This window comes from Curtobacterium sp. MCSS17_016, from assembly GCF_003234255.2.
GTDB classification, from domain to species: domain Bacteria; phylum Actinomycetota; class Actinomycetes; order Actinomycetales; family Microbacteriaceae; genus Curtobacterium; species Curtobacterium flaccumfaciens.
On record NZ_CP126254.1, the window covers coordinates 504419 to 560514 of the forward strand.

The following is a 56096-nucleotide window of genomic DNA, read 5'->3' on the forward strand; positions in this document are numbered from 1 at the left end:
AGCACCCACACCAGGCAGAGCGCCGGGTTCACGCCGAACGCGTTCCACAGCATGCCGCCCTGGCGGTTGAAGAAGCCCGGGTCGCCGTCCGCGGCGAAGAAGAAGCCCAGGACGCCCCAGAGTGCGAGGACGCCGCCGGCCGTGAGTGCGAGACCCCGGTTCGGCGAGGCGATGATGCCCGGTTCCTTGATGGCCACTTCGGTTTCCTCCTCGTACACTGCCGACGCGACGTGCGTCGGTCCCGCGTGGTGCGACGGCCCGGCGGGGATCACCGATCCCCTCGTGTCAGCGCGCAGTGCACGGCCGACGGGGGTGCGGTTCCCAGCCTCCGGCCGGTGCTCCAACGGTATCGTGTCGGACCCCGACCGACCCAATCGCAGCGCCGCCGCCAGTCGTGCGACGAGCCCGACGACGACCACTCCGAGGAGGACCAGCCCGGTGACCTTGACACCCGAGCGCAGTGCATCCGAGTCGCGCGGACCGTGGGTCTCGCGGCGGGGGCGGTGGGCTGCGCTGGCGGCTCTGGGGTTCGTGATCGTGCCTCTCGTCTACGGGGTCGCGGTGCTGACCCCGGTCGGTCAGAAAGCGGAGGACGCCGCGCTCGGCGGGGTCCGGGAGTCCGACCTGTTCAGCTCGGACACTGCGCTCAACGTCATCTCGGTGCCGGTGATCCTGTTGCTCGTCGTCGTGATCGTCGCCGTGGCGTTCGCCAGACGGCGGCTCTCGGTGGGACTCGGCGCGGGGGTCGTGGTGCTCGCGTCGGCGGCCACCTCGACGCTCCTCAAGCGTATCGCCGTGCGCCCTGAGATCGCTCAGTCGACGACGCCGAACTCGTTCCCGTCCGGGCACGCGACGATCGCACTGGCGGCGCTGTTCGCGGTCCTGATGGTCACGCCTCGCCGGTTCCGCCCGCTGGTGACCATCGTCGGCGTCGGGTACGCGGTATTCGTGGCGAACCAGACCGTGGTCTACGGGTGGCACCGGGTCAGCGACATCATCGGCGCATGCGCGATCGCGATGTTCTGGCTCGGGATCGTCCGGGCGGTCGGACCCCGGGTCGACCGGGGGCTCCGGGGCGACCGTGACGGTCGGCGGGGGCCGCGGCGGGTGGTGAGCGTCGTGCTCCTCGTCGCGACCGGGCTCACGCTGGTGATCGGTGTCGCGGCGCTCGTGGTCGGCCTGACCGGTGACGGCGCGTACGACCACGCCGCGATCCTGGTGGCGGGGCGGTTGGCGTCCAGCGCGAGCGTCCTGGCGGTCGTGACCATCGTGTGGTTCCTCGACGGGATGCACCACGCCGCGCGCACCGACCCGGCCACGCTGCCGACCGCCCGCTGACCCGGCCACGTTGCCCGCCGCCGGCTGACCCGGGGAGCCGAGCCGGGCCTCCCGGCCGCCCGTCCGACGGGCGCGAGCCTGGCGGGAATGCCACGCCGTGCGCTACGTTGTACCGAGCAAGTCGATGCAAACGCATCGATATCGCGAAAGGCGGCGCATCATGCAGTTCGGCATCTTCACGGTCAGTGACGTCACGACCGACCCCACGACCGGCACCACGCCGGACGACACCCGGCGCGTCCGCGACATCCTGACGATCGCCGAGCACGCCGACCAGGCCGGGCTCGACGTCTTCGCGACCGGTGAGCACCACAACCCGCCGTTCGTGGCCTCGTCGCCGACCACGCTGCTCGCCTACCTCGCGGCGAAGACGAAGGACATCACCCTGTCCACGTCGACGACCCTGATCACCACCAACGACCCGGTGCGCATCGCCGAGGAGTACGCGATGCTCCAGGTCGTGTCCGACGGTCGCATGGACCTGATGATGGGCCGCGGCAACACCGGCCCCGTGTACCCGTGGTTCGGGCAGGACATCCGCCAGGGCGTCAACCTGGCGATCGAGAACTACGCGCTCGTCCGCCAGCTCTGGGAGAACGACGTCGTCAACTGGCAGGGCAAGTTCCGCACGCCGCTGCAGGGCTTCACCTCGACCCCGCGTCCGCTCGACGGTGTCCCGCCGTTCGTCTGGCACGGCTCGATCCGCACGCCGGAGATCGCCGAGCAGGCGGCCTACTACGGTGACGGCTTCTTCCACAACAACATCTTCTGGCCGATCCAGCACACCGAGCAGATGGTCGGCCTGTACCGCCAGCGCTTCGAGCACTACGGGCACGGCCGCGCCGACCAGGCGATCGTCGGGCTCGGTGGGCAGTTCTTCGCGCGGAAGAACTCGCAGGACGCGATCAACGAGTTCCGGCCCTACTTCGACAACGCCCCGGTCTACGGCCACGGCCCCTCGATGGAGGACTTCACCGCCCAGACCCCGCTCACCGTCGGTTCGCCGCAGCAGGTCATCGACCGGTACGCGGCGATGAAGGACCACGTCGGCCACTACCAGCGCCAGCTGTTCCTCATCGACCACGCCGGTCTGCCGCTCAAGACGGTGCTCGAGCAGATCGACATCCTGGCCACGGACATCGTGCCGGAGCTGCGCAAGCTGAACGACGAGGGTCGCCCCGCCGACGTCCCGTCGGACCCGCCGTCGCACGCGGCACGTGCTGCTGCCGCGATGGCGGCCGGCACGGTCGGCAGCGACCACGTCGCCGCCGAGGACGAGTGGACGGGCGCGTCGGTCTGACGCTCGCTTCGTGAGCAGGAACGGTCGGGTCCCGCGAGGTGACCCGACCATTCCTGCTCACCATGCGCGGTGGGCGCGACCCACAGACGGACGGGAGGCGCCGTGCCAGCTGGCGCCGGGCCTCCCGTCCGTCTCGGCGCGCGTGCTCGGACCGCACTCGCCTCACGGGGTCAGCGACACCTCACGGGGTCGCTGGTGCGTGAGCTGTCGCTCAGCGCGTGAGCTCGGCAGCGGGCTCGGCGACGGGGCGGGCCGGCACGAGCTTGAGGCCGACGACGCACCCGACGATGCCGGCGATGAAGAGCAGGCGCAGCACCGTGACCGGTTCGGCGCCGGTGGCCATGCCCCACAGCACCGTGAGCGCGGCGCCGGTGCCGGTCCACACCGCGTACGCCGTGCTGATCGGGATGTGCTTCAAGACGTAGCCGAAGGCGACCAGGCTGATCACGATCGTGACGGCGAACACGACCGTCGGGCGGAGCTCGGTGAAACCGTCGCTCTCGCCGAGGGCGGTCGCCCAGACGGTCTCGAGCGCGGCGCTGACGAACAGGACGATCCAGGCCACGTCAGCTCACCACCTTGAGGCCGATGACGCACGCCACCAGGCCGAAGACCAGGGCGAGGCGGGCGAAGGACGCGGCCTCCTGTCGGCGGAGGATCGCGACGACCACGGTCAGGGACGCCCCGATGCCGACCCAGACGGCGTACGCGGTGCCGACGGGGATGCTCTTCATCGCGAACGCCAGCCCCACCATGCTCAGCGCCATCCCTGCGACGAACACGATCGTGGGGACGACCTTCTTGAAGCCGTTCGAGGCGCTGAGGGCGGTGGCCCAGACGGCCTCGAGCACGCCGCTGAGCACGAGGATTGCCCATGCCATGACGATGTCCTTTCCTGCGGGAGTCATTCGTTCTCGTTGTCGTACGACTGTGCGACAACGACCTTGACGGTAGCACGAGTTCGTACGACTGTGCGAGTATGGCGTCGTGGCCAGGAGCATGGACGTCGACGAACGGCGCCGCACCGTGTCCGAGGCGGCGTGCCGGGTCCTCGTGCGCGACGGGCTCGGAGCGTTGAGCGTGCGGAACGTCGCCGCCGAGGCCGGACTGCCGCCGAGCACGGTCCGCTACACGTTCCCGACCCAGGCGAGCGTCCGCGAGCACACCATCACGCTCGTGTTCGACCGGATCCGCGAGCGCATCGACGCCATCCCCGCTGACCTGACGCCGGCCCGACGCGCACGCCGGATCGTGCTCGAACTGCTGCCCCTCGACGAGGAGCGGGTCGTCGAGCTCGAGGTCTACCTGGCACTCGGCAACGCCGCGCTCACCGACGTCGGGCTCCGGCCGACGCTCGACCGGACCGTCGCGGCGATGCGGACGTGGTGCGAGGAGGTCCTCGGGTTGCTCGGGGTACCGGCGGACGACCGGGAGTACGAGGCCTGCCGCCTCCACGCGCTCCTGGACGGACTCGCGATGCAGGTCGTCCGGCTGGCTCCGGGGGAGCCCGGCGACTGGGCGATCGACGTGCTCGACCGGCACCTCGACGGCGTCACCGCGGGTTGAGCCGCCCCGTGCGCAGCCCCGGGCAGGAGGCGTCACCTATCCTGTCCCGGTGACGACGACCACGCGGCCGCCGCAGCGCACCCGGAGCCTCACCGGCCCCGGCCTGGTGCTGCTCGCCGTCGTCGTCCTTCTGGGCATCCGGCTGTTCTCCCCGAGCATCGGGTCGACCGGGCTGCCGGACGTCGTGCAGGACTTCCTCACACTGGCGATCAGCGTCGTCGTCGAGTCCCTGCCGTTCGTGGTGCTCGGCATCGTGCTGTCGATCGTCGTCGAGGTCTGGGTGCCGGTCGGCGCGCTCGAGAAGGTCCTGCCGCAGAACGCCTTCGGTCGTCGCGCCGTGATCTCCCTGATCGGCATGCTCTTCCCGGTGTGCGAGTGCGGCAACGTCCCGCTCGCCCGTGGCCTGATGATGCGCGGGTTCACGCCGGCCGAGGCCGTCACGTTCCTCGTCGCGGCCCCGATCCTCAACCCGCTCGTCATCATCAGCACCGCGCAGGCGTTCGGCTGGTCCGGGTGGATCCTGCCGGTGCGCATCGTCGGCGGGTTCGTCATCGCGAACCTCGTCGGCTGGATCGTCGCCGCGCACCGCCGTCCGGCCGACCTGCTGCTCCCCGCCTTCGAGGCCCGGTGCCGTGCGGCCGTCGGAGCGCCCCGCGGCCTGCACCGCTGGCGGCAGAGCGCCGCGCAGTTCGGCGGCGAGACGGCGACGATGATGCCGGCGCTGTTCGTCGGTGCCGGCCTCGCCGCGGCGATCCAGGTTGCCGTGCCCCGATCGACCCTGGTGGCCGTCGGCTCGAACCCGGTGCTGTCCGTCGCGGCGATGATGCTCCTGGCGATGACGGTGTCGCTCTGCTCGAACGTCGACGCCTTCTTCGCGCTGTCCTTCGCGTCGACGTTCCTGCCCGGGTCGATCACGGCCTTCCTGATCATTGGGCCGATCATCGACGTCAAGATGATCGCCCTGCTGCGCACGACGTTCCGGGTCCGCTTCCTGGTGCTGCTGTCCGTCGTGTGCGTCCTGTTCGCCGGAGCCGTCGGGTTGGTGATGAATGTCCTCGTCTGATGCACGCAGCAACGCGGCCGCGTACCTCGGTCTCGGGTCGGTGCTGGCCGCGGCCCTCTGCACGCTGTGGCTCGCGCTGGTCGGGCACCTCGACCTGTACATCAACCCGCGGTACTCGGTGTTCACGGTGGTACTCGCCGCCGTCGGGGTGCCCGCGTCGATCGCCGCACTCGTCGTCATCGCCCGGGGTCACGGCCACACCCACGGCGACGACGAGGACGACCTCGATCTGCACCAGCAGCAGCGGACGGGAGGCCGCCGTCGCGCCGTCCGCCTCGCCCTCGGCGGAGCCGCCGCCGTCGTCACGATCGGCGTCACCGTCGCGATGCTCGTCCTGCCCCCGACGACCTTGTCCGCCCGCACCGCCCAGCAGCGGAGCGTGGACTCCGCGACCCTGTCCAACGCCACCGGCTCGGAGTCCGCGGTGCAGCTGCTCGGCAGCGAGGGCGTCGACACCTCGGAGTACGGCGTCAAGGACTGGGCCGCGCTGATCCGACAGACCACGGACACCACGGCCCTGGTCGGCAAGCAGGTCGAACTGACCGGCTTCGTGGTGCCGGGCGACGACGGGTCCTTCACCCTCACCCGCTTCGTGATCAGCTGCTGCGCCGTGGACGCGCAACCGGTGGGCCTCGGCGTCGTGACCGGCGACGGCGCCGGCACCGGGACCGTCCCCGACGAGGGCCAGTGGGTCACCGTCCGCGGAGCCCTGGCCGCCAACCCGGACCAGTCCGCCGACGCCCGCATCGTCGTCAAGGCCGCGAAGATCACCGACATCGCGCAGCCCGAGGACCCGTATGAGTTCTGAGCGCCGCGGAGACCAGCACCACGGAGACCAGCGCCGCGAGCGCTGCCCCGTCGCACACCGCTTCCACCGCCGGTACGTCGCCGTCGTGGTGGTCCTCGCCGTGGTCGCCGCGCTCGCCGCGGTCGTCGGCTCGCAGCAGGGCCCGCGGCTCCGCGACGTGTCCTACGACGCGACCGGTCTCGTCACCCGTCCGGCCCAGCGGGTGATCCTGACGGCGAACCAGGCGCTGCAGAAGGTCGCCGCCGCCGACGTCCGGGTCAGCCCGGCTGCGGCGCACACCGTGACCTCGAGCGGCAACACCATCGCCGTCGAGTTCGCCGGACCCCTGGCCTACGACCGCGAGTACACCGTGACGGTCGCGGACGTCCGGGCACCCGGGCAGCGCGCCACGTCCGACCTGACCGCGGCGATCCGCACCGGCAGCACCGACGTGCTCGCACTCGTGCCGGGGCAGGCCGGGGCGAAGGACCGCATCGTCCGGCGATCCCTCGACGCGGGCGGCGCCACCACCGTCTACGAGGGCACCGCGATCTCCGAGTACGCCCGGCTCGGCCGCTCCCTGGTGGTCGTGAGCGGCACGGACGCCAGCTCGTCCGTGGACATCGTGGCGCTGAGCGGTGGCGTGCAGGACGCCGATGCCCCCGTCGAACACCTCACCCTGCCGACCGCCGAGGGCCGCGTCACGGCGCTCCACGTCGCCGACGACGGGGCCTCGTTCGGGTTCGAGTACGCCGACACCTCGACCGGGCAGTCCCGGAACACCGGCCTGTACGTGGTCGACATGACGGGCACCCACATGCCCACGGCGATCGCGGCGAACGGCAAGCCGAAGACGGGCGCCGTGCCGATGACGGTCGGGCAGTGGGCCTACGTGCCGCGCACCGAGAGCGCACTGGTCCGGACGGGCAGCGACGACCTGGTGCTCGTCGACATGAGCGGGCGTGCCGACCCGGTCCGGCTCGGCAGCGCCACCTACCTGCACGGCTTCGTCGGTACCGGCACCACGGCCGTCGTCGAGACGGGCACCGGCATCGAGCGGCTGGACCTGACCGATGGGTCGAAGTCGGCGCTGCAGGCACCCGCTGCGAGCACCGATGCGGCCGTCCTCGGCCGCATCGCCCAGCTGTCCGACGACACGTACCTGCGGGTGCTGGGGGACGTGCGGTCGGACGGCACCATCGCGGCACGGATCGTGCGTGTGGACGGGGGACGGGCCTCCCGGCTGCCCGTGACGATCCCGGACGACGCGAGCGTCACCGCGGTCTGCCCGTCCCCGAACAGTCAGTTCGTCGCGGTCGCGACGAAGTCGGCGACCGGCGAGCTCGTGAGCATCGTCGACGCGGCCTCCGGCGCGCTCGAGGCGAGCATCGACGCGGGCTCCGTCGACTGGTGCGGCGCGCTGCCGTCCGGTGACGAGGTCGGCTGACGGAACCGAGACGACAGACGGGCGCGCCCCGCTCCGTGGCAACGCGAAGCGTTGCGCGGGGCGCGCCGACCGAGCCTGCGAGGGAGGGCGGTGCCAGCCGGCAACGGGCCTTCCGCCTGTCAGGTGGTGACGACTACGCCAGCGTGGCCGTGTCGATCACGAAGCGGTAGCGGACGTCCGAGGACAGCACGCGCTCGTAGGCCTCGTTGATCTGGTCGGCGCTGATGAGCTCGGTCTCCGGGAGGATCCCGTGCTCGGCGCAGAAGTCGAGCATCTCCTGGGTCTCTTGGATGCCGCCGATGGCGGAACCCGCCCAGCTGAGCCGACGCGGGATGAGCGCGAAGGCCGGCACCTCGAGCGGCTCGGACGGAGCGCCCACGTTGACGAGCGTGCCGTCGACCTTGAGCAGGCCGAGGTAGGCGCCCATCGGGATCTTCGCCGAGACGGTGTTGATGATCAGCTCGAAGGAGTTCGCGAGCTTCTCGAACGTCTCCGGGTCCTTCGTCGCGTAGTGGGCCTTCGCGCCGTAGCGGAGCGAGTCCTCCTGCTTCGAGGTGGTCTGCGACAGGACGGTGACCTCGGCGCCGAGCGCGACGGCGATCTTGACGGCCATGTGGCCGAGCCCGCCCATGCCGACGACGGCGACCTTGGTGCCGGGGCCGGCGTTCCAGTGGTGCAGCGGCGAGTAGGTCGTGATGCCGGCGCAGAGCAGCGGCGCGACCTTCTCGATGTCGAGCGACTCGGGGACACGGAGGACGAAGCCCTCGTTCACCACGACGGCCTGCGAGTAGCCGCCCTGGGTGATCGAGCCGTCGGCCGGGTCGACGCTGGCGTAGGTGCCGATGTTGCCCTTGAGGCAGTACTGCTCCTGGCCGGCGACGCAGTTCTCGCACTCGCCGCACGAGTTCACCATGCAGCCGACGCCGACGCGGTCGCCGACCTTGTGCTTGGTGACGTTCTCGCCGACCTCGGTGACGTGGCCGACGATCTCGTGGCCGACGACCTGCGGGTACTGGATGGGGCCCCACTCACCGCGGACGGTGTGGATGTCCGAGTGGCAGATGCCGGCGTAGGCGATGTCGATCGCGACGTCGTCCGGGCCGACGTCCCGACGGGTGATGGTGGTCTTGACGAGCGGCTCGGTCGCTGACGGTGCCGCGTACGCGTTGACGGTGCGCAATGATCTCCTCGTGGGGGTGGTGCGTTGCGGGCCGGTTCCGGCCCGGAACCAGTGTGCGCGCAGCCGCGGCCGGGTGGGAGGTACAACCAGGACACCCCTGTGCGCGCGGACGGGCGCGTCGTGGCGGCTGCGCGGCGCGTCGGCGCGGGCACTGCGCCGCCACGGTACTGCGCCGCCGCGGTGCTCGCGTCGGTGATCGCGGCGGTGCTCGCGGCGTTCTGCTCGCTCAGGCGAGCCGGGCCAACCGCTGCCCGGCGATCGTGGCGAAGCGCAGCGGGTCGGCGAGGGCGTCGTCGGGCTCGCCGGTGGTCTGCGTCGCGAGCACGGTGAGCGACGCGGCGGCTGCGTAGTCGTCGAGCGGGGCCTCGATCGCGCCGGCGACGAGCATCGAGCGGGCTCCGGGAGCGTGCGCCGCGGTCAGGTCGCGGACCACCGAGGGCACCTTGCCGACGGCGCTCTGCCCGTCGAAGCACCCTTCGCCGCTGATCACGACGTCGGCCCCGTTCGCTCCACCGGCCCCGTTCACGTTGCACCCCTCGAGCAGCGCCGGCAGCCCGAGGACCTCGGCGACCGCCGCGGCCCCACCGGCGAGCGTGGCGCCCCACACCAGCAGGCCGAACCCGACACCGCCGGCGGCTCCGGCGCCCGGGGTGTCCGGGTCGACGTCGGGGAAGCGTGCGGCCCAGGTGGCGAGCCGGTCGTCGAAGGACGCCACACGGTCGGGCGTGATGCCCTTCTGTGGGCCGAAGACGGCGGCGGCACCGGTCGGACCGAGCAGCGGAGAGGTCACGTCGGTGAGCACGGTGACGCCGAGCGGGGGGAGTGCCCGGAGGCCGTCGGTGCCGGCTCCGTCGCTGTCGAGTCCGAGCGCCTCGAGCACCGGACGCCCGCCGTCGGTGGACGCGCTGCCCCCGATGCCGAGCACGAGCCCCGTGGCACCGGCATCGAGCGCGGCGGCGATCGCCTCGCCGAACCCGCGGCTCGTCGCCGTGTCCGGCATCGCTGCGTCGAGCAGGGGGAGGCCGCTCGTCGCCGCGAGCTCCACCACCGCGCGGCCGTCGGGCAGCCGCAGCCAGTGGGTGTCGACCGGTGTCCCGGCCGGCCCGGTCACGGTGACGGGGACCCGGGCGGCCCCGGGGACGGCGGACTCGAAGGCGTCGAGCGTGCCCTCGCCGCCGTCGGCCATCGGGACGAGCACCACGTCGTCGTCGGGGCGTTCGGTCAGCCAGCCGGCACGGACCGCCGCAGCGATCGACGCCGCCGTCGCGGTGCCCTTGAACGAGTCCGGAGCCACGATGATGCGCACGGTCCCCACCGTAGCGGCCGGTCGCCAGACGACGGCGTGTGCGCGGGTGTGAGACGCCGGCGTGTGCGCAGGACGCCGCGTCGTCCGCGAGACGCCTCCAGATTCGGCGGCGTCTCGACGACATGACGGCGTCGAACGAACACGCCGGCGTCTCGCGAACGACCGCGCGCTCGCGTCAGAGCGGGGGCGCGGGCACCGGCTCCGGCAGGGCGAAACGCGGGTGCGGCACGCCGCCAGTCGCGAGGTCCGCGAGCATCTCGCCGAGCAGCGGCGCGAACTTGAAGCCGTGCCCGGAGAACCCCGTCGCCACGGTCAGCGGCCCGACCCGGTCGATGACGAAGTCCTCGTCGGGGGAGTTGTCGTACAGGCAGCTGATGAACGTCGGCTTCGTCGCGTCGACCCCCGGCACGTACCGCGCGACGTACGCCTGCAGCCGCTCGGCCTCGGCCGGCACGGGCACGAAGTCCCGGTGGTCCGGGTCGACGACCGGCCCCGTGCCGTGGAACCCGACCTTGACGCCTTCGCCCGGCGTCAGCAGCCCGTACACGTCGTCGCCGTCGGCCCAGTGCACGAAGCTCGGCCAGGCCGCGTCCGGCAGGTGGCTGGGGAAGTGGGCCGGCTGCTCCTGGGTGACGCGGATGGCCGGGAGGCCCGCCCCGCGTCCGGCGAGCAGCTCGCCGACCAGCGTGGGGGCCCACGAGCCCACCGCGGCCACCACGGACGCGGTGCGGACGGCGCTGCCGTCGGACAGCGTCACGGTGACGTCGTCACCGTGGTCCTCGAGCCCGGTGACCCGCGTGTCGAACCGCAGGTCGGCGAGACCGGTCGCTTCGGCCAGCGTGAGGAACACCTCGATCGTCCGGTCGGAGCGGATGCGCCCGGCCGAGGGATGGGTCAGCACGTGCCCCTCGAACGCGATGCCGGGCCAACGTGCTGCCGCCTGCTCCGGTGTGAGCGACTCGTGGGGGATGTCCGCGTCGGCGAGGGCCGCGGCGATCGCGTCGACGACCTCGGGCCGACCGTGGTCGACGGCACCCGTGCGGACGATGAGCTCTTCGCCGGCAGCGGCCTCGAGCACTTCCCACAGCGCCAGTGCGCGGGTGGTCAGCGCGACGTACTCCGGGTCGGCGTAGCCCTGCCGGAAGATCCGGGTCGCACCGTGCGAGGAACCGAGGTGGTGGCCGCGAGCGTGCTGTTCCACGAGCAGGACGCGCTCGCCGCGGGCGGTGAGGGCGTACGCGGTCGCGGCGCCGACGACTCCGGCACCGATGACGACCACGGGTGCGGTGTGTTCGGGGGAACCGGAGGAGGAGGAGGACATGCGGCGAGCGTACGTCCGACGGAGCGAGTGACGGGAATCGAACCCGCGCTACCAGCTTGGGAAGCTGGAGTTCTACCATTGAACTACACTCGCGCGCCCCGCAGAACGGGACTCGGCAAGCCTAGCGGATTCTCGCCTGGAAGCCAGCCGACCGCGCACCGTACGCCGTCTCGCGGGCGCGTGTCGCGCCTCCCGAGTCTCCGCTGTGAGGGTGCGAGCCTGACGGACAGGTGTCGCCCCCGTGTGTACCGTCCAGGGAGTTCCAGCCCCGAACCGAGGAGGACCCGGATGGTCAGGCATCCCCTCATCGACGACGTGGTCGGCTCGGCGATCGTGGTCGAGTCCGCCTCGCCCGTCGTGTGGCTGACGGACGCGCTCGCCTCGCTGCTCCGTCGGTCGGCGGACGCCGGACGGACGGTCGTGCTCCGCACCGGCCGGGCCGCGGCGATCACCCCGGCACTCCGGCACGCGCTCGGCGCGTACGGCGCCGCGTGGGCGGTGTCCGACTTCGACGGCACGCTGCGTGACGGCCGGACCGGCGTCGCCGCATCGGACATCGAGGACTTCGTGCACCGCGGCCCCGAACTCCTGGGCACCCCGTCGCCCGAGCACCCCGTCTCGGCCGACTCGGTGCGACAGATCAGCATCGACCTGACCCTCCGCCACCACCCCGGCCGTGCGGTCGACATGGGCTCCGCGATCGAGGCGCTGTGCCACACCGTCGGCACCTGCCCGACCCGGTGGGGCACTGCCGAACCGCTCACCGTGCCGTGGGACCGCTGGGTCGTCACGCAGTACGCGAAGCACGAGGCACCCGGCATCTCGACCTCGTACGCCGTCGGCGAGGGGTTCTCCGCGACGATGACCGCGCACCTGGTCGGCGGGGTCGTCGTCGAGACGATGTCCGCCGTGCTCACCGTGCCCGAGGAGAACACCGACCCGGGGCTGGCGAACCGGATGTTCGACGCCGTGCAGCGGGTCGCCGACCAGGTCGTCCCCGTGTTCGGCGTCGTCATGCAGCGCCGCGGCGACGCCGACCACCTGGTGCGGGCCGTCTCGCACGGCGAACCGTCGCCGCTCGCCGTCGTCGTGGGCCCCGAGGCCGCCGGCTTCCTGGACCGCGACGGCGTCTGGCCGCCACCGCGCACCACGACCGCGACCTTCGCAGCCGGCTCCGGCTCGGCCGCCCGTCCGGATGCCGACGCGGCTGACGACGGCGGCATGATCGTCCGCTTCGAGGACGGCTGGGAAGCGCTCGAGTCGTTCCTCGACCGCATCGACGAGGACCGCTTCCTGCAGCTGGTCGGCGGCGCACCGCTCGACCCCGCGCACGACGAGGGCACGCTCGACGGACACGTCCGCGACGACCGGATGGTGGGCGGTCAGGGTGCCGCGTGACGTCACCATCCTCTGCCGCCAGCCGGTGGAGACGCGCGAGGTGGCGGAGGCGCTCCTGCTGCACGACGAGACCTGGGGTGTCCGGGCGCTCGACGACGGCCCGATGATGCAGGTCTGCCGTGACGCCACCCACCCGGTGATCACCGTGCTCGGCGTGCGCCGGGTGGACTCCTTCGACGAGGTCGAGCGGATCCTGCCGGATGCCCCGACCCTGGCGACGCCGCTCTGGTGGGTCGACACCGTGACGCCCGCCGGCCCCGACGGCGAATCGGGGATCTCGGCCGCGCTCGAGGCCGCGATGGACCTGGACGCGGTCTGCATCGTCCACGGGGACTGACCGGGGCCGCGCCCGCCGTGTGGCCGGTGCTGTGGGTCAGTCCCGCTTGCTCATCGCCGCCAGGCGCTCGTTGTACGCCTTCAGGTCGGCGTCACCGTCGCGGTCGGCCTTGCGGTCGAGGCGCTTCGCGTCGCGCTTGTCCGAGCGCATCCAGTTCCGGACGACGAGCAGGGCCACGAACACCATCGGGAGCTCCGAAGCGCCCCAGGCTATGCCGCCGCCGGTGTGCTGGTCGTCGAGCAGTGCGGCGTCGTTCGTCTGGCCCAGTGCGTGGAACCAGTCGATCGCGAACACCGACTGCGACGTCATGACCGCGACGCCGAAGAACGCGTGGAATGCCAGGGTGGCCAGCAGGGTGATGATGAGCATCGGGTACGGCGGGCGCTGGGGGCCCGGGTCGACGCCGACGAAGACCCAGAAGAACAGGTAGCCGCTCAGGACGAAGTGGATGATCATCGCGACGTGCCACTCGTGCGACTGCATCGCGGCCTGGTACGCCGGCGTGAAGTAGAACACCACGAGGGAGCCGGCGAAGATGATGCCCGCGACGGCGGGCTTGCCGAGGAACTGCATCCAGCGGGAGTGCACGAAGAGCATGAGCCACTCGCGGGCGCCGCGTGAGCCGTCGTTCCGGACCGGCAAGGTGCGGAGCGCGAGCAGCACCGGGCCGCCGAGCACGAGCGGCAGCGGGACGAACATCATCAGCAGCATGTGCTGGAGCATGTGCGACGAGAAGTGGATCATGCCGTACACGGCGGGGCCGGCCGACGTGGTCCAGATGAACAGGGCGCAGCCGATCAGCCAGGCGATGGTGCGCCCGACGGGCCAGGCGTCGCCGCGCTTCCGGAGCTTGCGCACCACCAGCAGGTACCAGACGGCCCCGACGACGGCCAGGCCGAGCCACACCCAGTCGATGTGCCACTGGGTCAGGTACGTCTGCGTGGTCTGTGCCGGCGGGAACGGGAACCCGATCAGGCCGGAGCGGGTGTCCTCGCCCGTCGCCGGGGTCTGCGGGATCGGCGGCTGCGAGCGGGACACGGCGACCGAGACACCGATGGCCACGGCCATGAACACGATCTCGGCCAGGGCGAACCGGGTGAACAGGCGGCGGTCGAGCGGGGCGCGGAGCAGGCCGGGCACGAGCTTCCGGCGCTGCACGATCCCCGCGATGCCGAGCAGCACGAGGATGAGCGCCTTGACGGTGATCAGCCAGCCGTACGTCGTCGTGAACAGGTCGAGCGGGCCGGTCAGGCGGAGCGACGCGTTGACGATGCCGGAGAACGCCACGGCCCCGAACGACCAGCCGGCGAGCGTCGAGTACCGGGCGATCACGCGTCCGGTCGCGCCCTTGGTGCGGGTGCGGAGCAGGACCACGGCGACCAGGCCACCGGCCCACACGCACACCCCGACCAGGTGGATCGCGAGCGAGTTCACCGCGTTCGCGTGCTCGAGCGACCCGGCCGCGTGGCCGGACAGGGCCAGGGGGAGCAGGGCGAACAGGCCGATCACGGTGGCGAACGCCAGGCTCGTCACCCGGGTGGCGAAGGCGGCGACCACCGTGGCGACGAGGATCGCGGCAGCCGACACCACGAGCGCCTGGCCGATCTCGACCTGGAACGCGAAGAGCATGAAGTTGCGGGCGAACACCGGGCTGGTGAGCGGGACACCGAGGGTGTTCGCGCCGGTCAGGACGATGCTCACCGCGGCGGCCAGGAACCAGACGGCGCCGGTCGCTGCAGCCCACCGGGTCGCACGGTGCTGCACGCTGGACAGGGCGCCGTGGTCCTTCTTCTGCGCGGGCAGCGCGAACGCCGCGACGATGAGGAGCCCGATGGTCAGCGCCGCCATCGTGTCGTGCACGACGCGGGCGATCGGCAGGCCGTACTCGACGACCTCGCCGGCGGACACCAGCTGCTGACTCGCGCTGAAGGCACCGGTGATCGTCAGCCCGAGGATCGAGCACGCGACGGCCAGCGGGATCGCGATGACGAGGACCGTCGCGACGGTGGACGAGCGCCCGGTGGTGGGGGCGGCGTCCGGCGCTGACCCCGTGGGCTGGGTTTCGGGTGACGTGACGGTCATGACCGTCCAATCGTAGGCGTGCCGGCTGGACGGCGGCCCCTCGGATGCGCGCTCAGACCCGCCGTTCCCAGATGCCCTCGCAGCCGACGCCGACGAACCCGACGGCCTCGTTCACGTCGAGCATGTGGCGGTTCTCCTCCGCGTTGAACGTGATGACCGACGGGCGCCCCGGGAACTGCCGCTCGAGCTCCTGGATCCCGACCGCCTTCAGGAGCCATCCGAGCCGGTGGCCGCGGTGCTCGCGGAGCACCAGGGTGTCCCACTGCTGTGCCGGCCGTGCGGGGTCGTCCGGCACGGACAGCTGCGTGAAACCGGCCAGGGTGGTCGTCGGCACGTGCTCGACGGCCACGGTGAGCAGGGTGCGCGGTGCCCGGGCGAGCTCGTCCTCGTGCTCCCGGAGCCGTTCGGCGGTCCAGACGTCCTCGGGCTCCTCCATGTCCCCGGCGGGCGCGTCGGTGCTCATCCGGGTCTCGAGCAGGGCGATGCCGTCGAGCCACTGCTCCGGCGTGCGACCGGTCCAGGCGCGCACGCGGTACTCCGGCCCGGCGGCAGCAGACGCCCGCTCGTGCAGTCCGCTCACCACGGATGCGTCGGCGGGCAGCGGGAGCCGGCTGATCCGGTTCACCTGGCCGAAGTGCCAGCCGCGGGCGGTCAGGAACCGCACCCCCGCCTCGTCCTCCGGGACGGCGCCGAACCCCGTCGGGGCCTGCACGTACCCGGGCCCGGATGCGGGCCCGACCTGCCGCGAGACGGCGTACGTCTTCCACTGCGTCCGGCCGTCGGCGCGGGCGATCGACTCCAGGTGGTCGGCGAGCAGCGTCCCGACACCGCGGCGCTGGTGCTCGAGGTCGACGCCGACCGACAGCCAGCAGTTGGTGGTGCCGGGCTCCTGCTTCGTGTCGTACGAGCCCGCACCGACCACGGTGCCGCGGTCGTCTCGGGCGACGACGAGCCGGCTCGGGGCGCCCGGCTCGCGGCACAGCGGCAGGTACTCCTCCGGTGTCCAGGCCAACTCGTGCAGCCCGTGCACGGCGGCTTCGGCGCCGTCGGACACCGCGAGCCACTCGGCGAAGGTCGCGACGGTCGCCGGGTCGTCGTCCATGGTGGCGGGCACCGTGATCTCGTCGACGGTGTACGTGGTCATCGCTGCTCCGAACGCCGCCCGCCCGAGCGGTGGGCAGCCTGGCAGCATACCGGCGCGACGCCCGCTGCCGCTAGGCTTCGTCCGTGCTGCTCTCCGACCGCGACATCACCGCCCAGCTCGCCGCAGGCCGGATCGGCCTCGACCCGTACGACGCCTCGCTCGTGCAGCCGTCGAGCATCGACGTCCGGCTCGACAAGTTCTTCCGGCTGTTCGACAACCACAAGTACCCGCACATCGACCCCGCGGTGGACCAGCCCGACCTGACCCGCCTGGTCGAGACCGACCCGGACGAGGCGTTCGTGCTGCACCCGGGCGAGTTCGTCCTCGGCTCCACGTTCGAGGTCGTGACGCTGCCCGACGACATCGCCGCTCGGCTCGAGGGCAAGAGCTCGCTCGGCCGTCTCGGCCTCCTGACCCACTCGACCGCGGGCTTCATCGACCCCGGGTTCTCCGGGCACGTGACGCTCGAGCTGTCGAACGTCGCGACGCTGCCCATCAAGCTGTGGCCGGGGATGAAGATCGGACAGCTGTGCTTCTTCCAGCTGTCGAGCCCGGCCGAGAAGCCCTACGGTTCCGCCGAGTACCAGTCCCGCTACCAGGGCCAGCGTGGCCCGACCGCGTCCCGCTCGGCGCAGAACTTCCACCGGGCGGACGTCTCCGACCCCCGCTGAGCGTGCGCCGCTCCGGCGGCGGACGAAATGTTGGATGCTGTGTATCGTTGCAGCATGTCCGCTGTTCCCCCACGGTCCGCCCCGCCACTGTCGGCCGCGGTGCTCATCCGCGACGCCCGTGAACGCGCCGAACTGACCCAGGTCCAGCTCGCCCAGCGCGCCGGCGTCACGCAGAGCGTCATCAGCACCTACGAGAACGGTCGGCGCGAACCGTCGCTCGCAGCCCTGCAGCGGATGCTCCGCGCGGCGGGCTTCACGACGACGATCGACCTGCAGCCGGTCGAGGAACCCCCGCCGCTCCTCGAGCGCGTGGTCGCAGCCCGGCAGGACCTCATCGAGATCGTGCAGCGGTTCGGCGGGCGGAACCCCCGGATCTTCGGCAGCGTCGCGCGGGGTGACGACGGCCCGGACAGTGACGTCGACCTGATGGTCGACGTCGACGCGGGGCTCGGCATCTTCGCGCTGATGCGCATCCAGGACGCCGCCGAACGGTTGCTCGGAGTCCGCGTCGACGTCGTCGACGCCGCGGGCATGCGCCCCGGGGTCGTCCGGACCGCGGTGCCGCTGTGAGTGGGCAGCCCGGCATCCGCCGTGCCGTGGCCGACCGCCTCGACGACGTCATCCGGGCGTGCGACGCGATCCGGCGCTACATCGACGACGAGCGGCTGCCCGAGGACCTGGTGCACGACGCGGTCCGGATGCGCCTGGTCGAGATCGGTGAGGCGGTCCGGGTGCTCCCCGCCGGGGTCACCGCGAGCGAGCCCGGCATCCCATGGTCGCGCGTGTCCGACCTGGGTGAGCGGCTGACCCGGCGGTACTTCGACACGACGCGCGCGCTGGTGTTCGGCACCGCCCGCACCGACGTCCCGCACCTCGCCGACGCCGCGCGCCGGTTGCGCGCTGCCCACCCCTGACGGACGCGGGCACGGACCGGGCGCGGCCACGTGCCCTGGGCGGACCACACGGCGGACTGGAGGCACGGATCACGACGTGCACCGAGCCTCCCGTCCGCCGTGTGGCCGGCCCCCGGACGACGCAGGACGGCCCCGTCTCGCCGAGGCGAGACGGGGCCGTCCGTGGTGCTGGGGAGATCAGCCCTTCTTGGCGAGCTCCTCGAGGGTGTCGTTGCCCTTGTAGGCCTCGACGGCGTTGTCCTTGGTGACGAGGACCGGCGTGAGCTCGATCGCGGGGACCGTCTTCTTGCCGTTGTAGTTGTTCGTCTTGTCCATCTTCGTGTCGGGCTTGTCGCCCTTCGACAGCGTGGAGACGAGGTCGACGGCCGCCTGGGCCTCCTTCGACGTGTCCTTGAAGATCGTCGAGTACTGCGTGCCCTGCATGATGAGCGGGATGGACGCGGTCTCCGAGTCCTGGCCCGTCACGACGGGGTTGTCCTTGCCGGCGGCCTTGGTCGCGGTGAGGATCGCACGGGCGAGGGTGTCGTTCGGCGACAGGACGCCGTCGAGCTCGGTGTCACCCGTGTAGTACTGCGAGAGCAGGTCGGTCATGCGCGACTGGGCCTTCTGCGCGAGCCAGCCCTGCGTGACGACCTTCTGGAACGTGGTCTGACCGGAGACGACCTTGATGGTGCCGTCGTCGATCTTCGGCTGCAGGACGTCCATCGCACCGTTGAAGAACACGGTCGCGTTGGCGTCGTCCGGCGAACCGGCGAAGAGCTCGACGTTGTACGGCTTGTCGCCCTTCTTCTCCTCGAGGCCCTTGAGCAGCGCCTCGGCCTGGAGCTGGCCGACCTTGAAGTTGTTGAACGCCACGTAGTAGTCGACGTTCTTCGTGTTCAGGATGTTGCGGTCCCAGGCGATGACGACGGCGCCGCGGTCCTTGGCGGACTTGACCTGCGCGGTCAGCTGCGAACCGTCGGCGGCACCGATGATGACGGCCTTGGCGCCCTTGGTGATCATGCCCGAGATCTGCGACTGCTGGTCGGGGACCGGGTTGCCGGCGTTGGCGTACTGGATGTCGGCCTTGAAGCCGGCGTCCTCGATCGACTTCTTGAACGCGGCGCCCGCGAGGACCCAGTTCTGCGAGGTCTTGGCCGGCAGGGCGACGCCGATGAGGTCGCCCTTCTTGATGGTGCTGGTGCTGCCGGCGTCGTCGGACGAGCCGCGTGCCGAGCAACCGCTGAGGGCGAGGCCCGCGATGAGCGCCAGGCTGAGGCCGGCGACGATCTTCTTGCGCATGTGATTGCTTTCTCTTCGTTGAGGAGGTGTGGGGCCGAGGCCCCGGTGTGGGGAGTTGGGACTAGGGGAGGGTGATCTTGTCCGGCTGGTCCTCGATGGACCGCGGCTGCTGGGCGGCCACCGTGTTCTGCTCGGTGTCCTTCCGCTGGAACTGCCGCATCATGCCGCCGATCAGCGACGGGCGTCCCTGCGACTTCGAGTAGACGTCGAAGGCGACGGCGACGAGCAGGACGAGACCGCGGATGATCTGCACCTGGTTGGACTCGAGGCCCATCAGCTGCAGGCCGTTCGACAGCAGCGCCATCACGAGACCACCGATGATCGAGCCGGAGATCGTGCCGACACCACCGGCGACCGCTGCACCACCGACGAACACGGCGGCGATCGCGTCGAGCTCCCAGCCGGTGCCGTCCGCGGGGCCCGAGGCACCGGAGTAGGCGACGAACACCATGCCGGCGATCGCGGCGAGGACCGACATGTTCATCATGACGAAGAAGTTGACCTTCTTCGCGGAGACACCGGACAGGACGGCGGCGTTCGCGTTGCCACCGACGGCGTAGACCTGGCGACCGAAGATCGTGTTCTTCGTGACGAAGCCGTAGACGATGGTCAGGACACCGAGGATGATCGCGACGATCGGGACCGAGGTGCCGACCGGGCCGGCACCGAACAGGTACGTGGCGACGAGCGTGACGGCGACCAGGATGCCGGTGCGGACGATCGAGACCCACAGCGGCGGGACCTCTGCCTGCATCTTCCGGCGGCGGGCGCGGCCGCGGGCCTCGATGATGATGAGCGCGAGGATCGTGACGAGCCCGATGAGCAGCGTGCCGTTGCTGAAGCCGAAGTCGGGGCCGAAGTCACCGAGGAAGCCGGCGCCGATCGGGGTGAAGCCGTTCGGGACGGGGACGGACGTCGAGTTGCCGATGATCTGGTTCACGCCACGGAAGATGAGCTGACCGGCCAGCGTCACGATGAAGGCCGGGACCTTCACGAACGCGACCCAGAAGCCCTGCCACGCACCGATCAGGGCGCCGCACGCGAGACCCAGGATGATGGCGGCCCACACCGGGAAGTCCCACACGGCCATGGACTGCGCCACGACGATGCCGACGACCGCTGCGACCGAACCCACCGACAGGTCGATGTGCCCCGCGATGATGACCATGACCATGCCGAGCGCCAGGATCAGGATGTAGGAGTACTGCAGGAACAGGTTGATGACGTTGGTCGGCTCGAGGATGAGCCCGTTCGTCGTGATCGAGAAGAAGATCAGCAGCACGATGAGGGCGATGATCATGCCGTACTGGCCGATGCTGTTGCCCTTGCCGAAGAGCAGTTTCAGGTTGTTCATGAGGCGGTGGCGCCCTTCCGCGCGGAGGTCATGCTGCGCATGAGCGATTCGGGATCGGCCTGGTCGGCCGGGAGGTCAGCGGTGATCTGGCCCTCGAAGATGGTGTAGATCCGGTCGGAGAGACCGAGGAGTTCGGGGAGCTCGGACGAGATGAGGATGATGCCCTTCCCCTCGGCCGCGAGCTGCTGGATGATCCCGTAGATCTCGAACTTGGCACCCACGTCGATGCCGCGGGTGGGCTCGTCGAGGATCAGGATGTCCGGGTCGGTGAACATCCACTTGGACAGGACGACCTTCTGCTGGTTGCCACCAGAGAGCTTGCCGACGTTGTCCTCGACGCTCGGTACCTTGGTGCGGAGCATCTTGCGGTACTTCTCGGCGACCGAGTACTCCTCGAGCGAGTCGACGACACCGGCCTTCGAGATCTTCTTCAGGTCGGCGGCGACCGTCGAGCGCTTCACGGTGTCGAGCAGGTTCAGGCCGAGCGCCTTGCGGTCCTCGGAGACGTAGCCGATGCCGTTCTCGATCGCCTGCTGGACGTTCGTGACCTTGATCTCGCGGCCGTCCTTGATGATCTGGCCGTCGAGCCAGGTGCCGTAGGAGCGACCGAACAGGCTCATCGCCAGCTCGGTGCGTCCGGCACCCATCAGGCCGGCGAAGCCGACGATCTCGCCCTTGCGGACGTGGAAGTTCGACGCCTTGCAGACCAGGCGCGACGGGTCGATCGGGTGCTGCACGGTCCAGTTGCGGACCTCGAAGAAGGTCTCGCCGATCTTCGGGGTGCGGTCGGGGAAGCGCGACTCGAGCGAGCGGCCCACCATGCCGCGGATGATGCGGTCCTCGTTGACGCCGTCCGCCTTGACGTTGAGCGTCTCGATGGCCTTGCCGTCGCGGATGATCGTGATCTCGTCCGCGATCTGCTCGATCTCGTTGAGCTTGTGGCTGATGATGATGCTCGCGATGCCCTTGGCCTTCAGCCCGACGATCAGGTCGAGCAGGTGCTGCGAGTCGTTCTCGTTGAGCGCGGCGGTCGGCTCGTCGAGGATCAGGAGCTTGACGTCCTTGTGCAGGGCCTTCGCGATCTCGACGAGCTGCTGCTTGCCGACACCGATGTTCTTGATCTGCGTGTCCGGGTCGTCGGCCAGGCCGACGCGGGCAAGCAGGTCCTGCGCACGGAGCTGTGCGGCGGTCCAGTTGATGACGCCACCGCGGCTCGGCTCGTTGCCCAGGAACAGGTTCTCGGTGATCGAGAGCTCCGGGACGAGCGCCAGCTCCTGGTGGATGATGACGATGCCGGCCTGCTCGGACTGCTTGATGTTCGAGAAGCGGACTTCCTCGCCCTCGTAGACGATCTCGCCGCTGTAGGTGCCGTACGGGTAGACGCCCGACAGGACCTTCATCAGGGTCGACTTGCCGGCGCCGTTCTCGCCGCAGATCGCGTGGATCTCGCCGGCGCGGACGCTGAGGGAGACGTCGGCCAGCGCCTTCACACCAGGGAACTCCTTGGTGATCGAGCGCATCTCGAGGATCGTCTCGGGTGCGGTGATCGACCGGGTCTCGAGGCCGGTGTCGATCGGGGTTGACGCCACAGTGCATCTCCTTCTGCCGCTTCGGTGCGGCAGTGTGTTCGGGTGGTTCTGCTGCGGCAGCGAAAGCACAGGGGGCCTGTGTGGACTTCGTTGTCGCGTCCGGATCCGGCTCGGTGTGACGCTCATGTGAACGGTCACATCGGCTGGACGGAGGCAATTTACGCACAGCCTCGGTGCGGCTGTCAATTCGGATTGGTCGCGTTTTCGTAACGGCGTGCGTGATCCGGAGGGAACGTCCCCCGGGTTGGGGCCAGGGGGCTCGGGAACGGGCGTTTCGTTGCGCGAATCCGCATGCGCGGACGGGAGGCCCGTGGCGGGCCCGCCACGGGCCTCCCGTCCGCCTCGTGGTCGCGTCCGGAGCCGCGCTCGCCTTGTCGGAGCGGGCTTGGCTGGTGCTTTCGGGCGTACCTGGTCGGAAGTTCGTGGCAGGTATGCCCGTTTGTGGCAGGTACTGCGGGGCGGCCGGGTGGTTCCGGGCGTACCGGGACGTTTCGGGCGTACCTGGTCGTTCCGGGTGTACCGGCTCGTTTCGGGCGTCCCTGGCCAGAACTTCGTGGCAGGCATGCCCGTTTTGTGGCAGGTACTCCGGGGTGGCCGGTTGGTTCCGGGCGTACCGAGACGTTTCGGGCGTGCCTGGTCGTTTCGGGCGTGCCTGGGCAGTACTTCGTGGCCGGTATGCCCGTTCCTGGCAGGTACTGCGGGGTGGCCGGGTGGTTCCGGGCGTACCGAGACCTCTCGGGCGTACCTGGTCATTTCGGGCGTGCCGGGTGTCTCCGGGCGTACCTGGTCGGAAGTTCGTGGCAGGTACTCCGGGGGCGCCGAGGCCGGAGGTCCGTCAGCGCGTGCGGGGCGCGCTCGTGGAGGCCCGCACGACCAGCTGCGGGACGATGTCGATCGGGCGGAGCAGCTCGCCCTCACTCGGCAGCAGCAGGTCCACGCAGCGACGCCCGAGCTCGGCGAAGTCGACCTGCACCGTGGTGAGCGGCGGCCAGAAGTGCTTCGCCTCGGGGATGTCGTCGTAGCCGACCACGGACAGGTCACCCGGGACGTCGAGCCCGTACGAGCGCGCTGCGTGCATCACGCCGAGCGCCATCTGGTCGTTCGAGCAGAAGATCGCGGTGCAGTCCCGCCACCGCAGCAGTTCGCGGCCGGCGTGGTAGCCGAAGTCGGCGGTCCAGTCGCCCAGGATCGGCGGGGCGACGGCCATGTCACGGTCGGACATCTCGCGCAGGAACCCCTGCATGCGGGCGTCGGCCTCGATCCAGTCCTGTGGTCCGGCGATGTGCCGCACGTACTCGTGACCCAGGTCGAGCAGGTGCGCGGTCGCGAGGCGGGCGCCCTCCATCTGGTCCACCCACAGGGCCGTCGGGTCCTCGCCGACGCTGGCGCGCATGGTGACGTACGGGGTGCGGATGCCGAGCTCCGCGATCAGGTCGAAGACCCGCTGCTGGGGCGCGATGACGACGATGCCCTCGACGTCGAGGTCGAGCAGGTGCCCGAGTCCTTCCCGCACGGCGGCATCGGTCGCCTCGGCGATGTTCGCCGTCGTGACCGAGTAGCCCCGGAGCATCGCGGCGTCCTCGATCGCCTGCAGCGCCACGGCGGGACCGTAGTGGGCGCGGCGGGCCGTCAGGACGCCGATCGTGTGGGTCCGGCTCGTGACCAGGGCGCGTGCGGCGCGGTTCGGCCGGTACTGCAGCTGCTCCATGGCCGCCAGGACCTTGTCGCGTGTCTCGGCCCGGATCGCGTCCGAGTTGTTCAGCACCCGCGAGACGGTCTGGTGCGAGACGCCCGCGATCCGTGCGACGTCACGGATGCTGGGCGAACGCGGTTGCTGTGTCCGCGATGACGCCATTGCTGCTCGTTTCCGCCCGGGCGTCGTGGCACATCGATGTGCACGTTCACATTCCGGGCCAGATCATTATGCACGTCCGGCGGATCGGCGCCACCTGTGCGCCGATCCGCCGTCCGCTCAGAGCCAGTTGCGCTTGCGGAAGATCGCCCAGAGCACGCCCATCAGCAGGAGCATGCCGAGGATCGCGACCGGGTAGCCGTAGCGCCAGTGCAGCTCGGGCATGTGGTCGAAGTTCATGCCGTAGACACCGGCGATCAAGCCGGGTGCGAACAGGATCGCCGCCCACGACGAGATCTTCTTGACCTCCTCGCCCTGGCGGTGTGCTGCCCGGGCGAGTTGCCGGCTCTCCTCACCCTGGGCCAGGCTCGCGCTGGTCATCCGGCGCATCGCCTCGTTCTGCTCCTGCGACACCAGGGTGGCGTGCAGGGTCAGGGCGTTCTCGAGCAGGGCACGGAACGAGTCGACCCGCTCGGTCACACGGAGCGCGTGGTCGTGCACGTTGCGGAGCCGGTGCTGCACGTCGTCGTCGACGCCGTACTTGTCGGCACCGCGGAGCAGCCCCGTGACCATCGCCGGCACCGGGGCGGTGGCCCGCTGGAACGCGAGGACCTCGCTGAGCAGCTGGTAGATGCGCTTCGAGACCCCGGGGTCGACCTGCCCGGCGAACAGCTGGTCCTCGATGGCATCGATCTGCTCCTGCAGCACCTGGACGACGGGGCCGTAGCCGTCCACGACCTCGTCGAGCACAGCCGCGGTCACGGCCTCGGACCCCTTCGCCAGGAACTCCGGGTCCGCCTCGACCTGTGCCCGCAGCACCGCCAGGTCGGGTCGGGCGGCGTGCCGGACGCTCACGACGAAGTGGTCGCCGACGAACAGGTGCACCTCGCCGAACTCGACGGTGCCCGAGGCCTGGTCGAACCACGCGGGCCGGAGCACCAGGAACAGGGTGTCGCCGTAGCGCTCGAGCTTGGCGCGCTGGTGTCCCTTGCGGGCGTCCTCGACGGCGTTCTCGTGCAGGTCGAACTCGGTGGCGACGGCCTCGAGTTCGTGCGGGTCGGGCCGGAGCAGCCCGATCCACGTCAGGTCGCCACGAGCCGGTCGCGACAGGGTCGACGGAGACTCCACGCGGCGTCCCCGGACGTAGATCGCGTTGTCGATCAGTGCCATGTGCGTGCTCCTTTGGTGCGGAGCAGACGGGCGCGATGGCGCCCCGGAGGTGATCCGGGACGCAGGCAGGGTCAGCGAGCGGGCGCGACGACCGACACGGGCGGCCGGCCCGATCGAGGATGGTCACCCGACATCGCGCCTCACCTGCCCTTCTCGTCTCGTCGTGGCGGCGCCCAGAGCGCTGCCGACCGTCGAGCGTACGCCTGCGGCGCGGGCGGGACAACCCGGCCCGACAGGCGCAGGAGCGTCAGCGCGTGACGTGCAGCCCGGCGGTCTCGAGTTCGGCGAGCTGCCACCCGAGCCACGGGCTCCAGGCGAACGGCGCGCCGGCGACGGCCTGCCTGAGAGAGTCCTCGGACACCCAGGCCCACTCGGCGACCTCGTCGTCCGCGGGCGCCGGGGTGTCGTCGGTCACGGCACGGAAGACGGGGCAGACCTCGTTCTCCACGATGCCCGACGCGTCGACCGCGCGGTACCGGAACTCCGGCAGCACGACCTCGACGTCACGGATGGTGATGCCGAGCTCGCGAGAGGCGCGACGAGCGATCGCGTCCTCGAAGGACTCGTCCGGACCGGGGTGACCGCAGAAGGTGTTCGTCCACACCCCCGGCCAGGTCTTCTTCGACAGTGCTCGTCGGGTCACCAGGACGTCACCGTCGGTGTTCCGGACGTGGCACGAGAACGCCAGGTGCAGGGGCGTGTGGGCTGTGTGCACCGTGAACTTGTCCGCCGTGCCGATCGGGGTACGGTCGTCGGCCAGGAGCACCACGGATTCAGGGAAAGCGTTCATCTGTGTCGATAGGTTAGGCCAATGAGCGAGGAAGCGACCACCGTGCCGCACATCGACCTCGCGCTCGTCGACGACTGCCTCGAGCGCTTCTTCGCCGTGTCGTCGGCCCGCGCCGAGCGCTACGGCCGACCGTCCGAAGAACTGTGGCGCGTGCTCCGCAAGGCGAGCATGGGTGGCAAGCGCTTCCGGCCCCGCATGGTCATGACCGCGTACGCCGGCATGGGCGGCACAGACGTGCACGCAGCCGCCAACGTCGCGGCAGCGTACGAACTCCTGCACACCGCACTCGTGGTGCACGACGACGTCATCGACCGCGACTGGTCGCGCCGTGGTCAGCCGAACGTCGCCGGGTCCTTCCGTGACAACGGGACGACGGGCGGCCTGCCGTTGCCGACGGCCGAGCACCGGGGGATGAGTGCCGCGGTCATCGCCGGTGACCTGGCCCTCGCCGGTGCGCCCCGCTTCATCGAGGCTGCGGGCGTCGACGGCACTCGCCGCGAGCGGCTGCTCGAACTGCTCGACGAGGCGGTGTTCGCCAGCGCTGCCGGCGAGATGACCGACGTCGACCTGGCACTCGGCGTGATGCCGACCGTGGACGAGGTCCTGGCGATGGAGCGGGCGAAGACGAGCGTGTACTCGTTCGAGGCTCCGCTGCAGTCCGGGGCCGTGCTGGCCGGCGCCGACGAGGAGGTCGTCACCGCCCTCGGGGCCTTCGGTCGCGAGATCGGCATCGCGTACCAGATCGTCGACGACCTGCTCGGGGTCTTCGGCGACGAGACCATGACCGGCAAGACCGTGCTCGGCGACCTGCGCGAGGGCAAGCGCACCATGCTGATCGCGTACGCGGCGACCACCGACTGCTGGCCCGACCTCGAGCCGTACCTCGGCGACCCCGACCTGACCGAGGCCCGCGCGGACGAGGTCCGTGCAACCCTGGTCTCCTGCGGTGCGCGCGGTGCCGCGGAAGCACGCGTCGCCGACCACACCGCACTCGCCCGGGCCGAGCTCGCCCGGCTGCCGTACGACCTCGCCGACCGCCTGGAGGCCCTCGTGACCGAACTCGTGGAGCGCGCCCGGTGACCCACAGCACCACCACGGCGACCGGATCCCGTCCGGCTCGCCTCCAGCTGTACGACGCCACGGCCGAGGCCGCGTCGGGGGTCGTCATCGACCGGTACTCCACGTCGTTCGGGCTGGCAAGCCGCATGCTGGCCCGCGACACGCGCGAGCACATCCGGAACGTCTACGCGCTGGTCCGCGTCGCGGACGAGGTCGTCGACGGGCCCGCGACCGAGGCCGGGCTCGACCGCGAGCTCGCCCGCACGGTGCTCGACGAGCTCGAGGCCGACACCGAACGGGCCATCGCACTCGGCTTCTCGGTGAACCCGGTCGTCCACGCGTTCGCCCGCACCGCCCGCGCCACCGGCTTCGGCGCCGAGCTCACCGCCCCGTTCTTCGCCTCGATGCGCATGGACCTCGACCGCACCGAGCACGACGACGCCTCGTTCGACGCGTACGTGTACGGCTCGGCCGAGGTCGTCGGCCTGATGTGCCTGCGCGCGTTCGTGTACCGCGCCGGTCGGCCGACGTTCGACCAGGCCGAACTCGTCGCCGGTGCACGTGCGCTCGGCGCCGCGTTCCAGAAGGTGAACTTCCTGCGTGACCTGCACGCCGACTTCGAGGTGCTCGGTCGGTCGTACTTCCCGGGCGTCGACATCCGGTCGTTCGACGAGGCCACCAAGGACCGCCTGGTCGCCGACGTGCAGGCCGACCTCGACCACGCAGCACGCACGATCCGGCTGCTGCCGGCCGACGCCCGCAACGCCGTCGGACTCGCCCACGCGCTGTTCCAGGAACTCAACGACCGACTCGCGCGCACCCCGGCGAGCCGCCTCGTCACGACGCGCGTGCGCGTCCCCAACCCGGTGAAGGTGCGCCTCGCGGCGCAGGTCCTCGCCGGACGCGCACCGCTCCGGTCGCGCGTCACCACCCACCGGCCGGGAGGCTCCTCATGACCCCGCCCCGCGCCTCCCGACCGACGACGGTCGCCACCACCACCCGGCGCAAGGTGCCCGCACGCCGCGCGGTCGTCATCGGCGGCGGCATCAGCGGCCTGGCGGCCGCCGCGCTGCTCGCACGCGACGGCTTCTCGGTGACGGTGCTCGAGCAGCGCACGCAGCTCGGCGGCCGTGCCGGCTCGTGGGAGCAGGACGGGTTCCGGTTCGACACCGGGCCGTCGTGGTACCTCATGCCCGAGGTCTTCGACCACTTCTTCCAGCTGCTGGGAACGTCGGCCGAGGCCGAACTCGACCTGGTGAAGCTCGACCCCGGCTACCGCGTCTACAGCGAGGGCCACGACGAGCCGATCGACCTGCGCGCCGACGCCGAGGCCAACATCGCGCTGTTCGAGTCCATCGAGCCCGGTGCCGGCGAGCGGATGCGGAAGTACCTCGCGTCGGCCGAGGACACCTACACGATGGCCGTGCGCCGGTTCCTCTACACGAGCTTCCAGGACCTCACGAAGCTCGCCGCACCCGACGTCCTGCGTCGTCTGCCCAAGCTCGCGCGCCTGCTGCTCGAGCCGCTCTCCACCTTTGCCGAGACCGCCGTGCGCGACCGTCGCCTGTGGCAGATCCTTGGCTACCCGGCGGTGTTCCTCGGCACGAGCCCGTACGCGGCGCCGAGCATGTACCACCTGATGAGCCACCTCGACCTGGCCGACGGCGTGCTCTACCCGAAGGGCGGCATCACCGAGGTGATCTCCGCCGTCGAGCGGGTCGCCCGTGCCGAGGGCGCGAAGATCATCGCCGGTGCGAAGGTCGAGCGGATCGTCGTCGAGGACGGCGTCGCCACCGGGGTCGTCCACCGCGACCGCGACGGTGTGCAGCACACGGCCCCCGCCGACCTCGTGGTCAGCGCTGCCGACATGCAGCACACCGAGATGCAGCTGCTCGAGCGTGAGCACCGCACCCACGGCGCCGACCACTGGAAGAAGCGCGACCCGGGGCCGAGCGCGGTGCTCGTGTACCTCGGCATCGACGGTCCGACGCCGGGCCTGCTGCACCACACCCTGATGTTCACCGCGGACTGGAAGGCGAACTTCGGCGCGATCTTCGGCGACGACCGGCACGTGCCGGACCCCGCCTCGATCTACGTCTGCGCCCCGTCCGAGACCGACCCGAGCGTCTCCCCGCCCGGTACCAGCAACCTGTTCATCCTGGTGCCCCTGCCCGCCGACCTGTCGATCGGCAAGGGCGGCATCGACGGTGCCGGTGACTACCAGGTCGAGCAGATCGCCGACCGTGCCATCGACGTGCTGGCCGAGCGCGCCGGGGTGCCGGACCTGCGCGACCGCATCCGGGTCCGACGCACGATCGGACCGCGCGACTTCGCCGACGACCTGAACGCCTGGAACGGCTCGATGCTCGGCCCGGCGCACACCCTGAAGCAGAGCGCGTTCTTCCGCGAGAAGAACGCGTCGAAGAAGGTCGAGGGGCTGTACTACGTCGGTGCCTCGACGATCCCGGGCATCGGTCTGCCGATGTGCCTGATCAGCGCCGAGGTCCTGCTCAAGCGCATCCACGGCGACCGGAGCACCGAGCCGCTGCCGACGCCCCTCGGGGCCCCGCGGGACCGGACCGAGACCGTCTGATGCCCGGGGTCTACCTCGCCGGCCTGGTGGTGTCCCTGGTCGGCATGACCGTGCTGGACGCCCGCTTCCGGCTGTTCTTCTGGCGGGCACCGTGGCGGGCAGCAGCCGTGATGGTCGTCGGTGTCGCGTTCTTCATGGTGTGGGACGTCGCCGGTGTCGCTGCCGGCATCTTCTTCATCGGGCCGCAGAACCTGCTCACCGGGGTGCTCCTGGCGCCCGAGGTCCCGCTCGAGGAACTCTTCTTCCTGCTGCTGCTCTGCTACTCGACGATGGACCTGGTCGGTTTCGTCCGGCCCCTCGTGCAGCGGGCGACCGATCGGCGGCGCGCGTGAACGGCACCGGGGCGTACGCGCTCCTGGCCCTGCCGTTCTTCGGCGTCACGGCCGTCGTGGCCGTGGTCGCCGGGCTCGTCGCCGCTCGCCGGGCCCGTGCGGCGGGTCGACCGCCCGCCGTCGGGCGACGGGTCGCGGTGCTCACGTCCGTGATCGCGGGCATCGCGCTGCTGGTGATGACGATGGTGTTCGACAACGTCATCGTCACGCTGCGGATCGTCGCCTACGACCCCTCGCTCATCAGCGGTGCGAAGATCGGTGCGATCCCGGTCGAGGACCTCGCCTACGCGATGTCCGCCATCGTGCTGCTGCCCAGCCTGTGGGTCCTGTTCGACCGGACCGGCGGACACGACCGGACCGGCGCACGCGACCGGACCGGCGCGCGCCCCGCGCTCGGCCCGACCACAGCACCAGCAGAGGACATGAAGTGAACGCCAGCACCGCCTCCAGGCCGTCGACCCTGCGCGCCCTGTTCGTGTCGTCGCGCCCGATCAGCTGGGTGAACACCGCCTACCCGTTCGGCGCCGCGTACCTGCTCGGCAGCGGGGTCGGCGTCGAGGGCGGCGGCGGGTTCTCGCTCGTCGCGTTCCTGGTCGGCGTCGTGTACTTCCTGGTGCCCTACAACCTGGCGATGTACGGCATCAACGACGTCTTCGACTACGAGTCCGACCTGCGCAACCCGCGCAAGGGCGGCGTCGAGGGCGCCCTGCTCGACAAGAGCGTCCACCGCACCACGCTGTGGGCCGTCGTCGTCACGAACGTCCCCTTCCTCGTCGCGCTCGTGGTGCTCGGCGCGGTCAGCGGCAACGGGCCGTGGTCGTGGCTCGTCCTGGCGATCAGCGTGTTCGCGGTCATCGCGTACTCGGCACCGGGGCTGCGGTTCAAGGAGAAGCCGTTCCTCGACTCGCTCACGTCGAGCACGCACTTCGTCTCGCCCGCGATCTACGGCCTCGCCCTGGCGGGCCCGCACTGGACCGGTGAGCTCGTCGCCGTGTGCATCGCGTTCTTCCTGTGGGGCGTGGCCTCGCACGCGTTCGGTGCCGTGCAGGACGTCCTGGCCGACCGTGCCGGCGGCATCGGCTCCGTCGCGACCGTGATCGGCGCCCGGGCCACCGTCCGCCTGGCCTTCGTCGCCTACCTGGTCGCCGGCGTCGCGCTGCTGTTCTCGGCGTTCCCCGGGCCGATCGCCGCGATCGTCGTCATCCCGTACGCGCTCAACGTGCTGCCGTGGTGGAACATCACCGACCAGGGCGCCGAGGCCGCGAACGTCGGGTGGAAGCGCTTCCTCTGGATCAACTACCTGGCGGGCTTCATCGTCACGATGGCACTCATCGCGTACGCCTTCACGCACTGACAGACTGGACGCACGCACCGCGGCGTCCGTGGTGCGTCACCAGTCACGACGGCAGTCACGAAGGAGTGCGCGCATGAGCGTCCGGATCATCCACGTCGGTCTCGGAGGGTGGGGCGGCAACTGGGCCCGCACCGCCATCCCAGAGGTGTCGGAAGTGCAGGTGGTCGGGATCGTCGACCCGTCGGCGCCGACGCTCGAGGCCGTGCGGACCGACCTCGGGCTCCCGGCCTCCGCGGCGTTCGGGTCCCTGACCGAGGCGCTCGCCGCGGTCGAGGCCGACGCCGTCGTCATCACCGCCCCGGCCGTGACGCACGTGCCGCTCGCGCTCGAGGCCCTCGACGCCGGCAAGCACGTCCTGGTCGAGAAGCCGTTCGCCAACACCACCGACGAGGCCGTCACCGCGGTCCGTCGCGCCGAGGAGCTCGGCCTGGTGCTGCAGGTCAGCCAGAACTACCGCTGGTACCCGGCACCGCGGGTCGTGCAGGAGATGCTCGAGGCGGACGTCGTCGGCGAGGTCTCCGCGATCAACGTCGACTTCCGGCAGTGGGACAACGACCAGCCCGCCGAGACGTACCCGCACTACCGGTTCCCGCACGCGATGATCAACGACATGGCGATCCACCACTTCGACCTGCTCCGGATGATCACCGGGCAAGAGGCGGTCCGCGTCTTCGCCAAGGCCAGCTACCCCGCCTACAGCAAGTACCAGGACGAAGCGGTCGCCTCGATGATCATCGAGCTCGACGGCGGCACGGTGGTCAACTACCGCGGCAGCTGGCTGAGCCGTGGCCCGCGCACCGCCTGGGCCGGCGAGTGGAGCATCGAGGGCGAGGACGGCGAGCTCTGGTTCACGAGCCGCGACGGTGAGCCGAACGCGGTCGACGGCGACCGGGTCACCGTCCGCCGCACGCAGGACGACGTCGCCGAACCGGTCGAGCTCCCCGTGCTCGCGCACACCGACCGCCAGGGCGGGCTGCAGGCGTTCGCCCGCTCCGTGCAGGGCGGCCCCGCCCCGGAGACGAGCGGGCGCGACAACCTGCGGAGCCTCGCGCTGATGGAGGCCGCCGGCCGCTCCGCGGCGTCCGGTCTGCCCGAGGACGTCGTCGTCCCGTCCTGACCGCACCCACCCACGGCCTGGAGGCGCGGGGCGGGCCCGCACCGTGCCTCCAGTCCGGCTCTGGTCGCGCCCACCGCGTCAAAGCGACAGTGGGTTGCGGAACGTTCGCGGCATACTGTCGCTTTCGCGAACCAGACCCGGTGCGGTCCGCCTGATCTGTCGCTCGCGCGTCAGGCGGCGCCGGCCACCCGCCGCGCCTGCGCGACGGCCCGCCGCACGCCGAGCGACCAGCCCGGCCCGTGGCCGGGCAGCACGTGCTTCGCCTCGGTGTCCGCGAGCCGGTCGAGCGACGCGACCGCCGTGTCGACGTCGGAGGTCGCCGCGGGTGCGACGATCCGCGGTCCGATCCCGCCCGTGTACGGGTCGAAGGTGACGAGCGCGTCCCCGGCGATCACGGCGTCGCGGTCGGCGAAGTGCAGTGCCACGTGGCCGTCGGTGTGCCCCGGGGTCTCGATGATCCACGGGTTGCCCGGCACGTCGGCGCGGCTCTCCATCGTTTCGGTGTCCGCGATGCCGTCGACCGTGACCGCACCGGCCAGCAGCATCCGGCCCAGGGGGCGCAGACCACCCGGGTGGAGCGCCACGAACCCGAAACGGTTCGTCTGCGGCCGGTACGAGTACGGGTGCGCGGCGAGGTGCCGATCGCCCGGGTGGACGAACACGGGCGTGCCCCAGTCGCGGTGCATCCGTGCGGCGGTGCCGACGTGGTCGAAGTGCCCGTGCGTGAGCAGGAGCCCCTCGACCTGGTCGGGCGTGTAGCCCAGGTCGTGCACGGCGAGCTGCAGGTGCGGCCACGCGGCGGGCAACCCCGCGTCGACGACGAGCAACCGATCGCCGGTCTCGACGAGGTACGTGTTGGTGTGTGCGATCTCGAGGCGGTGGATCCCCTCGGCGGCGTCCCGGAAGAGCATGTGCGGCACGGTAGACGCGGCCTGCTGGGCACGATCCCGGGTGGGACGTGTACGAAATGGGGAATGGCCAAGGACAGTCTGCCCGAGCTCGAACTCGCCAACGTGCGCACCCGTGAGGGCATCACGGACACCGTGACGGAGCTGAAGCGACGCGCGGACCTGCCCGCCCGGACGCGGCTCGCGGTCGCCAAGACGAAGCAGCGGTGGCACCGTGACCCCACGCCCCTGGTGGCGATGGGCATCACCGGACTGACCGGTGTCGCGGCGATCGTCCTCGGGATCGCGCTGCGGAACCGCCCCGCCGGGCACCTGGCCGCGCCGCCGGCGAACTCGGCGTTCACCGCGCTGCTGCCGTTCGGTGCGCGTGGCGACGCCCCCTCGGCGAAGGAGCAGGCGCAGGCAGGCCGCAAGGGCCGGAAGGCGCGTGCCAAGGCGGCCGAGGAAGCCCTCGAGCAGGACCCGGCGCACCGCGCCCGCGTGAAGCAGCAGGTCGGCATCGCGGCGGTGCAGCGACGGGCGAACAAGAACCGCAAGCAGGCGGTCAAGCGGTCGAAGCAGGCCGTGAAGGCGAGAGGGTAGGCACATGGCGCACGAAGAGCACAAGCCGGACCCGGACGACGCCCGGAAGCCCGACAGCCCCACCGACCTCAAGAAGCCGACGCTCGTCTACACGCTGAAGAAGACGCTGCGCGAGTTCACGAGCGACCAGTGCACCGACCTGGCGGCGAGCCTGACGTACTACTCGGTGCTCGCGTTGTTCCCCGGGCTGCTGGCGGTCGTGTCACTGCTGGGCCTGGTCGGACAGGCTGACAACACGATCAAGACCCTGCTGCAGATCATCGGCAACATCGGGTCCGACCAGGTCGTGGACCTGATCAAGGAGCCGCTCGAGGGACTCGTCCGTTCGCCCGCCGCCCCCTTCACGTTCATCGTCGGTGTCGTCGGTGCCCTCTGGTCGGCCTCCGGCTACGTCGGCGCCTTCGGCCGTGCCATGAACCGGATCTACAACGTCCGCGAGGGCCGCCCGATCTGGAAGCTCCGCCCGACCATGCTCGGCGTGACCGTCACCACCGTCGTCCTGCTCGTGGTCGGTCTGCTGGTGCTGGTGAGCGCGCCGCTCGCCCGCAGCTTCGGCGACGTCATCGGCCTCGGCGACGTGGCCGTCACCGTCCTGTCGATCGTGCAGTGGCCGATCCTGCTCGTCATCGCGATCATCGTCGTCGCAGTGCTCTACTACTGGTCGCCGAACGTCAAGCAGCCGAAGTTCACCTGGGTGAGCGGTGGCTCGATCCTGGCGCTCCTCATCTGGATCATCGCCAGTGTCGGCTTCGGGTTCTACGTCGGGAACTTCTCGAACTACAACGCCACGTACGGCTCCCTGGGTGGGGTCATCGTGTTCCTGCTGTGGATCTGGATCACGAACAACGCCCTGCTCTTCGGTGCCGAGTTCGACGCCGAGATCGAGCGGGGCCGCGAGCTGCAGGCCGGCATCCGAGCGGAGGAGGACATCCAGCTCCCCGAGCGCGACACCCGACAGATCGAGAAGCAGGACGAGAAGCGGGCGCAGGACGTGCTCGAGGGCATCCGCATCCGCCAGGGCGTCGACAACGACTGACCGCGGCTCGTCCGACCACCGCTGACGGGCGCTCTCCGGGTCGGGGCGCTACGGTGCGAGCGTGCCGTCCTTCCTCGAGGGGCTCCCGTTCCGGTGGCTCGTCCTCGCGCTCTTCGTGATCGTGTTCTGCCGTGCGCAGGCCACGTACTGGGTCGCGCGGCTCGCGGTGACGGGTGCGTCCCGATCGCGGTGGGGCGGCTGGCTGCGGTCGCCGGCGGTCCGCCGCGGTTCGGCGCTGCTGGATCGCTGGGGGTTGCCCGTCGTGACGGTGAGCTTCGTCGTGGTCGGCCTGCAGACGGTGATGAACGCCGCAGCGGGCCTGGCGCGGGTCGCCTGGTGGCGGTACACGATCGCGATGGTGCCGGGGTGCGTGGCCTGGGCGTTCCTGTACGCGACGGTCGGGCTCGCCGTGTTCTGGGCGGTCGTCGCGGCGCTCGCCGGCTCGCCGTGGGGCATCGCGGCGCTCGTGGGCCTGGTGGTCGTCGCCGGCGTCGCGCTGACGGTCCTGCGTCGTCGCCGCGACCGCACAGGAGGCCCGGCTCGGCTTCCGTAGGCTGGCCTCCGTGACGACAGACCAGCTCCAGAACCGTCCGGTCGCCCTGGTGACCGGAGCCACCCGCGGCATCGGGCGCGCGATCGCCGCCGACCTCGGCCGCACCCATCACGTGCTCGTCGGCGGCCGGTCCGCCGACGCCGTGGACGCCCTCGTCCAGGAGCTGCCGAGCGCGGCGCCGTTCGTCGGTGACCTGGGCGCGGGCGAGGTCCCCGCGCTGCCCGATCGGCTCGACGTCCTGGTGCACTCGGCCGGTGTCGAGCAGGGCACCACCGTCGCCGACACCCCGCGCGCGGTGTGGGAGCAGGTCTTCGCGACGAACGTGTTCGCGGTCGCCGAGCTCACCCGGCTGGCGCTGCCGGCACTCCGGGCTGCCCGGGGCATCGTCGTACCGATCAACAGCGGCTCCGGGTTCCACTCGGGGCCCGGCGGTGGCGTGTACGCGGCGTCGAAGTTCGCGCTGCGGGCCTTCGCCGACGCCCTGCGCGAAGAGGAGCGGGCGAACGGCGTGCGGGTGTCGAGCGTGCACCCGGGCCGGACCGACTCGGACATGCAGCGGCAGCTCGTGGCGAAGCTCGGGGAGTCCTACGACACGGACTACTACCTGGCGCCGGAGGACGTGGCCGCCGCGGTCCGCACCGTCGTCGACATGCCCGAGCGCGGCACCGTCGAGTCGCTCGCGATCCGACCGACCCGACGGCGCTGATGTTCGGACGGCGCTGACACGCTGACGGCGACCATCGGCTACCGCAGCTCGATCCGGTCGTCGAGCTCGAGCCGTTCCAGGAACGTCTCGTCGTGGCTCACCACGACGACTGCTCCCCGGGAGGCCCGCAGCGCGTCCACGAGCTGGTCGACGCTCGTCAGGTCGAGGTCGTTCGTCGGCTCGTCGAGCACGAGCAGCTGCGGTGGTGGGTCGGCGAGCACCAGGGCCGCCAGCGCCACCCGGAACCGCTCCCCGCCGGACAGGTCCCCGGCCGGGCGGTCGACGGTGTCCCCGCGAACCAGGAACTTCGCCAGCCGGTTGCGGACCTCGGCGACGGGCACGTGCGGGGCGTCCCGGCGCATGTTGTCGAGCACCGTGGCGGTGTCGTCCAGACTGTCCTTCCGCTGCGGCAGGTACGCGATCCGGTCGACGTGGGCGACGGCCGTGGTCTCGGGCAGCGGGTGCTCCCGCGCGGCGGAGTCGCCGACGAGCTGCTCGAGCAGGGTGGACTTGCCGACGCCGTTGTCCCCGGTGACGGCGATCCGTTCCGGCCCCTGCACGATGACGTCCCGTCCGCGGACGGTCACGGTGGCGATCCGACGCGATGCCGGCACGTCCGGGTCGGGCAGGGTGACGTGGATCGATTCGTCGTCGCGCAGGCGGAGCTCGGCCTCGCGCTTGGTGGCGAGTGCGGCGGCTTCGTCGTCCGCGTACCCGACGCGCAGTCGACCGGCGGTCTCCTGCGCCTTCTTCCGCTGCTCGTTCGCCAGGATCTTCGGCATCGAGCGGCCCGCCTTCTCGCCGGCCTTCGCACGTCGGGCGATCTTCGTCTCCGCCTCGATGCGCTGCCGCTTCTCGGTGCGGTGCCGCTGGTCGGCGACCCGGACCTCGCGCTCGACGGCCGCTTGCTGTACGGCCAGGTGCTCCTCGAACGCGCTGAACGTCCCACCGAACACCGTCATCGACCCGGCGCGGAGCTCCACGGTCTCGTCGACGTGCTCCAGGAGTTCCCGGTCGTGGCTGACGACCACCAGGGTTCCGCGCCAGTCGTCGACCAGGTCGAGGAGCAGCCCGCGGGCCCGGCGGTCCAGGTTGTTCGTCGGCTCGTCCAGGAACACGATCGGCCGGGCGCGCAACCGCACCCCGGCGACGGCGACGAGCACCGACTGCCCGCCGGACAGCGTCGACACCGGCCGGTCGAGGTCGGTGCCGTCGAGCCCGACCCGGTCGAGCACCGCGGCGGCCCGTTCCTCCAGGTCCCAGTCGTCGCCGACTGCCTCGAGCTGTGCTGCCGTGGCGTCGCCGGCCAGGACGGCCCGGAGTGCGGTGAGTGTGGGCCGGACGCCGAGCAGGTCGGCGACGGTGTCGTCGATCCCCGTTGCAAGGCGCTGCGGCAGGTGGTCGACGGGACCCGACGTCGCGATGCTGCCCGACGTGGGGTGGAGCCGGCCGGTCGCGAGCCGGACCAGCGTGGACTTGCCGGCCCCGTTCCTCCCGACCAGCCCGGTCCGGCCACGTCCGAAGGCGGCGGTGAGGTGGTCGAGCGCGACGGTGCCGTCGGGCCAGGCGAAGGTGACGTCGTGCAGGACGACGGACGGACTGGTGGGCATGGGGGTGTCTCCCGGTGTCGATGCTGGGCGCACGACACCGAGGCCACCGCGGTGCGGTGGAGCGCCCGACGGGGCGCGCGATCACGGTGTCAGCGCGTGGGCTGAGCGGTACCGGTGATCGACAGCAATCCGTCTGCTTCCGTCGGGGGACCCCCGTGTCCGCCATCCGTTCCGCCGGTCGGTCTCCCGCCCCGGCGGCCCCGCGATGACGACGAGGTGACCTCCACGGTAATCCCGTGACACGGGCACCCGCAAGGGATGACAGGCTGGGGGCATGCCGGAGAACCTGTTGCCGACCCCGTCGTCGAACCCCGAGACCCTGCTGCCCGCCGAGCCGGAGGTGACCGCCGCGATCGAGGCGGAGGCCCCCGTCGCCAGCGTGGTGGTGTCCTACCCGTCGTCGAGCCTGGCGTGGGCGCTGCTCGCCGACGAGGCGTGGGCGCGCGGCGCGACCCTCGAGTCCTACGCGTACGCCCGTGTCGGGTACCACCGTGGGCTCGATGCCCTGCGCAAGGCCGGCTGGCGCGGTGTGGGGCCGGTGCCGTGGTCGCACGAGCCCAACCGTGGCGTGCTGCGGGCGCTGTTCGCCCTGCGCCGTGCCGCCGAGGCGATCGAGGAGCCCGGCGAGGCCGAGCGCCTGACCGACTTCCTGAACGCGAGCGACCCCGAGGCCCTGCGCGAACTGTCCGCCGGCGCGTAGGCGGCGCGCCGTGCACAGCCAAAGTCACCTCGAACCGCGTTGATCCGCGGTTCAGGAGCACTTCGGTTGTGCACGGCGCGCCGCGGCCCGCGCCGCGCCCCGCCCCGGTCATCGCGCCCCGAAGAGACGGGGCGCGATGACCGCAGCGGGGCGCAGCCCGCGGGCCAGCTCGCGGAGCCGACCCGCGGGCTGCTCGCCCCGACCTACGCCAGCGCGACGCTCCAACTGAACGCCTGCGGCCAGAGCTGGTGCTCGGGCAGCACGTCGAGCCCGCACGCCCGGCTGCCGAGCCCGTGCTGCGCGGCGTCGAGGTACAGGTACAGGTGGTCGGACGTCGGCAGCTCGTACGGGTGCTCCGAGCGGTCGATCTGCTGTGCGGTCCACGGCGACAGGGTGAACCCCGCACGGTGCGACCCGACCGTCGACACGGTGAACGGCCCGACCGACAGCTCCCGCAGGTCGGGCCGGTGCCCGGTCTCCTGCGGCCGCGAGTACGCCACCCCGAGCGACCGCACCGGCGCGGTGAACCGGCCGACACGGGCAGCGTGCGAGGAATCGGCGTACGACTCCAGCGGTCCGGTCCCGAACCAGGTCGCGTCCGCATCCGCCAGCGACGCAGGCAGGTCGAACCGCACCCCGATCCGCGGCCACGTGACGTCCCAGGCGCCGAACGGCACGGCGTCGGTCTGCAGCACGAGCCCGTCGGACGTCAGGGTCCAGCGGTGCGTGACCTCGAGCCCCCACCCGCTGTTCGCCGCCGCGACGCGGACACGCTGCTCCAGACCGGAGTCGGTGCGCGACACCGACACCAGCCGGTGCGTCAGCCGGTCCAGCCCTCGGTCGCGCCAGCGCGTCGCCGACGGGGGAGCGGTCGGGTCGCCGACCCCGTGCGTGAGCACCGGGTCCGCGGTCTCGTAGCCGCCCTGTGACGCCAGGCTGTCGTTGTCCGTCGGTGCACGCCAGAGCTCCAGACGAGGCCCGGCGACCTCGTGGCCCTTCCAGGACACCAGGTCGCCACGGGCGTTGAACGTGCCGTCGCCCAGGTGGTCGCCCTCCCACCCCTGCCGGGAGGCCCGTGGTGCGTCCGCCGCGCGCGCTGCGACGAGCCGCTGGGTGCGCGCGACGACGTGGCCGGTGTCCGCCCACGCGGTCGGCCCCGCCAGTTCCATGGTCAGGTCGAACCAGAGCTCGTCGCCGGGTGCGAGTTCGGACGTGGCCGCGTCGAGCACCTCCGCGGGCACCGGGACCGTCGCCGACTCCCGGGCGGCGACGATGCCCGTGGACAGCCGACCCGAGGCCTCGACGACACCGTTCCGCGACAGGGTCCAGCACAGCCGGAGCCCGGCGGTCGAGGCCGAGTGGTACCGGTTCTCGAGCAGCACCGTGGTGTCCGAGACCGCGAGCCGGATCGGGGCCACGACGGCGGCGAACTCGGCGAGCCCCGGCGTCGGGGTGTCGTCGGGCAGCACCAGGCCGTCCATCACGAAGTTGCCGTCGTGCACGACCTCGCCGAAGTCCCCGCCGTAGGCGTAGTAGTCCTCGCCGGCGGGCGTCTTCGCGAGCAGGCCGTGGTCCCGCCACTCCCACACGAACCCGCCGTGCAGCCGCGGGTACCGGTCGACCAGGGCCTCGTACTCGGCGATCTGCCCCGGGCCGTTGCCCATCGCGTGCACGTACTCGCAGTGGATGAAGGGCTTCGACCGCTGCCGTGCGGCCTCGGCCGGGCCGCAGCCGAGCAGGGGCGTCGGGGTGCCGCCGCCGATCGACTCGGTCTCCTGCAGCGTCGGGTACATCCGCGAGTAGACGTCGGTGTACTCGCCCGTGTAGTCGCCCTCGTAGTGCACGGGGCGCTCGGCGTCGCGGTCGTGCACCCACTGCGACATCGCCGCGAGGTTCCGGCCGGTGCCGGACTCGTTGCCGAGCGACCACATCACGATCGATGCGTGGTTCTTGTCGCGCTCGACGGTGCGGGCGATGCGGTCGAGGTAGGCCTCGGCCCACGCCGGGTCGTCGGAGGGGTTGCCGACCCAGTCGGTGAACAGGAACCCGTGGGTCTCCAGGTCGCACTCCAGGATCACCCAGAACCCGAGCTCGTCGGCCAGGTCGAGCACACGGGGGTGCGGCGGGTAGTGCGAGGTGCGGATGGCGTTGACGTTGTTGCGCTTCATCAGCGCCATGTCGGCGCGGGCGTGCTCCTCGTCGAACACCCGGCCGCGCACGGGGTGGGTCTCGTGCCGGTTCACACCGTGGAACACCACGCGCTCACCGTTCACCAGGAACCGGTCGCCGACGATGGACACGGTGCGGAACCCGAGTCGGAGCGACACCGTCTCACCGCCCGAGGCGCCCGCGCCGGCCGCCGCGGAACCGGTCGACAGCATCGCGTCGTAGAGCTTCGGCAGCTCGGCACTCCACGGCTCGACGCCCTCGACCTCGATCGGCGCGACGTCGTCCGCCGTGGCCCAGGTGACGTCGACGCCCAGGTCGGGCACCGCGAACCGCACCGGGAACACCGCGTCGAGCGTCGGGAACGTGATCGTGCCGGTCCCCGTCTCCGGCCGTCCCGACGCCGCGGTGCCGGACGAGGCAGCCGTGCCGAGCGTCGCCCGCCAACCGGCGCGCACGAACACGTCGTCGATCGGTGCCGTGGGCCGGGCGAGCAGGGTGACGTCGCGGAAGATGCCGGGCAGCCACCACTGGTCCTGGTCCTCCAGGTAGGACGCCGCCGACCACTGGTGCACCCGGACCGCGAGCTCGTTCGCCCCCGGGCGCACCAGTTCGGTGACGTCGAACTCGGTCGCCAGGCGCGAGCCCGTCGACCACCCCACGAGCGTCCCGTTCAGCCACACCCGGAAGTGCGACTCGACCCCGTCGAACCGCAGCAGCACCCGGCCGGCACCGTCGAACGACGACGGCAGCTCGAACGTGCGGCGGTGGTCACCGGTCGGGTTCTCCTCCGGCGGGTGCGGCGGGTCGATCGGGAACGGGTACTGCAGGTTCGTGTAGCTCGGAGCGCCGTGGCCGTGCAGCACCCAGTGCGACGGCACCGGGAGCTCGCCCCAGGCCGGGTCGTCGTCCTCCCCACCCTCGGTCGCGAAGTCCTCGGAGACCGAGGCGACGGGCGACCACCGGAACCGCCAGTCCCCGTTCAGCGACAGGGACGGGGCGTCGGTGTGCAGCCAGGCACGGGGTACCAGCCGCGAGTCGGAGCCGGGTGCGGTGGACGAGAGTGCGGAGTGGGTCAACCCTTGACCGATCCTTCCGTGAGGCCTCCACGCCAGAAGCGCTGGAGGACGATGATGGCGATGACGAGCGGGATGACCGAGACGAGCACCCCGCCGGTGGTGAGCTGGTAGAACTCCGGCAGGCGGTCGACCTGCGAGCGCCAGTTGTTCAGACCCAGTGTTATCGGGTACAGCTTCTGGTCTGCCAGCATGATGAGCGGCAGGAAGAAGTTGTTCCAGATCCCGACCACCTGGAACAGGAACACGGTGACGAGCGCCGGGGTCATCTGCCGGAGCACCACGGTGTGGAAGATCCGCAGTTCGCCGGCCCCGTCGATGCGAGCCTGTTCGAGCAGGGTGGTGTCCACCGACGCGGCGGCGTACACCCGGCACAGGAACAGGCCGAACGGTGACACCAGGCTCGGGATGAGCACGCTCCAGTACGTGTCGGTCAGGCCCATCGACGAGAACAGCAGGAACAGCGGCAGTGCGGTCGCGGTCCCCGGCACGAGAACGCCGCCGAGGATCGTGCCGAACACGAACTGGCGCCCCCGGAAGTCGTACTTCGCCAGCGCGTACCCGCCGGCCGCGGCGAAGTAGGTCGCCAGGACGGCACCGACGCCGGAGTACAGGATGCTGTTCGCGATCCACCGGACGAAGATGCCGCCGTCGTAGGTGAACACCTGCTGCAGGTTGCTCCAGAGCGCGAACTCGCCGCCGAACCAGAACCCGTTGGTCGAGAACAGCGCGCCCGTGGTCTTCGTCGCGGCGATGACGACCCAGTACAGCGGGACGATGAAGTACAGCGCGACGACGACGAGGATCCCCGTGACGACGATCTGCGAGCGCGGCGACCGGTCGAGCTTCCGTCGCTGGTGCGCCGAGATCGACGTGGTGTCGACCGGGACGGCGGTCTTCGCCGTGGCCGGCGCTTCGATGGCTTCGCTGGTCATGCGTCGGCCCCCTTCGTTCCGTTCTGCAGACTGGACCTGGCCTGGAGGCCCGGTGCGGCTTGGGAAGTACCGTTGCTGCCCGCCGCAGCGCGCGTCTGGAGCGCGGTGCGGGCCTCCCGGCCGTCGCGCCGTGCGCGCTTGCGTCGGTCGCGTTCGTCCTTGGGCGGTCGGTTCGTCAGCGCGAGGAACGTGAACGACAGGATGAACGCGGCCAGCGCGATGATGACCGCCTGCGCACTCGCGACGCCGTACTCGTTGAACGCGAACGCGTTCGTGTAGGCGGCGTAGTTCGGCGTGTACTCGGTGTCGATCGCCGGGGCGACCGTCGACAGGATCTGCGGCTCCGCGAAGAGCTGCAGGGTGCCGATGATCGAGAACACCGTCGTGAGCACCAGGGCCGGTGCGATGAGCGGGATCTGGATCCGCCACGCGACCTGGAACGCGTTCGCGCCGTCCACCTTGGCGGCCTCGTAGACCTCGCCGGGGATGGACTTCAGCTGCGCCACGATGATGAGCATGTTGTAGCCGGTGTAGGTCCACGTGACGATGTTCGCGATCGACCAGAGCACACTGTTGGCGCCGAGGAAGTCCGGCTGCAGCCCCATCGACTGCAGCAGCGACACGATCGGCGACAGGCCGGGCACGTACAGGAACGACCACAGGATCGTGGCGATGACGCCCGGGACGCCGTAGGGCATGAAGTAGATCGCCCGGAAGAAGCCCGGCCAGCGGGCGCTCGCCGACTCGAGCAGCAGCGCGAGGATCGTGCAGGCGATGATCATCACCGGGACCTGGACGATGCCGAACAGCAGCATGCGGCCGATCGAGGCGACGAACCCGCTGTCCTGCAGGGCGATCGCGTAGTTGTCGAACCCGGCGAACCGGCCGACCACACCGTCCTCACCGAACAGGCCTTCACGGTCGACGGTGGTGAACGACTGGAACAGGGCGCTGATGATCGGGATGACGAACGTCAGCAGGAACAGCGCCAGGAACGGGGCGAGCAGGATCCACGGGGCACGCTTCTGCGCGCTCGTGGCCTTCGTGCTCGTGCGGAACGCGGGGGTGCCGCCGGCCGGTCGACCGGTGGACCGTGGGGTGGTGGTCTGCTGGGTCATCGTGCCGTCCTGACGCTGAGGCCCTTGTCCTTGAAGGACTGGACGATCTCCCGCTGTGCGAGCTCCACGGCGTCACTGAGCTTCAGGCCCGAGGTGAGCTTGCGGCGGAACTGGTTCTGCAGGCTGGTGAAGGCCGACTGGGTCACCGGGGACCACGACCAGTCGATGTTCTGCTCCTTCGAGGCCGGCACGAAGACGTCCTCGTTGTAGTTCTGGCCGGAGAACCACTTCGACGGCTTCTCGCGCTGCGCCCCGATGTAGTCGACGGCGGGCGACCAGCCGATGCCGCAGTGCTTGATCATCGCGTCGATGCCCTCCTTCGAGGTGGTCATCCACGTGATGAACTCGAGCGCCTCCTTCGGGTGCTTCGCGTTCGCCAGCACCGCGGCCGTCGAACCGCCGATGGCGCTCGAGCCGAAGCCGTCGGCGCCCCACTTCTGCATCGGGGCGACCTTCCACTTGCCCTCGCCGCCCTGCACCGACTCGATCAGGGCGTCACCCCAGCTCGCGCTCGTGACCGCGGCGATCTTGCCGCTCGCGGCCGCGGCGTACCACCCGGGGGAGTACGCGCCGGCACTCGTGTCGACGAGCTTGTCGTCGATCACGCCGTCGAAGAAGTCCGCGACCATCAGGGTCTTGTCGTCGGTCATGTCGACGACCCACTCGTCGCCGTCGACCTTGAACCAGCGCGCGCCGGCCTGCTGTGCGTACGCGGCGAACGGCGACGCGTCGGCGACCGGGAACACCTCGAGGTAGTTCTGCTTCCCGGTGCTCCGGACCTTGTCGGCCAGGTCACGCCACTCGTCCCAGGTCGTCGGGGGTTCGCCACCGGCCTGCTCGAGGATCGCGGTCTGGTAGTAGAACCCCATCGGGCCGGTGTCCTGCGGGATGCCGTAGATGCCGTCGACGAACGACACCTGCGCCCACGCAGCCTCGTCGTACTTCGACTCGAAGTCCTTCGCGCCGTACCGGGCCAGGTCGACCAGGCCGTTCGCGAGCATGAACTCGGGGATCTGCCGGAGCTCGACCTGCCCGATGTCCGGGCCGCCGCCGGCCGCGAGCGCGGAGTACATCTTCTGGTACCCGCCGCTGTTGCCGCCGGGGATCCAGTTCGCCGACACCTGGATGTCCGGATGTGTCCTGTTCCAGACGTCGCAGACCTTCTGCAGGTCCTTGAGCCAGGCCCAGTAGGTGAGCTGGACGGTCTCACCCGAGGCCGCGGCGGGCACGAGGGCCGCCTTGTTGACGTTGGTCGAGCCCGGGACCGCACAGCCGGCGAGGAGTCCCGCCGCCGCGGTGCCGAGGCCGAAGCCCAACAGGTGTCGTCTCGTGATGGGTCGTGGTCGTGGCGCCATTGCCGCACTCCGTTCGTCGTTGATCGGGGTTGTCGACACCCAATCACAGAACCGAACGCCGTTGTGGTTTCGTGACCGTACCGACACTGCGCGTTCCCGGCGCACCTTGGAACGGCCCCAGGCCCGGGCGCGGACCGTGGGGTCACAGAGCAGACACCGACGCCCCGGACGGCGAAGGCCGCCGGTGGCACGACCGGGAGGAGAAGCGATGACCGAACGCGGGAACACCACCCATCGCCCCGAACTCGACGAGCAGCTGGCGCACGAGGCGCAGAGCATCGTCCAGGGGCACGGCAGCAACGCCCACGTCGAGGAGTTCCGGCAGTCCGAGCCGGTCCCCGACGACACCGACGGCCCGGAGACGCTCGCGGCGTCGGGCTACGACGGCGAGCTCGAGGGCGAGCTGCAGGACGACACCACCGACGTGCTCCCCGAGGACGACGCCGACCGGGCCGACCCCCTGCCCACCGGCGACGGCGACGGAGCCGACGCGACCGTGTACCGCACCGAGACCGGGGAGGGCAGCACCGATGGCTCTGACGCAGAATGACGCCCCGCACCTGCAGTCCGGCATCGCCGAACGCCTGAAGCGCGGGGGCACGTGGACGTGGGCCTACGTCGACGCGTCCGGTGACCGTGAGGACCCGCAGCACCTCGCCGCCCTGCAGCGCCGGAAGGCCGAGGACGTGCTGCGGTCGGCCGGGGCGGACGCCGAGGTCATCGACACGGTGATGGCCGAACTCGAGGAGACGCCCGGGGTGCCGGCGCCGGTCAGCCGGTACGTGCTCGTGCACGACGGCGAACTCGTGCTCAGCGAGGTCCTGCCCGGGGCGATGCACGCCCCGACGTCGATCGGCCACGACCCCGTGCCCGACCTGCTGCCGCTCTTGGCGCACCGGCCGCTCGACCTGCCGTTCCTGATCGTCGAGGTCGGCCGCGAAGGCGGTGGCTACCGCGCCTACCGCCTGGGCCACGCCGACGTGCCGGACCGTCGCGACGAGCAGCGCGTGCAGGGCCGCACCGACACGCTCCACAAGTTCCAGGGCGGCGGCTGGTCGCACCTGCGGTGGCAGCACCACACCGAGGAGATCTGGCGCGACAACCAGAACGAGGTCGCCACGGCCGTCGACGAGGCGTTCCGGCGGCTGCAGCCGAAGCTCATCGTGGTCGCGGGGGACATCCGCGCACGGGGGCTCCTGCTCGACCAGCTGTCCACCGAGGCGCGCGCCGTCGTCTCCGAGGTCCCGGTCGACACCCGGGCCTCGGATGCGTCGGAGACCGCGCTCGTCGAGCACGTCGACATCGCGCTCGCCCGGGTCATCGCGACCCGTCGGCACGACTTCGAGGACCTGCTCCGCACGCACGTCGGCCGCGGGGACAACCAGACGGTCACCGGCCTCGGGTCCGTCGTCGAGGCGCTGCAGCAGGCGCAGGCCTCGGTCGTCGCGATCGACGCCGCCGCGATCGGCGACCGCACCCTGCTCGCGCTGGGAGCGGTGCCGTGGATCGCCACGGCACCCGAGCAGGCGGCGGGTGCACCGGTCATCGGACCGGTCCCGGCCGTGTGCGCGATCGTCCGGGCGGTCGCCCTCACCGACGCGGAGCTGCTGCTCGTGAACGCCGCGTCGCTCCCGAACGGCGCGCCAGCCGCAGCGTTGCTGCGGTGGCCGGTGGGACCGGCGGTGCCGGCCGCCTGAGTGGTGACCGGACGACGGACGGGAGGCCCGGTGCCAGCTGGTACCGGGCCTCCCGTCCGTCTCGGCGCGATCCTGCGGGCCGCCACGACGGCCGCGTATAGCGTCCCGGCCATGACCGACGACCGCCGACGTGAACTCGGCACCAGTGACGCACCCGTGGAGGACGAACTCGCGGAGTCCTTCGACGCGACCATCGAGGAGGGCGCGGAGCGGCTGCAACGGACGACCCGGGCCGTCCTCGTCACGGGGTTCTTCGGCGGCCTCGAGGTCGGTCTCGGGGTGATGGCGTACCTCGCGGTGCTCACCGAGACCGACAGCCACCTGCTCGCCGGGCTGGCCTTCGGCATCGGGTTCATCGCGCTGCACCTGGCGCACAGCGAACTCTTCACCGAGAACTTCCTGATGCCGGTCGCGGCCGTGGTCGCACGCGAGGGGACCGTGCTGCAGCTCGTGCGACTGTGGGGCGGCACCCTCGTGGCGAACCTGGCCGGGGGATGGGTGTTCATGTGGCTCGTCGTCCAGGCGTTCCCGCAGTGGCACGCCACGCTCTCGGAGTCGGCGCACCACTACGTCGACGCGCCGTTCGGACTGCAGAGCATCGTGCTGGCGGTCCTGGGCGGCAGCACCATCACCCTGATGACGCGGATGCAGCAGGGCACCGACTCGGACCCCGCGAAGCTCGTCGCCGCCGTCGCCGGAGGCTTCCTGCTCGCCGGGCTGCAGCTCTTCCACTCGATCCTCGACTCGCTGCTCGTCTTCGGGGCGATCCAGTCGGGCGCGGACATCACCTACGGGCAGTGGCTCGGCTGGTTCGGCTACACGCTGCTGTTCAACGTCCTCGGCGGGCTGGTGCTCGTGACGGCGCTGCGCCTGCTCCGGACGAAGGAGCTCATGCAGGACCGCCGCCGGGACTCCCAGGACGACCCCGAGCGCGCCGACCACGAACAGGGGTGACGGTCGCGACGGGCGGAGCGGACCGACGGGGCCGTTCGCAGTCAGTCGTGCGGACCCTCAGTCGTGCGACCGGTCGCGTCGGGGCGCCAGCGGGACCGCGAGCAGCGGGAGCACCGCCACGATGCCGAACGACGCCGCGAACCCGAGCGCACCGACCAGCGCGCCGATGCCCGGACCGACGGCGCTCGCCGCGATGAACTGCCCGGTGTTCTGCGCCCCGAGCGCCCGGCCGGACCAGAACGGCCCCGCCGCCTCGGCGACCGACGTGTACGCCAGCCCGTTGTCGGCGACCGTCACGCTCGTCGCGAGCACCAGGAACACCGCGGCCCCGGCCAGGTGCGTCGCGTCGACGACCGCGAGCACCGCCATCACCACCGCGGCGCTCACCGCGACGATGCGCAGGGGTCCGACGCGCGATCCGGCACGGTCGCTCCAGCCACCGACCAGGATCCGGCCGATCGCCCCGACGAACTGCGCGGCGCCGACGAGCAGCCCGGCCGCCGGTGTCGACCAGCCGAGGCCGACGAGCCAGACGAGCCCGTACGTCGACAGGGTGAACTGCGGCACCACGAGCAGGACCGACACCGCGTGCACCCGCCACAGGAAGCCGCTCGAGCGGTAGGGGTTCGCGGTCGCCGTCGTCGCCACCGTGGCCCGGGCAGGGCGTGGCGGGTCGGTGATCCCGATCGCGCAGCAGACGGCGAGCACGGCGCACAGCACGATCGGCAGGACCAGGGCCGTGCGGATCCCGGAGCCCTCGGCGAGCTGCGGCACCGTGACCGCCGCGAGCGTCACGCCGAGCGGCTGCGACATCTGCCGGATGCCCATCGCGAGACCCCGGCGCTCCTTCGGGAACCACCCCACCACGACCCGACCGCTCGCGGCGTTCGTCGAGGCACTCGTCATCCCACCGGCCAGGAACGCCAACCCGAGCAGCACCGGGTCGACCGCAGCGAGCCAGGCGCCCACCACGGCCAGCGTGGTGAGCACGAGACCGCCGGCGATGACGACGCGCTCGCCGAACCGGTCGGTGATCGCACCCCAGGCGATGAGCGTCAGCACCATGCCGAAGGTCGGGGCGGCCGCGAGCAGCCCGGCGGCCGGCAGGGACGTGCCGCGGCTGAGCAGGTGGGGGATGAGGAGCGCCGGCGCGGACACGACGAGCGTCCCCGCCGCCTGGGCCGCGACCCCGAGGGCGAGCATCGTCCAGGCGCGGGCGGAGACCGGCGGCGTCGTGGTGGATCGCTGCGGGGCGTCGGTCGTGGGCATGCGTCTCGGCCGTTCGTCGTCGTTCCATCGCGGAACGGATTGGTATACCAGAACGGTATACCATTCCCGCCGTCACGCCGCTAGGCTTGTCCGCCGTGACCGACACGACCGACGCCGCGCCCGTGTCGCAGACGGCCCAGCTCTACGACAACCTGCGCGCGGCCATCCTGACCCTCGACATCGCACCGGGGGAGCGCATCTCGGAGCGGGGGCTCGAGGCACGGTTCCACGCCTCGCGCACGCCGGTCCGCGCCGCACTGTCGCGGCTCGAGCGCGAGGGACTCATCCTGCACGAGGGCCGCTCGTGGACGGTCACCCCGATCGACCTCGACGAGATCGCCTCGCTCGCCGAACTCCGCGGCATCCTCGAGCCCGCTGCCGTCCGGTTGGCCGTCCAGCGTGCCACGCCGGAGCAGCTGGCCGAGGTCCGCGGGCACCTCGACGCGCTCCAGCCCACCCCCGACCAGCAGGCCGGCATCCGCATGGGGTCGACGTTCCACCTCGACCTCGCCGCGCTCGGTGGCAACCGGTTCGTCACCGACGCCATCGCCGACGCCCTGACGCGGCTCGAGCGCACGCGCTGGATCGAGGTCCGCACGCCCGAGGCACGCGACGCCGCCTGGGACGAGCACAGCGCCATCATCGACGCCGTGCGCGACGGGGACGCGGACCGCGCAGCGGACCTCGTCGCCGCGCACGTCGCCGGCACGAACGACCGGCTCCTCAGCTGGATCGCGCAGGAGCGCCGACGCCTGCGCGGGGCAGGCATGACGATCGTGGGCGCGACCGAGCGCTGAGTGCGCGCTGACGTGAGCGGTCTGCGGGCGCCTGCCCGGGCCTCCTGGCCGTGTCCGGGGGAGGCCGGGCGCGAGCCGCTAGCGCAGGTCCGTCGTCTCCTGCGGTGCGTCGAGGTCGTCGAACGTGCGGATCGAATCCGTGCGTTCGAGCAGCGCGTCGCGCACCTCGGCCTCGTCGTGGCTCGCGCGGAGTGCGAGCTTGCTCCCGGAACGTGTCGACTGTGACATGTCGTGTCCTTCCCCTGTGTGTGGGCAACCTGATCGGTGCGGGCACGCGGCCCGCTGGTGCGCTTCCTCACGGGACGTACTGAGGTCGGAACAGTGTCGCGCGACCCCCGCTGTCCCGCAAGCGTTTCCGGCACCGTGTGGAGAACTCCCGGCACACGGCATGCCTAGGATGGTCCGGCCGCACAGCGCGAGGCGCGGCACCAGCGGACGTCGAAGGGGAGGCACGGGTTGGCCGACCAGCGCACCGCACCTCCCACGGTCTACGACGTCGCCTCTGCGGCCGGCGTCTCCATCGCCACCGTCTCGCGCGTGCTCCGCACACCCGACGCCGTCCGCGAGGGCACTCGGGACCGCGTGCAGGCGGCGATCCGGAGCCTCGGCTACGTCCCGTCCGGCAACGCCCGTGCCCTCGCCGGCAAGCGCACCGGCGTCGTCGGACTGCTGCTGCCCGGGTTCGACGTGGTGCCCGACGAGCGGCCGGACCTGGTCACCGACGGCGGCGTCCGCGTGGTCGACGACCGGCGCCACGTGACGCAGCCGTTCTCGTCCAACCTGTACTTCGACGAGGTCCTGCGCGGTGCCGAGACCGAGGCCTGGCAGCGGGGGCTCGCGCTCATGGTCGCCGCCGGGCGGGGCTCGTCGCGCGACGTGATCGTGAACGACGTCGCCGGCCGGGTCGACGGGCTCGCCGTGCTGGCGCAGACCGTGCCCGACGACCTGCTCGAGCACGTCGCCCGCCGCATCCCCGTCGTGGTGCTCGCCGACGACCGGCGCTCGCACGGGTTCGACTCGGTGAGCGTGGACAACGCCGCGGGCATGCGGACCCTGGCGTCGCACGTGATCGGGCGCCTGGGGATCCGGTCCCTCGCGTACGTGGCGGGGCCGATCGACTCGCCCGACGACATGGAGCGCTCGGCGGGGTTCCGCGCGGCGCTGGCCGACCACGGGGTGCCGGCCTCGACGGTGCGCACCGTGCACGGCGACTTCGGGCGGGCCCGGGCGCGGGAGCTCGCGGTCTCGCTGCTGGCCGACGACGTCCCGCGCGCCGTGGTCTGCTCGAACGACCAGTCCGCGCTCGGGGTGCTCGACGCCGCCGCTGCCCGGGGGCTCCGCGTGCCCGAGGACCTCGTCGTGACCGGGTTCGACGGCATCGACGCCGGTCGGTTCTCGTCGCCGCGCCTGACGACGGTGCACCAGCCGATGGGGGCGCTCGGCCGTGCTGCCGTCCTGGCCATCGTCGACCGGCTCGAACGCCGCGAGGGGCCGCCGCGCGCCGTGCGCCTGCCCGTCGAGGTGCTGCTGCGCGAGAGCTGCCCGCCCGCGCTGTAGGCGTGCGTGCCGTCGCGAGGCCGCACCGTGCGACCTTCCGCATCCCGTGCGACCTTCCGCGCCCCGTGCGAGTCCGTAGCAGTGCACAGAGCGGGCAACCTCGCACCAGTCGGCGCACCTCGCACCGTGCGCCGCCCTCCCTCAGGACCGCAACCTCGCACCAGTCGGCGCACCTCGCACCGTGCCGCCCCGCGAAACAACACCCGCAGTTGCACGTCGCGATGTAAGCGCATACATTGAGTACGTACCGAATCGACATGGAGGTCGACCGAGCAATGACGCTTCCCCCACAGCGCACGCGCGGCACGCGTGACCCAGGCCCCCGCCGCCGAGGCCGCCTCGTCGCGGCCATCGCCGGCCTCGCCGCAGTGGCCCTCGTGGCCACCGGCTGCAGCATCCAGGTCCGATCCGAACCCGATCCCACCATCGGCAAGGACACGATGCTCATCAACGCGGACCGCGGCAACCCGCTGTTCGACCGCAACTTCAACCCGTACATCGCGAACGCCCGCACAGCCTCCAAGTGGATGTACGAGCCCCTCATCGAGGTGAACCCCCTCGACGGCAAGCGCAACCCGTGGCTCGCCAGCGCGTGGAGCCAGCCCGACGCGAAGACGATCGACATGACGATCCGCTCGGGTGTCGAGTGGTCCGACGGGTCGCCGTTCAGCGCGAAGGACGTCGTCTTCACCTTCGACCTGCTCAAGAAGTTCCCCGCCATGGACGTCAAGGGCGCCTGGCAGCACATCAAGAGCATCGAGCAGGACGGCGACCACGTCGTCTTCCACCTCAAGAGCGAGGACGTCCCGAGCCTGACGATCATCGGGCAGACGTACATCCTCGGCGAGGACCACTGGGGCGGCGTGCAGGACCCGACGACCTGGCGCGACCCGAACCCGGTCGGCACCGGGCCGTTCGTCCTCGGCAACTACACCGACCAGCAGTACTCGATGAACAAGAACCCGAAGTACTGGCAGGCCGACAAGATCGCCATCAAGCACCTCATCCTGCCGGCGACGAACACGCAGCTCGACACCGTCACCCGCGGCTACGACTGGGCGTACTCGTTCATCTCCGACGTCAAGGGCACCTGGGGCGCCGCGTCGAAGACGAACGAGTGGTGGTTCCCGGCCGGCGGTGTGATCGGCCTCATCCCGAACCTCACGAAGGCGCCGTACAACGACGTCAACGTCCGCCGGGGCATCTCGCTCGCGCTGGACCGCGACGCCATCGCCGAGACCGCCTCCGAGGGCAACCTGTCGGCGGCGGGCCAGACCGGCCTGATCCTGCCGAACCAGGAGCGCTACCTCAACCCGGACATCCCCGACAAGGGCATGATCACGCAGGACACGAAGGCGGCGCTCGCCAGCCTCGAGAAGTCCGGCTACACCGTGCAGGGCGGCAAGGTCGTCAAGGACGGCAAGCAGCTCGCCATCACGATCATGACCGCGAACGGCTACTCCGACTGGCTCCGCGCCGCGCAGGAAGTCCGCCGCGAGCTGACGGCCATCGGCATCAAGGTGACGATCCAGGCGCCGCAGCCCGCCGGGTACCAGCAGAACATCAACAACGGCACGTTCGACATGGCGATGGGCGGCATGGGCAACGGTGACGTCTACCAGGCGTTCAACTCCCTGCTCAGCAGTGAGTTCTACCAGCCCGTCGGCAAGTCGACCGTCAACAACTACGAGCGGTACAAGAACGCCGACACCCAGAAGCTCCTCGACGAGTACAAGGCGACGACGGACACCGCGAAGCAGCAGGAGATCCTCGACCAGCTGCAGCAGACCGTCTACGACGAGCTCCCCGTCATCGGCATGTACTACGGCGGGCTCTGGGGCCTGTTCAACACCGGCAAGTTCGTCGGCTGGCCGAGTGCGAAGGACCCCTACATGGCACCGCAGAACTACGACTCGGCACCGCTGCTCATCTTCACGAAGCTCCGTCTGCGCGACAGCGCCGCCGGCAAGCAGATCCTGCAGGAGCAGGACGCCGCGCAGCAGGAGGACCAGAAGTGAAGTACATCCTCCAGAAACTCGTCCTCTTCGTCCTGACCCTCTGGGCCGCGGTCACGCTGAACTTCGTGCTCCCGCGCCTGATGCCCGGCAGCCCGGCCGACGCCGCACTCGCGAAGCTCAGCCAGAACGGTCCGGTCACCGACGCCACCAAGAAGGCCATCGAAGCCCAGCTCGGGGTACCGACCGGCAACATCTGGGACCAGTACGTCAGCTACCTGCACCAGGTCATCACCCTCGACTTCGGCACGAGCTACACGTTCTACCCGCAGCCCGTCGGTGACCTCGTGTCGAAGGCCCTGCCCTACACGCTGATCCTCGTCGGGGTCGTCACGATCCTGGCCTTCGTCCTCGGCACCCTGATCGGTGTCGCGGCGGCGTGGAAGCGCGGGACCTGGCTCGACTCACTGCCCACCCTGTCGGGCAGCTTCATGTCGACGTTCCCGTACTTCTGGACCGCCCTGCTGCTGCTGTTCTTCCTCGGCTACGTGCTGCACTGGTTCCCGACCACGGGCGCCTACTCGGCGACGACGACGCCCGGGCTCAACGGCGCCTTCTTCGGCGACGCACTGCAGCACGCGGTGCTGCCGGCGGTCACGATCCTGGTGACGAGCCTCGGTGGCTGGATCATCGGCATGCGCAACGCGATGATCAACACCCTCGGTGACGACTACGTGACCTTCGCCGAGGCCAACGGCCTCCGCGGACGCACCGTCGCCATCCGCTACGCGGCCCGCAACGCGATCCTGCCGAACCTGACCGGCTTCGGTCTGGCGCTCGGTGGCGTGGTCGGCGGTTCCGTCCTGGTCGAGCAGGTCTTCGGCTACCCGGGCATCGGCTACCTGCTGTTCAACGCCGTCATCGGGCAGGACTACCCGCTCATGCAGGCCCTCTTCCTGATGATCACCGTGTCGGTGCTCATCGCCAACTTCATCGTGGACGTCATGTACGGCGTCCTGGACCCGAGGACGCGTCGATGACCAACAACATCACGAAGGCGGCGTGCTGCGCCCACATCAAGCACCCGGGGGCACGTCGATGACCAACAACGCAACCATCGCCGTGCGAACGCAAGACACGGAAGAACAAGCAGCGCCGTCCAAGTGGCGCGCCGCCGCCCGCCAGTTCGGCGTCGTCTGGTCGAACAAGAAGGCCCGGATCGGCATCATCATCCTCGGCGTCTTCGTGTTCGTGGCGGTCTTCGCCCCGCTCCTGGCCCCGTACGGCGCCAGCCAGAACGGCTTCGCCCGGTCCGCCGACGCGACGCCCGACCACTGGATGGGCACCACCGCCGCCGGCGAGGACGTCCTGTCCCAGATCATCTACGGCGCCCGCATCTCGGTCATGGTCGGCGCGGTCGCGGGCATCCTGTCCACGCTCGTCGCCGTCGCGATCGGCCTCAGCTGGGGCTACGTCCGCGGCTGGATCGCCGAGGTCATCGGGTTCATCGTGAACCTGTTCCTCGTCATCCCGGGCCTGCCCCTGATGATCGTCATCGCCGCCTACCTGCAGAACGGCGGCATCGCGGTGATCATCGCGGTCATCGTCGTGACCGGTTGGGCGTGGGGCGCTCGCGTGCTCCGCTCGCAGACGCAGTCGCTGCGCGGTCGGGACTTCGTCACCGCCGCCCAGTTCTCCGGTGAGGGCGCGACCCGCATCGTGTTCCGCGAGATCCTGCCGAACATGACGAGCCTCATCGTCGGCAGCTTCTTCGGGGCCGCCACCAGCGCCATCCTCGCCGAGGCGGGCCTCGAGTTCCTCGGACTCGGCGACTCGTCGATCGTCAGCTGGGGCACGATCCTGTACTGGGCGCAGAACTCGAACGCGCTCCTCACCGGGCAGTGGATCCTGCTCTTCGCGCCGGGTCTCTGCATCGCGCTCCTCGCGATGAGCCTCACCCTGATCAACTTCGGCGTCGACGCCGTGTCCAACCCGCGGCTGCGCGACGGCGCACGGCCCCGTAAGGAGAAGCGCGCATGAGCGGCTTGCCAGAAACGCACCCGGCAGACGGCCTGGAGGCGCCCACCGGCGCCGCCACGGGCCTCCAGTCCGACGCCCGTCACGACCAGGGCGACGCCTCCGTCCTGCTCGACGTCCGCGACCTGTCGGTCGTCTACGAATCGGCCGGCCAGACGGCCGTCCAAGCCGTCGACCACGTGTCGTTCCAGCTGAAGAAGGGCGAGTTCATCGGCCTGGTCGGCGAGTCCGGTTCCGGCAAGTCGACGCTCGGCTACGCGCTGACCCGGCTGCAGAAGCCGCCGGCGCGCACGAACGGCGGCAGCATCGTCTTCGCGGGCAAGGACATCCGCGACCTCGACGACGAAGCCCTGCGCCAGCAGCGGCAGGGCGGCTTCGCGATGGTGCTGCAGTCCGGCATGAACGCGCTCAACCCGGTGCGCACCATCCGGAACCACTTCATCGACGTCTTCAAGGCGCACGGCCACGTGTCGCGCGACCGCTGGGACGCCCGGATGAAGGAGCTCATCGAGAAGGTGAAGCTGCCGACGTCGATGCTCGCCCGGTTCCCCGGGGAGCTCTCCGGCGGCATGCGGCAGCGCGTCTCCATCGCCCTGGCACTCTCGCTCGAGCCGCAGCTCATGGTGTTCGACGAGCCGACGACGGCGCTCGACGTCCTCGTGCAGCACGCCGTGATGGACACCATCATCGAGCTGCAACGCACCGAGGGCTTCACGGCGATCCTGATCAGCCACGACCTC

General features: G+C 70.9%; 54 protein-coding genes and 1 tRNA gene (2 of these 55 running past the window's edge). 32 read left to right on the forward strand and 23 right to left on the reverse strand.

All coding sequences use genetic code 11. The features are described from left to right. Window positions 1-197 carry the 5' end (the start) of a DUF4383 domain-containing protein gene (locus DEJ19_RS02545; RefSeq protein WP_181435863.1) on the reverse strand. The gene continues 250 nt to the left of window position 1, outside the view, so the window shows 197 of its 447 coding nt (coding positions 1-197); its start codon is at window positions 195-197; the stop codon falls past the left edge of the window. Between the two features lie 241 nt (window positions 198-438). On the opposite strand from DEJ19_RS02545, the gene DEJ19_RS02550 reads away from it, so the two are divergent. Together DEJ19_RS02550 and DEJ19_RS02555 are read left to right on the forward strand one after the other, a co-directional pair. Further along, on the forward strand, window positions 439-1338 hold the full coding sequence (locus DEJ19_RS02550; protein ID WP_181441515.1) for a phosphatase PAP2 family protein: 900 nt from the start codon (window positions 439-441) through the stop codon (window positions 1336-1338). Window positions 1339-1498: 160 nt separating this feature from the next. Next, window positions 1499-2638, forward strand: a complete 1140-nt coding sequence (locus DEJ19_RS02555; RefSeq protein WP_071404914.1) for a CE1758 family FMN-dependent luciferase-like monooxygenase — start codon at window positions 1499-1501, stop codon at window positions 2636-2638. A gap of 211 nt (window positions 2639-2849) precedes the next feature. Here DEJ19_RS02555 and DEJ19_RS02560 read toward each other — a convergent pair whose 3' ends face one another. After that, on the reverse strand, window positions 2850-3203 hold the full coding sequence (locus tag DEJ19_RS02560; RefSeq protein ID WP_111233120.1) for a DMT family transporter: 354 nt from the start codon (window positions 3201-3203) through the stop codon (window positions 2850-2852). A 1-nt stretch (window position 3204) separates the two neighbouring features. Next, on the reverse strand, window positions 3205-3519 hold the full coding sequence (locus DEJ19_RS02565) for a DMT family transporter (RefSeq protein ID WP_027464946.1): 315 nt from the start codon (window positions 3517-3519) through the stop codon (window positions 3205-3207). Between the two features lie 106 nt (window positions 3520-3625). Here DEJ19_RS02565 and DEJ19_RS02570 point away from each other — a divergent pair, with 106 nt between their 5' ends. From DEJ19_RS02570 to DEJ19_RS02585, 4 genes are read left to right on the forward strand one after another with little or no spacing between them, the layout of a single operon-like run. After that, the gene (locus DEJ19_RS02570) at window positions 3626-4204 is read left to right on the forward strand and encodes a TetR/AcrR family transcriptional regulator (RefSeq protein WP_258377386.1); all 579 of its coding nucleotides are present in this window, start codon (window positions 3626-3628) and stop codon (window positions 4202-4204) included. 49 nt (window positions 4205-4253) lie between these two features. After that, on the forward strand, window positions 4254-5267 hold the full coding sequence (locus DEJ19_RS02575) for a permease (RefSeq protein ID WP_071246228.1): 1014 nt from the start codon (window positions 4254-4256) through the stop codon (window positions 5265-5267). Then, window positions 5254-6075: a TIGR03943 family putative permease subunit gene (locus DEJ19_RS02580; protein ID WP_110864952.1), complete on the forward strand. Its 822-nt coding sequence runs from the start codon at window positions 5254-5256 to the stop codon at window positions 6073-6075. Before DEJ19_RS02575 ends, DEJ19_RS02580 begins: the two co-directional genes overlap by 14 nt. Next, the gene (locus tag DEJ19_RS02585) at window positions 6065-7501 is read left to right on the forward strand and encodes a hypothetical protein (RefSeq protein WP_111233122.1); all 1437 of its coding nucleotides are present in this window, start codon (window positions 6065-6067) and stop codon (window positions 7499-7501) included. The genes DEJ19_RS02580 and DEJ19_RS02585 overlap by 11 nt, the downstream gene beginning before the upstream one ends. Window positions 7502-7634: 133 nt before the next feature. Here DEJ19_RS02585 and DEJ19_RS02590 read toward each other — a convergent pair whose 3' ends face one another. The 4 genes from DEJ19_RS02590 to DEJ19_RS02605 form a co-directional block, all read right to left on the reverse strand. Further along, window positions 7635-8681, reverse strand: coding sequence for an NAD(P)-dependent alcohol dehydrogenase (locus DEJ19_RS02590; protein ID WP_111233123.1), 1047 nt, complete (start codon window positions 8679-8681; stop codon window positions 7635-7637). A gap of 226 nt (window positions 8682-8907) precedes the next feature. Then, window positions 8908-9987: a glycerate kinase gene (locus DEJ19_RS02595; RefSeq protein ID WP_111233124.1), complete on the reverse strand. Its 1080-nt coding sequence runs from the start codon at window positions 9985-9987 to the stop codon at window positions 8908-8910. Window positions 9988-10162: 175 nt separating this feature from the next. Then, entirely contained in the window at window positions 10163-11308 is a 1146-nt protein-coding gene (locus DEJ19_RS02600) for an FAD-dependent oxidoreductase (protein ID WP_111233125.1), read from the reverse strand. A gap of 22 nt (window positions 11309-11330) precedes the next feature. Next, window positions 11331-11401 (reverse strand) — tRNA-Gly (locus tag DEJ19_RS02605). 195 nt (window positions 11402-11596) lie between these two features. On the opposite strand from DEJ19_RS02605, the gene DEJ19_RS02610 reads away from it, so the two are divergent. Next, window positions 11597-12706 carry a DUF6177 family protein gene (locus DEJ19_RS02610; RefSeq protein ID WP_111233126.1) on the forward strand — a complete coding sequence of 370 codons (1110 nt, stop codon included), beginning with the start codon at window positions 11597-11599 and terminating at the stop codon, window positions 12704-12706. Then, window positions 12696-13043 carry a hypothetical protein gene (locus DEJ19_RS02615; protein ID WP_027464937.1) on the forward strand — a complete coding sequence of 116 codons (348 nt, stop codon included), beginning with the start codon at window positions 12696-12698 and terminating at the stop codon, window positions 13041-13043. The genes DEJ19_RS02610 and DEJ19_RS02615 overlap by 11 nt, the downstream gene beginning before the upstream one ends. A 36-nt stretch (window positions 13044-13079) precedes the next feature. Here the strand turns inward: DEJ19_RS02615 and DEJ19_RS02620 are convergent, their stop codons facing one another. After that, entirely contained in the window at window positions 13080-15125 is a 2046-nt protein-coding gene (locus DEJ19_RS02620) for a bifunctional copper resistance protein CopD/cytochrome c oxidase assembly protein (protein ID WP_111233127.1), read from the reverse strand. A gap of 52 nt (window positions 15126-15177) precedes the next feature. Beyond that, complete coding sequence (locus tag DEJ19_RS02625) at window positions 15178-16269, reverse strand: GNAT family N-acetyltransferase (protein ID WP_181441516.1); 1092 nt, start codon at window positions 16267-16269, stop codon at window positions 15178-15180. 83 nt (window positions 16270-16352) lie between these two features. Between DEJ19_RS02625 and dcd the strand changes: the two genes are divergently transcribed. The 3 genes from dcd to DEJ19_RS02640 are packed head-to-tail and all read left to right on the forward strand — an operon-like array spanning window position 16353 to window position 17854. Next, window positions 16353-16940, forward strand: a complete 588-nt coding sequence (gene dcd / locus DEJ19_RS02630; RefSeq protein ID WP_071404926.1) for a dCTP deaminase — start codon at window positions 16353-16355, stop codon at window positions 16938-16940. Between the two features lie 54 nt (window positions 16941-16994). Continuing rightward, window positions 16995-17510 (forward strand): helix-turn-helix domain-containing protein, encoded by a 516-nt coding sequence (locus DEJ19_RS02635; protein WP_071404927.1) that lies wholly within the window; start codon window positions 16995-16997, stop codon window positions 17508-17510. Then, on the forward strand, window positions 17507-17854 hold the full coding sequence (locus DEJ19_RS02640) for a HepT-like ribonuclease domain-containing protein (RefSeq protein WP_111094909.1): 348 nt from the start codon (window positions 17507-17509) through the stop codon (window positions 17852-17854). Before DEJ19_RS02635 ends, DEJ19_RS02640 begins: the two co-directional genes overlap by 4 nt. Before the next feature lie 177 nt (window positions 17855-18031). Here the strand turns inward: DEJ19_RS02640 and DEJ19_RS02645 are convergent, their stop codons facing one another. The 6 genes from DEJ19_RS02645 to idi all read right to left on the reverse strand — a co-directional run bounded on the left by DEJ19_RS02645 (window position 18032) and on the right by idi (window position 25890). Then, complete coding sequence (locus tag DEJ19_RS02645; RefSeq protein WP_110864942.1) at window positions 18032-19135, reverse strand: substrate-binding domain-containing protein; 1104 nt, start codon at window positions 19133-19135, stop codon at window positions 18032-18034. Window positions 19136-19196: 61 nt separating this feature from the next. Continuing rightward, the gene (gene mmsB, locus DEJ19_RS02650) at window positions 19197-20489 is read right to left on the reverse strand and encodes a multiple monosaccharide ABC transporter permease (RefSeq protein WP_111099823.1); all 1293 of its coding nucleotides are present in this window, start codon (window positions 20487-20489) and stop codon (window positions 19197-19199) included. Beyond that, window positions 20486-22009 carry a multiple monosaccharide ABC transporter ATP-binding protein gene (mmsA, locus tag DEJ19_RS02655; RefSeq protein ID WP_111029829.1) on the reverse strand — a complete coding sequence of 508 codons (1524 nt, stop codon included), beginning with the start codon at window positions 22007-22009 and terminating at the stop codon, window positions 20486-20488. Before mmsA ends, mmsB begins: the two co-directional genes overlap by 4 nt. Before the next feature lie 904 nt (window positions 22010-22913). Beyond that, a complete protein-coding gene (locus tag DEJ19_RS02660) occupies window positions 22914-23933 on the reverse strand; it encodes a LacI family DNA-binding transcriptional regulator (RefSeq protein WP_017886425.1) in 1020 nt (339 codons plus the stop codon). Between the two features lie 117 nt (window positions 23934-24050). Further along, the gene (locus DEJ19_RS02665) at window positions 24051-25100 is read right to left on the reverse strand and encodes a magnesium and cobalt transport protein CorA (RefSeq protein ID WP_111233129.1); all 1050 of its coding nucleotides are present in this window, start codon (window positions 25098-25100) and stop codon (window positions 24051-24053) included. Between the two features lie 247 nt (window positions 25101-25347). Continuing rightward, the gene (idi, locus tag DEJ19_RS02670) at window positions 25348-25890 is read right to left on the reverse strand and encodes an isopentenyl-diphosphate Delta-isomerase (RefSeq protein ID WP_111233130.1); all 543 of its coding nucleotides are present in this window, start codon (window positions 25888-25890) and stop codon (window positions 25348-25350) included. A gap of 21 nt (window positions 25891-25911) precedes the next feature. Here idi and DEJ19_RS02675 point away from each other — a divergent pair, with 21 nt between their 5' ends. The 7 genes from DEJ19_RS02675 to DEJ19_RS02705 all read left to right on the forward strand — a co-directional run bounded on the left by DEJ19_RS02675 (window position 25912) and on the right by DEJ19_RS02705 (window position 32345). Beyond that, the gene (locus DEJ19_RS02675) at window positions 25912-26970 is read left to right on the forward strand and encodes a polyprenyl synthetase family protein (protein ID WP_181441517.1); all 1059 of its coding nucleotides are present in this window, start codon (window positions 25912-25914) and stop codon (window positions 26968-26970) included. Next, entirely contained in the window at window positions 26967-27905 is a 939-nt protein-coding gene (locus DEJ19_RS02680; protein ID WP_110858704.1) for a phytoene/squalene synthase family protein, read from the forward strand. The genes DEJ19_RS02675 and DEJ19_RS02680 overlap by 4 nt, the downstream gene beginning before the upstream one ends. Beyond that, the gene (crtI, locus tag DEJ19_RS02685) at window positions 27902-29542 is read left to right on the forward strand and encodes a phytoene desaturase family protein (protein WP_111029687.1); all 1641 of its coding nucleotides are present in this window, start codon (window positions 27902-27904) and stop codon (window positions 29540-29542) included. Before DEJ19_RS02680 ends, crtI begins: the two co-directional genes overlap by 4 nt. Then, window positions 29542-29874 carry a lycopene cyclase domain-containing protein gene (locus DEJ19_RS02690; protein WP_027464925.1) on the forward strand — a complete coding sequence of 111 codons (333 nt, stop codon included), beginning with the start codon at window positions 29542-29544 and terminating at the stop codon, window positions 29872-29874. The genes crtI and DEJ19_RS02690 overlap by 1 nt, the downstream gene beginning before the upstream one ends. Further along, window positions 29871-30305: a lycopene cyclase domain-containing protein gene (locus tag DEJ19_RS02695; RefSeq protein ID WP_181441518.1), complete on the forward strand. Its 435-nt coding sequence runs from the start codon at window positions 29871-29873 to the stop codon at window positions 30303-30305. Before DEJ19_RS02690 ends, DEJ19_RS02695 begins: the two co-directional genes overlap by 4 nt. Then, window positions 30302-31228: a prenyltransferase gene (locus tag DEJ19_RS02700; protein WP_111233132.1), complete on the forward strand. Its 927-nt coding sequence runs from the start codon at window positions 30302-30304 to the stop codon at window positions 31226-31228. Before DEJ19_RS02695 ends, DEJ19_RS02700 begins: the two co-directional genes overlap by 4 nt. Before the next feature lie 73 nt (window positions 31229-31301). Beyond that, entirely contained in the window at window positions 31302-32345 is a 1044-nt protein-coding gene (locus tag DEJ19_RS02705; protein WP_027464923.1) for a Gfo/Idh/MocA family protein, read from the forward strand. A gap of 170 nt (window positions 32346-32515) precedes the next feature. Here DEJ19_RS02705 and DEJ19_RS02710 read toward each other — a convergent pair whose 3' ends face one another. After that, window positions 32516-33256, reverse strand: coding sequence for an MBL fold metallo-hydrolase (locus DEJ19_RS02710; RefSeq protein WP_111233133.1), 741 nt, complete (start codon window positions 33254-33256; stop codon window positions 32516-32518). Window positions 33257-33319: 63 nt separating this feature from the next. On the opposite strand from DEJ19_RS02710, the gene DEJ19_RS02715 reads away from it, so the two are divergent. The 4 genes from DEJ19_RS02715 (at window position 33320) to DEJ19_RS02730 (ending at window position 36130) form a co-directional block, all read left to right on the forward strand. Further along, a complete protein-coding gene (locus DEJ19_RS02715) occupies window positions 33320-33835 on the forward strand; it encodes a hypothetical protein (RefSeq protein WP_111233134.1) in 516 nt (171 codons plus the stop codon). 4 nt (window positions 33836-33839) lie between these two features. After that, on the forward strand, window positions 33840-34871 hold the full coding sequence (locus tag DEJ19_RS02720) for a YihY/virulence factor BrkB family protein (protein WP_111233135.1): 1032 nt from the start codon (window positions 33840-33842) through the stop codon (window positions 34869-34871). Between the two features lie 61 nt (window positions 34872-34932). Continuing rightward, a complete protein-coding gene (locus tag DEJ19_RS02725; protein ID WP_027464919.1) occupies window positions 34933-35424 on the forward strand; it encodes a VTT domain-containing protein in 492 nt (163 codons plus the stop codon). A 10-nt stretch (window positions 35425-35434) separates the two neighbouring features. Further along, on the forward strand, window positions 35435-36130 hold the full coding sequence (locus tag DEJ19_RS02730) for an SDR family oxidoreductase (protein ID WP_071404940.1): 696 nt from the start codon (window positions 35435-35437) through the stop codon (window positions 36128-36130). A 38-nt stretch (window positions 36131-36168) separates the two neighbouring features. Here DEJ19_RS02730 and DEJ19_RS02735 read toward each other — a convergent pair whose 3' ends face one another. Continuing rightward, window positions 36169-37740, reverse strand: coding sequence for an ABC-F family ATP-binding cassette domain-containing protein (locus tag DEJ19_RS02735; protein WP_111233136.1), 1572 nt, complete (start codon window positions 37738-37740; stop codon window positions 36169-36171). Between the two features lie 274 nt (window positions 37741-38014). Between DEJ19_RS02735 and DEJ19_RS02740 the strand changes: the two genes are divergently transcribed. Beyond that, the gene (locus DEJ19_RS02740; RefSeq protein WP_111099832.1) at window positions 38015-38440 is read left to right on the forward strand and encodes a DUF3151 domain-containing protein; all 426 of its coding nucleotides are present in this window, start codon (window positions 38015-38017) and stop codon (window positions 38438-38440) included. Window positions 38441-38643: 203 nt separating this feature from the next. Here the strand turns inward: DEJ19_RS02740 and DEJ19_RS02745 are convergent, their stop codons facing one another. The 4 genes from DEJ19_RS02745 to DEJ19_RS02760 are packed head-to-tail and all read right to left on the reverse strand — an operon-like array spanning window position 38644 to window position 45090. Beyond that, window positions 38644-41685 carry a glycoside hydrolase family 2 TIM barrel-domain containing protein gene (locus DEJ19_RS02745; protein ID WP_111233137.1) on the reverse strand — a complete coding sequence of 1014 codons (3042 nt, stop codon included), beginning with the start codon at window positions 41683-41685 and terminating at the stop codon, window positions 38644-38646. After that, window positions 41682-42617 carry a carbohydrate ABC transporter permease gene (locus DEJ19_RS02750; RefSeq protein WP_027464914.1) on the reverse strand — a complete coding sequence of 312 codons (936 nt, stop codon included), beginning with the start codon at window positions 42615-42617 and terminating at the stop codon, window positions 41682-41684. Before DEJ19_RS02750 ends, DEJ19_RS02745 begins: the two co-directional genes overlap by 4 nt. Further along, window positions 42614-43735, reverse strand: coding sequence for a carbohydrate ABC transporter permease (locus DEJ19_RS02755; protein WP_111233138.1), 1122 nt, complete (start codon window positions 43733-43735; stop codon window positions 42614-42616). Before DEJ19_RS02755 ends, DEJ19_RS02750 begins: the two co-directional genes overlap by 4 nt. Next, window positions 43732-45090, reverse strand: coding sequence for an extracellular solute-binding protein (locus DEJ19_RS02760; protein WP_111039408.1), 1359 nt, complete (start codon window positions 45088-45090; stop codon window positions 43732-43734). The genes DEJ19_RS02755 and DEJ19_RS02760 overlap by 4 nt, the downstream gene beginning before the upstream one ends. A 208-nt stretch (window positions 45091-45298) precedes the next feature. Here DEJ19_RS02760 and DEJ19_RS02765 point away from each other — a divergent pair, with 208 nt between their 5' ends. The 3 genes from DEJ19_RS02765 to DEJ19_RS02775 all read left to right on the forward strand — a co-directional run bounded on the left by DEJ19_RS02765 (window position 45299) and on the right by DEJ19_RS02775 (window position 47741). Beyond that, window positions 45299-45640, forward strand: a complete 342-nt coding sequence (locus DEJ19_RS02765; protein WP_110864926.1) for a hypothetical protein — start codon at window positions 45299-45301, stop codon at window positions 45638-45640. Next, window positions 45621-46787, forward strand: a complete 1167-nt coding sequence (locus DEJ19_RS02770) for a baeRF2 domain-containing protein (RefSeq protein ID WP_110864925.1) — start codon at window positions 45621-45623, stop codon at window positions 46785-46787. The genes DEJ19_RS02765 and DEJ19_RS02770 overlap by 20 nt, the downstream gene beginning before the upstream one ends. 111 nt (window positions 46788-46898) lie before the next feature. After that, window positions 46899-47741: a formate/nitrite transporter family protein gene (locus DEJ19_RS02775; RefSeq protein WP_111053885.1), complete on the forward strand. Its 843-nt coding sequence runs from the start codon at window positions 46899-46901 to the stop codon at window positions 47739-47741. A 57-nt stretch (window positions 47742-47798) separates the two neighbouring features. Here DEJ19_RS02775 and DEJ19_RS02780 read toward each other — a convergent pair whose 3' ends face one another. Beyond that, window positions 47799-49010 carry an MFS transporter gene (locus DEJ19_RS02780; RefSeq protein ID WP_111233139.1) on the reverse strand — a complete coding sequence of 404 codons (1212 nt, stop codon included), beginning with the start codon at window positions 49008-49010 and terminating at the stop codon, window positions 47799-47801. Window positions 49011-49105: 95 nt separating this feature from the next. Between DEJ19_RS02780 and DEJ19_RS02785 the strand changes: the two genes are divergently transcribed. Next, window positions 49106-49807 (forward strand): GntR family transcriptional regulator, encoded by a 702-nt coding sequence (locus DEJ19_RS02785; RefSeq protein WP_239001395.1) that lies wholly within the window; start codon window positions 49106-49108, stop codon window positions 49805-49807. A gap of 78 nt (window positions 49808-49885) precedes the next feature. Here DEJ19_RS02785 and DEJ19_RS02790 read toward each other — a convergent pair whose 3' ends face one another. After that, on the reverse strand, window positions 49886-50035 hold the full coding sequence (locus DEJ19_RS02790) for a hypothetical protein (RefSeq protein WP_155896754.1): 150 nt from the start codon (window positions 50033-50035) through the stop codon (window positions 49886-49888). Between the two features lie 228 nt (window positions 50036-50263). Between DEJ19_RS02790 and DEJ19_RS02795 the strand changes: the two genes are divergently transcribed. The 5 genes from DEJ19_RS02795 to DEJ19_RS02815 form a co-directional block, all read left to right on the forward strand. Next, a complete protein-coding gene (locus DEJ19_RS02795) occupies window positions 50264-51364 on the forward strand; it encodes a LacI family DNA-binding transcriptional regulator (protein WP_071246163.1) in 1101 nt (366 codons plus the stop codon). A 257-nt stretch (window positions 51365-51621) separates the two neighbouring features. Continuing rightward, window positions 51622-53382: an ABC transporter substrate-binding protein gene (locus DEJ19_RS02800; protein ID WP_258377387.1), complete on the forward strand. Its 1761-nt coding sequence runs from the start codon at window positions 51622-51624 to the stop codon at window positions 53380-53382. Next, on the forward strand, window positions 53379-54359 hold the full coding sequence (locus DEJ19_RS02805) for an ABC transporter permease (RefSeq protein WP_111233140.1): 981 nt from the start codon (window positions 53379-53381) through the stop codon (window positions 54357-54359). The genes DEJ19_RS02800 and DEJ19_RS02805 overlap by 4 nt, the downstream gene beginning before the upstream one ends. A gap of 58 nt (window positions 54360-54417) precedes the next feature. Continuing rightward, a complete protein-coding gene (locus DEJ19_RS02810) occupies window positions 54418-55359 on the forward strand; it encodes an ABC transporter permease (protein ID WP_110858726.1) in 942 nt (313 codons plus the stop codon). Next, window positions 55356-56096 carry the 5' end (the start) of an ABC transporter ATP-binding protein gene (locus tag DEJ19_RS02815; RefSeq protein WP_111233141.1) on the forward strand. 1065 nt of this gene lie beyond the right edge of the window, so the window shows 741 of its 1806 coding nt (coding positions 1-741); the start codon lies at window positions 55356-55358; its stop codon lies beyond the right edge, outside the window. Before DEJ19_RS02810 ends, DEJ19_RS02815 begins: the two co-directional genes overlap by 4 nt.

Excerpts from the sequence above, each read along its gene's own strand:
- DEJ19_RS02555 (WP_071404914.1), top strand. The coding sequence starts at position 1,499 with ATGCAGTTCGGCATCTTCACGGTCAGTGACGTCACGACCGACCCCACG.
- DEJ19_RS02565 (WP_027464946.1), bottom strand. The coding sequence starts at position 3,519 with ATGGCATGGGCAATCCTCGTGCTCAGCGGCGTGCTCGAGGCCGTCTGG.
- DEJ19_RS02580 (WP_110864952.1), top strand. The coding sequence starts at position 5,254 with ATGTCCTCGTCTGATGCACGCAGCAACGCGGCCGCGTACCTCGGTCTC.
- DEJ19_RS02585 (WP_111233122.1), top strand. The coding sequence starts at position 6,065 with ATGAGTTCTGAGCGCCGCGGAGACCAGCACCACGGAGACCAGCGCCGC.
- DEJ19_RS02600 (WP_111233125.1), bottom strand. The coding sequence starts at position 11,308 with ATGTCCTCCTCCTCCTCCGGTTCCCCCGAACACACCGCACCCGTGGTC.
- DEJ19_RS02610 (WP_111233126.1), top strand. The coding sequence starts at position 11,597 with ATGGTCAGGCATCCCCTCATCGACGACGTGGTCGGCTCGGCGATCGTG.
- DEJ19_RS02620 (WP_111233127.1), bottom strand. The coding sequence starts at position 15,125 with ATGACCGTCACGTCACCCGAAACCCAGCCCACGGGGTCAGCGCCGGAC.
- DEJ19_RS02625 (WP_181441516.1), bottom strand. The coding sequence starts at position 16,269 with ATGACCACGTACACCGTCGACGAGATCACGGTGCCCGCCACCATGGAC.
- DEJ19_RS02635 (WP_071404927.1), top strand. The coding sequence starts at position 16,995 with ATGTCCGCTGTTCCCCCACGGTCCGCCCCGCCACTGTCGGCCGCGGTG.
- DEJ19_RS02645 (WP_110864942.1), bottom strand. The coding sequence starts at position 19,135 with ATGCGCAAGAAGATCGTCGCCGGCCTCAGCCTGGCGCTCATCGCGGGC.
- mmsB (WP_111099823.1), bottom strand. The coding sequence starts at position 20,489 with ATGAACAACCTGAAACTGCTCTTCGGCAAGGGCAACAGCATCGGCCAG.
- mmsA (WP_111029829.1), bottom strand. The coding sequence starts at position 22,009 with ATGCGCTCGATCACCAAGGAGTTCCCTGGTGTGAAGGCGCTGGCCGAC.
- DEJ19_RS02660 (WP_017886425.1), bottom strand. The coding sequence starts at position 23,933 with ATGGCGTCATCGCGGACACAGCAACCGCGTTCGCCCAGCATCCGTGAC.
- DEJ19_RS02665 (WP_111233129.1), bottom strand. The coding sequence starts at position 25,100 with ATGGCACTGATCGACAACGCGATCTACGTCCGGGGACGCCGCGTGGAG.
- idi (WP_111233130.1), bottom strand. The coding sequence starts at position 25,890 with ATGAACGCTTTCCCTGAATCCGTGGTGCTCCTGGCCGACGACCGTACC.
- DEJ19_RS02675 (WP_181441517.1), top strand. The coding sequence starts at position 25,912 with ATGAGCGAGGAAGCGACCACCGTGCCGCACATCGACCTCGCGCTCGTC.
- crtI (WP_111029687.1), top strand. The coding sequence starts at position 27,902 with ATGACCCCGCCCCGCGCCTCCCGACCGACGACGGTCGCCACCACCACC.
- DEJ19_RS02690 (WP_027464925.1), top strand. The coding sequence starts at position 29,542 with ATGCCCGGGGTCTACCTCGCCGGCCTGGTGGTGTCCCTGGTCGGCATG.
- DEJ19_RS02705 (WP_027464923.1), top strand. The coding sequence starts at position 31,302 with ATGAGCGTCCGGATCATCCACGTCGGTCTCGGAGGGTGGGGCGGCAAC.
- DEJ19_RS02710 (WP_111233133.1), bottom strand. The coding sequence starts at position 33,256 with ATGCTCTTCCGGGACGCCGCCGAGGGGATCCACCGCCTCGAGATCGCA.
- DEJ19_RS02715 (WP_111233134.1), top strand. The coding sequence starts at position 33,320 with ATGGCCAAGGACAGTCTGCCCGAGCTCGAACTCGCCAACGTGCGCACC.
- DEJ19_RS02720 (WP_111233135.1), top strand. The coding sequence starts at position 33,840 with ATGGCGCACGAAGAGCACAAGCCGGACCCGGACGACGCCCGGAAGCCC.
- DEJ19_RS02735 (WP_111233136.1), bottom strand. The coding sequence starts at position 37,740 with ATGCCCACCAGTCCGTCCGTCGTCCTGCACGACGTCACCTTCGCCTGG.
- DEJ19_RS02740 (WP_111099832.1), top strand. The coding sequence starts at position 38,015 with ATGCCGGAGAACCTGTTGCCGACCCCGTCGTCGAACCCCGAGACCCTG.
- DEJ19_RS02750 (WP_027464914.1), bottom strand. The coding sequence starts at position 42,617 with ATGACCAGCGAAGCCATCGAAGCGCCGGCCACGGCGAAGACCGCCGTC.
- DEJ19_RS02755 (WP_111233138.1), bottom strand. The coding sequence starts at position 43,735 with ATGACCCAGCAGACCACCACCCCACGGTCCACCGGTCGACCGGCCGGC.
- DEJ19_RS02760 (WP_111039408.1), bottom strand. The coding sequence starts at position 45,090 with ATGGCGCCACGACCACGACCCATCACGAGACGACACCTGTTGGGCTTC.
- DEJ19_RS02765 (WP_110864926.1), top strand. The coding sequence starts at position 45,299 with ATGACCGAACGCGGGAACACCACCCATCGCCCCGAACTCGACGAGCAG.
- DEJ19_RS02770 (WP_110864925.1), top strand. The coding sequence starts at position 45,621 with ATGGCTCTGACGCAGAATGACGCCCCGCACCTGCAGTCCGGCATCGCC.
- DEJ19_RS02775 (WP_111053885.1), top strand. The coding sequence starts at position 46,899 with ATGACCGACGACCGCCGACGTGAACTCGGCACCAGTGACGCACCCGTG.
- DEJ19_RS02780 (WP_111233139.1), bottom strand. The coding sequence starts at position 49,010 with ATGCCCACGACCGACGCCCCGCAGCGATCCACCACGACGCCGCCGGTC.
- DEJ19_RS02790 (WP_155896754.1), bottom strand. The coding sequence starts at position 50,035 with ATGTCACAGTCGACACGTTCCGGGAGCAAGCTCGCACTCCGCGCGAGC.
- DEJ19_RS02800 (WP_258377387.1), top strand. The coding sequence starts at position 51,622 with ATGGAGGTCGACCGAGCAATGACGCTTCCCCCACAGCGCACGCGCGGC.
- DEJ19_RS02810 (WP_110858726.1), top strand. The coding sequence starts at position 54,418 with ATGACCAACAACGCAACCATCGCCGTGCGAACGCAAGACACGGAAGAA.